This window comes from Ruminiclostridium hungatei, assembly GCF_002051585.1.
GTDB lineage: Bacteria > Bacillota > Clostridia > Acetivibrionales > DSM-1351 > Ruminiclostridium > Ruminiclostridium hungatei.
On sequence record NZ_MZGX01000003.1, the window covers coordinates 1 to 57,671 of the forward strand.

Consider the following 57,671-nt stretch of genomic DNA (forward strand, 5'->3'; position numbering starts at 1 on the left):
TTGCAGAGAAGACGGTGCTTGAAACCTACATACGGGAAACAACAGAGCTTGTGCATTTGACAATCAACGGCGGGTTAATCAAAACAACCTTTGAACATCCGTTTTATGTTAAAGATGCCGGGTTCGTCAAAGCAGGAGAATTGGAAGCTGGCAATGAGGTGCTTGCTTCAAGCGGCAACGTCTTAGTAGTGGAAAACAGAAAAATTGAAATTACTGATGAACCAACCAAGGTATATAACTTCCAAGTGGATGATTTCCATACTTATCATGTTGGCGATAATGGTGTATTGGTTCATAATGCGAACTATAGTGAGGGAACGGGTAGTACTTTAAAAAATCTTAAAGGATTAGATGATTTCTTAAATAATCCGAGTAAACTTAAAAATGTAACTCCAAATGAGCTATATAATCATTTAAAAAACAATGGATATAATCCTCAACCACTAAGTGGTGGTTCTTATAAAGGTGTAACCTTTGAAAATGGTGGGGGGTTCAAAGTTAACTGGGGTGGAGATAGGATTTTACAGTATCATCCAGCAGGCAAGGGCCATCATGGAGGATTTGAATATTGGAAAATATCTTCAGGTCCAACAGGTACAATACGTTATGATATGAACGGTAACACCATTAAGTAAAGAAGGTGAATATATGAATAAAATCAGCATTAAAATTGATAATGCTTTAAAAGAATTAGGGTTTGAAATTGTAGAAATAGATGGAAAAGAACTATATCATCATAAAGGTAGTTATTACAAATTTACTTATATTAATGATTTTAAAGCTTATGTCATTGAGTATGCTAATAGCTATGAAGAAGCTAAGAATAATGTTTTTGAAGATGGAGACACATATTCAATAGATTTAGGCGAAAATGAGCTTATTGAAAAACTCAAAGCAGATTTGATTAAGTATTATTGCTAAAAGGCAGTATTAAAAAGCTATACGCTCTAAGGTCACACAGTTTAGTGATATGCTCCTCCTTAGGATAAACAGTTTTATTATTTTAACTGTCTACCATAAAGGAAGCATATCATCGACTGATGTGGCTTTTCTTCTTAATCAAGTGATTAGGCGTAAAATTAATAAATTGAAATCATTGTGGCGTATGTTTTTAAAAACACTTTATATCATATTTTAATTTGTATTTATACTATGCAACATATAAAAACAGATATCAAAAGCTGTGCGGTTTGCAAATAATGAGCATGCAAAAAAGAGCGAATTATTGCAAAAAGCAATAATTCGCTGCCAGCATCTTTAAGAGGTTTTGACAGCCACCTTAAAGACCACCTTTGAAATGCCAGCAAATGGGCACATGCAACCTATCTCGACCACCTATACGACACACTATCGCACATTCCGACCACCTATGCCAAATGCCGCAGCCCGCATTGCGGGCTGATGTAATCCGATAGGGGGCGCACCGCGACCAATGTCAATTAGTTAAGCTAATCAATTGGTTTTGCGACACTCCCTTTGACATGTTTTGAAAAATATTTATCTTTAGTAAAAATCTATAACATTTATATTTGGAGCTGTTAATATTCAATCAGGGTTCTCTCTCCCGCCAGCCTGAAGCATGTCCTGGCGGCAGTATTTCCTGAAAGGCTCAGACTCCTCACGTCAGGTTGATTTCCTGATATATATACATTAAACAGTCCCGGCTCAAGGACACATCTGCCTTCGTTATCAATGAGAGCCATTTGTCGGGGTACCACAGTGAACATTACCTCCGCTGCTTCCCCAGGCCTGAGATGGACTCTCTTCATTCCCGCCAACTGCCATTTGGGAATCTCAACACAGGCTTCCACGTCTTCCAGGTAAAGCTGGACTATTTCATCCGCCTCATATTCACCAACATTTTTAACCGTGACCATACAGCTAATCTCATCACCTGCATTGATTTCCTTCTGTGAAATCTTGACTTCCCCATATTGGAATTTTGAAAAACTCAGCCCATAACCAAAGGGATATAGCGCTTCATTTTTCATATATCTGTAAGTGCGGTTTCGCATGGAATAATCGCAGAAATCCGGCAATTCTTCGGTGCTTCTATAAAAAGTGACCGGAAGTTTCCCGCTGGGACTGAATTCTCCAAACAGCAGTTCCGCCACCGCTTTTCCGCCTTCGGCTCCCGGATACCAGGCCTGGACTATGGCGAGTATATGTTCATCGGCCCAGTTTACCGCAAGAGCACTGCCTGACATTAAAACCAGAACTACAGGCTTGCCGGCCTTGTATACCGCTTCCAGCAATTCCTGTTGATGTCCCGGCAGATCCAGGTTGGGCTTGTCCCCGCCGGCGTATTCATTTGATACGTCTCCCTGCTCTCCCTCCAGTGTCGCATCAAGTCCCAGACATAGCACCACCACATCCGACCTTTCGGCCATGGCCACAGCTTCTCCGAAAAAGTTTCCGGGAGCCGCCAATCCGGGCTTTTCCTTAAAAAGATGACAGCCTGCGGAATAATATACTCTTGTACCGGGCTCTACAGCATTATGGATACCTTCAAGTACTGTGGTGTACCTTGAAGCCGTTCCGAAATAATTTCCTATCAAGGCACTGCGGCTGTCCGCATTTGGACCTATTACAGCAATGGATCCGATCTTTTTTCTATCCAGCGGCAGCAGCTTGTTCTCATTCTTTAAAAGCACAAGTGATTTTTTTGCCAGCTCCAGGGAAAATTGCCTGTGTTCCTCACAATCATTAGCCTCATAGGGTATAGAACTGTAAGGTACCGCCTCAGCCTCATCAAACATGCCCAGCTTCATCCTTGTTATCATAAGTCTCGTTACAGACAGGTCTATTTGCTCCTCTGAAACCAGACCTTCCCTGTGGGCAATCAATAGATTGATGTACATATTTCCGCAATTCAGGTCACAACCGCTATTTACAGCCAGCGCTACAGATTCGGGAGCAGTCTTCGTAACCATGTGCTCCTCGTGAAAATCCTTGATAGCCCAGCAATCCGAGGTTACATGCCCCGCAAAGCCCCATTCCCCCCTGAGAATATCCTGCAGCAAGGTTTTACTCCCGCAGCAGGGCTCTCCGTTGGTTCTGTTATATGCGCCCATGACTGCTTCAACCTGCCCGGTTTTAACACATTCCTTAAAAGCCGGGAGATAAGTTTCTCTCATATCCTTTTCGGAGGCAACGGCATTAAAACTGTGCCTGTCTTTCTCAGGTCCGCTGTGCACTGCATAGTGCTTTGCACAGGCTGCGGTCTTAAGATATTTTTCATCATTTCCCTGAAGACCCCTTATGAAGGCAACTCCCAGCCTGGTGGTCAGATGCGGGTCTTCTCCATAGGTCTCATGTCCTCTTCCCCACCTGGGGTCTCTGAATATGTTTACGTTCGGTGCCCAAAAGGTTAGTCCCTTGTATATGTCACAATCACCGTACCTTTGAGCTTCATGGTATTTTGCCCTGCCTTCGGTGGCTATGATATCAGCAGTCCTGTGCACCAGCTCTTCATCAAAGGTTGCAGCCATAGCGATGGCCTGCGGAAACACAGTTGCGGTTCCTGCTCTTGCAACTCCGTGAAGCGCTTCATTCCACCAATTGTAGGCCTTAATTCCCAGCCTTGGTATGGCTGGTGCACTGTGCAGCATCTGCATTACCTTCTCTTCCAGGGTCATCCTGGCTACCAGGTCCTCAGCCCTGACCTCAAAGCTCAATTCTTTATTTTTATAGTCCGGGATACTGCCCATACATCCTCCCTTGCCCAAAAATCCGGTTTTATTATTTAGTCATTCCTTAGTATATTTTTCTTCCAAGCTCATCAGGTATTCCGGTTTTCCTTAAGAAATACGTATTTATGATATCTCTCCATTCTTTGGAATGGGACAATTGACCTTCAAGTCTCTCCAATACGTGCAGGAAAACATCCTCCTCAACTTTTCCCTTGAGGCCCAGCCAGTTCTGCTTCAGCTCCTCAACCTGTTCCACGCCTCTGAAGTGCGTATTATAGATGTACTGAAGCAGGGTTTCTCCTGATTTAAGCCGGTAAGCATATGGCACATAGTGGAAAAACAGCAGCAGCTCCTCAGGGCATTTTTCCAAGCTTTCATACACTTCTGCCACTTCTTTATGATATTGTCCGGCATAGCCTGTACCGCTTTTTACTGTTCTGTCCACACCAATACCCTTGTGGTCGGCTCTGTGGTAAGTTCCCCACTTGTCATACTCATAGCCGTCCACATTGGGCCCGTAATGATGGTTTGGATTAACCATCCAGCCGATACCCAGCGGTGAGGTATAGTTTTCATAAGCTTTCCAGGAGCCGAGCAGCATCCCCTTAATTATATCAACCACTTTGCTGTCATTTGTGTAGGTGCGCCTGATCCATTCCTCAGCAATCTCCTCGGATGACAGGTCTGGATTCCAGGCAAGTCTTGCGTATCCGTAAGTATTTGCCTGTGCCATCTGATGTCCGGTCCAGTTTGCATCATCACCGATATTGGTAACAGCCGCAAATCCTCCATAATTGTTTTTGAAGGTGTCTCTGCTGATTATTTTCTTTACGGTTGTGCCTTTCCCATTGCCATAGGTATCAAAATCCAGTATCTCCTTCCACATGGGAACCAGATAGCATAGATGTCTTTGCTGGCCTGTGTACTCCTGGGTTATCTGCAGTTCAAGCAATTGGTTTGTTTTTTTGAGGCTGCCGATAAGCGGAGAAACCGGTTCTCTCACCTGGAAATCCATGGGTCCGTTCTTAATCTGCAAAAGTACGTTATCCTGGAACTTTCCATCAAGAGGCATAAAATGGTCATATGCAGCTCTGGCCCTGTCAATGGTGCGATCTCTCCAATCCTGCTGGCAATTGTACACAAAGCATCTCCATATAACAAGCCCTCCATGTGGCTTTAAAGCTTCCGCCAGCATATTCGCCCCATCCGCGTGGGTACGTCCATAGGTGAAGGGGCCGGGCCTGCCTTCGGAATCCGCCTTTACAAGAAAACCTCCAAAATCAGGAATATGCGAATAAATATAGTCGGCTTTGTCTTTCCACCACTGGCGTACATTTCCGTCCAGAGGATCAGCGGTCTCCAGATTTCCTATTTCTAAAGTACTTGCAAAGTTTATGCTGAGAAACAGCTTGATTCCATAGCCCCGGAATATTTCATTGAGCTTGGCTACATCTTTTATATACTTGTCGGTTATAAGCAAGGTTTCGAACTCATGAACATTAACATTGTTTATGGCTATGGTATTAATTCCCGCTGCGGCCAGCATCCTTGCATAATCGTTTATTCTGGACAGGTTGCCGGTTATTTTGTTGTTCTTAAAGAATATTGACCGTCCGGCATAGCCTCTTTCAACACTTCCGTCAATATTATCCCAATGGTTTATTGTCCTTAGCTGGTTAACAGGATTCTCGATTCTGGACAACGCCTGGGGTGCGGTTTCCGTCTGTATGAGCCTGAGCAGGTTAAATACTCCGTACATGAGGCCCTTATTGGTTTTCCCGGCCACCAGCAGTCTTCCTGCATTATTTTCAGTTTTAAACCTTATTATGAAGCCTTCTTCTCCAAGGCTGTCTTTTTCATCAGCAGACAGCAGCCCGGAAATTTCTTTGCTGCCCTCAATGGTACCTATCACCAATCCCGCTTCTCCGGTAAGTTCAGATGAAAAAACAGGCTTGATTCCCAGCAGCCCGTATAAGCCGGTTTTCAGCTCATTTACTGCATTTGCCGTGATAACTGAATCTTCTGCTACAGCAACCTCTCTGAGAAGCTGTTTATATAAAGTCAATAATTCCTTGTTCTCAAGTCTGTAATATTTTAACCATGCCTTATACATAGAAGTGCCCGTTTTATGGTTTGCAACCTTTACATTACTCATTTTTTCCTCCATATCCTGTATAAAATAGTGGTAAAGTTTTATACCAAATATAATTCTGTGATTTTTATGAATATTCTATTTACACTGTAATTTTTTCATTTTGCCGATTGCTTCCCAAAGTCCATTGAGATATGTTATTCCCAAAGCCCGGTCATATAATCCATAGCCGGGTCTTGCCTTTTCTCCCCATATCATTCTTCCGTGATCGGGCCTTATATACCCCTTGAAATCTATATCATGATAGGCTTTCATTATCTCAAAAAGGTCAAGTGAGCCGTCCGCGGACAGGTGCGAAGCTTCGTGGAATACTCTTTCTCCTATGAATTTTACATTCCTGACATGTCCGAAATGTATCCTTCCCATTGCGCCGAAGTGCCTCACCAGGTCAGGAATGTTGTTTTCCGGATTGGCTCCCAGAGAACCGCTGCACAGGGTCAGGCCATTGTATGGACTGTCAACCAGCTTGACAAGCCTGTCTATGTTTCCCTTGCAGGTTACGATTCTGGGAAGTCCAAAGAGTGACCATGGGGGATCATCCGGGTGTATTGCCATTTTTACATCCGCTTCCTCACACACAGGTATTATCTGTTCCAGGAAGTACTTAAGATTGTCAAAAAGCTTTTCTTCATCCACGCTTTTATATCTTTCCAGAGTATCCTTCAATATGGCAAGTCTGTCCGGTTCCCAGCCGGGCAGTATAAAGCCGTTGGAGTTCGTCGCCATATCTTCCACCAGCTTCACGGGGTCTATGTCCTTGACCGCATTATGGTCATAGAAAAGAGCATTTGAGCCGTCAGGCAGGTTGTAGGCAAGCTCTGACCGGAGCCAGTCAAATACCGGCATAAAATTATAGCAAATGACCTTTACACCGGCTTTCCCCAAATTTCTTATACACTGCTTGTAATTTTCTATATATTTGTCCCTTGTTGGCAGACCCAGCTTTATATCCTCATGGATATTGACGCTTTCTATTACTTCCAGCTCCAGTCCTGCTTTCTCCACCGTATCCTTCAGAGCGAGTATCTTGTCCATAGGCCATACTTCTCCTACGGGCACATCATACAAAGCGCCTACAACTCCTGTAACAGCGGGTATTTGTTTTATCTGCCCAAGCTTAATGCTGTCATCCTTTTCTCCGAACCATCTGAATGTAATCTTCACTATACCATCCCCTTTGTTCAATATTTAAAAGCTTTGTTCCGCTACAGCCGTCTTACTTCACATACTTCTCCAGCACCTTCCTCACAGCACCCGGGCCGGCCAGCATTTCTACAAAGAAACCTTCGATTTTATCCCCCAGGCCCGCCTGATACAAATCCATGCCGAAAATCCGGCTGTTAGAAAGCAGGGGCTTGAGGCAATCTCCCGTTGCTTCCGGGTCACACAGCCGTACGTTTCCAACATAGGCCCTGAGTTCCTTCAGCATTGGATCAGGGCTTAATTCCATGTCATTTCCCATATCATCAATTCCCATAAGATATCTGCACCAGCCCGCTATTGCCAGCGGTATAAAGGTCAGGCCCGACGCCTCCAGCGTGGGATGGCCATGGTAGGTCTTTATGGTTTCACCAAAACGTACCGGAATCTTTTGGGAAGTATCACAGGCGATTCTCTGGGGAGAATCCGGTATAAACGGATTTGGCAGCCTCTGAGTAAGAACCTCGTCAATAAACTCCTGGGGCGATATGATACCGGGATTTACAACCACCGGCATTCCCTCGTCATAGCCGATTTTCTCCACCAGTTTTCTTAAATGCTCATCCTTCATCTCGTCGGCTATCAGCGTATACCCCAGCAGGCATCCGAAAATTGCAAGGGCGGTATGCAATGGATTCAGACAGGTTGTAACCTTCATCTTTTCAACCTTGTCAACGGTGGCCTTGTCGGTAAAATACACTCCGGCCTCCTCAAGAGGTGGACGCCCATTTGGGAAACTGTCCTCAACAACCAGATACTGAGGCCTTTCAGCATTAACAAACTGTGACATGTATGAATTTTTGGAAGTACAGATTATTTTCATCTCTTCAATGCCCAGGTCTTGAAGGTTCTTAGCAACTGCCTCCGAGGGTCTGGGAGTTATTTTATCTATCATGGTGCAGGGGAAAGCCACCTTTTCGCTATCATCAATGTACTCAAGATACTCTTTCTCCACAAATCCATTTTCTATCCAGCTTCCTGCCAGGGTTTTTATTGATTTCCTGAGCATATCTCCGTTATGTGAACAGTTGTCCATACTTACCAATGCTATGGGCAGCTTGCCGGACATATATCTTGAATACAACAGGGCAGCAAGCTTTGCCATCAGGCTTTCAGGTTTTTCCGGACCGCGTTTCATATCTTCAATGACCACCGGCAGTAGCTCTCCGGCCATATCGGTCAGGGCATAGCCCTTCTCTGTAACAGTAAGACTTACCATCTGCAAGGAGGGCGCGCTAAAAATCTGCAACAGACGGTTCCAATCCTCACTTGCTCCGGCATTGCCCGAAAGACTCTCCGCTACACTGGCTATGACTTTTCTCTCCAGACTTCCGTCAGCCAGCAGGTGAACCAGAATTGTAAGGTTATCCGAGGGTCTGTATACCTGGTCAATTATAGTGCTGTCATTTGGTGAAACAGCAATTATCCCCTTATCTGTTCTGCCGCCTTCCAGCAGCTTCTGCTGCAAAGCCGTAACAAAGCCTCTGAAAATATTTCCTGCTCCGAAATGTACCCATACCGGTGCTTCATATGTTGCCGAAAGCATTTTTTCCATGTCAAATCCCGGTATTTCAAATCCTGCCTGTTCCCAAAATTCCCTGTGCCTTAATCCGTCTCTGTTCAGCTTCATATCTTTCCCCACATTTTATATTGATTGTTTATTATTTATATTAACTGCATGTCAAGTTATTATTTGTCCGGTCTGTCAGTCCTGAACGGCGCAGCCGGCAATCCTTCCATATTTACAAGATTTGCGGCCTCCGGGTTGTCAGCCCATGCATACCTGACTGCAACAGGCTCTGTTATTCCCTCATTCCATACGATGACTCTGTGGCCTTCTATTTTTGCATTTGCCCACACAAATCCGCCGGCCTTCCCCTCGATGGCAAAATGCCGTAATACAGCACCATCTCTGGACTTTAGCCCACTTCCGGTATTTGAAAAACTTATGGCTATTTTATTGCCTATGACTTCCATATCCCTGTAAACAGGGCCTGAAGCCACAAGTTCCTCGCCATATGCGGTTTTTCTGGCCGCAAGTGCAATCCGTTCTCCAACATCTTTTTTCCTGAGAGGATGCAAATCATTCCATTCACCCAGATCAATATTCACTGTCACAGCAGTGTCCGGCATGCAGAGCGAATCCATCTGTGCTTCCCGCAGCTCTGCCCATTGGCTTTCTGAAGGGCATTTATCCCTGACCCCATAGTTGGGAAGCTGTACTATTATGAACGGGAAACTGTCCTGGTTCCACTTCTTCCTCCAGTCTTCCACCAGAGTACGCATCAGACCATAATACTCCTGCGGTCTTGGGGTATTTGCCTCCCCCTGGTACCAGATTGCACCCTTAACAGTGTATTTTGTAAGCGGCGCCAGCATTCCGTTATGCAAACCGGTGGGCTGCCAGTGAACAAAAGTGGTTTCAGGCTGAGGTCCGCAAATGGCTCCGACCTTGTATTTCCATTGTCCTGTTAAATCCACCGAACAGTCGGGAGCTATTAATTTGTACGTTTTATCTGAAATGAACTCACCACTGCCATTATTGCACATGACTCTTACAGTAATGAGATTTTTTCCCTTGCGAAGCAGCCCCTGCGGAATGTCATATTTCCTGGGAGGATACTGGTAAGTTATCTCCCCCACAAATTGACCGTTTACATACGTCTTGTCACCGTCAACAATTCTTCCAAGCCAAAGTCTGACAGGCTTATCCAGCATCTCTTCGGGAACTTCAATCTCTTTTCTGAACCAGATTACACCACTGAAGTTTTTCAGACCCTCATTTTCAAAATTTGCAGGCAGTTCCATAACCGGCCAATCAGATGTGTCAATGTTCTCGGCATACCATGGTTCTCCGGCTGTCAGGCCCGCATCATTTTTATTCAAACTTCCCAACCATGAATCGGTAATCTTTTCATCAATAGTCAGTACCTTTTTGACATATTCATCATCTTTATACGGAAGAAGCGTGCGCACAGCTTCAGGATGTGAGGCCAACGCCTCTTCGCTGATCCAGGACTCAATGGGCGAGCCGCCGATTGCGGCTTTTATAAAACCTACGGGAACATTATACTTTTCATGAATTGTTTTTGCGAAGAAGTAACCTACAGCAGAAAACCTTCTGATGGTTTCCGGACAGGCAGCTTCCCAGCACCCGTCTGAAAGATCGGAATATGGCTTGTTGAAATCATATCTTTGGGATACACTGAAATGCCGTATTTTCGGATAGCTGCAATTAATAATGTCGTCCGGGTACTGGTCTTTGACTCTTTCCATCATCAGCTCTATATTGGACTGACCCGAGCCTACCCATACCTCGCCCACCAGAATGTCTTTGACTACAATTGTATCCGAGGCTTTGATTTCCATATCATATGGTCCGCCAGCCTCCAAATCCTTCAGAAAAACCTCCCAGCTCCCATCGTCCCCTGCCCGGGTCTTATACTGCTCACCAATAAAATTCACCGTCACAGGCTCCCCTGCGGCAGCCCAGCCCCAGATCCGTACGGTGGCAGCTCTTTGTAAAACCATTCCATTACTTACCAGACGGGGAAGCACAAGCTGACTTGCTGATTTCTCACTACCATGTGTTTTATCCATTTTAACATCTCCAAATGAGCACTTTTTGCCAATATATATTTAATTACAATTAATCACGTTTGCAGCAAGACAATCCCGAGACTACACAGGAACATAAGCCTGCACGCTCTATCATACATAAATTATACTAATCGCCGTTGGGTACTAATATGTTTATATTGCCGTTTGACTTGCAATAATTGCTATGATAAAATTACTATGTTCTTATATAATAATCCAACATTTCTATCCAAAAGTAAAGACCGAGGTGCATATGAAAAAACGGTATCATGCTTATCAAACCCGCCAGCAAATGCATGAAAGAGATTATGAGATATTTTACTATTCAGATTCAAAGCTTGAAAAGGTCTCACTTCACCATCATGATTTTTACGAGTGCTTCTTTTTTATTTCGGGGAATGTAAGCTACTACATTGAGGGCAAAACCTATGCATTGAAACCTGGTGATATAGTTCTTGTAGACACCACCGAGCTTCACCAGCTTATAGTAATGGATCACAGCATTCCATATGAACGGATAGTGCTCTGGATTGATAAAAGCTTTTTGAACAGCCTGTCCACTGACCAGACCGATCTGGCTTCATGCTTTTATGCGAAAAAGGATAACGTCATCCGGCTGTCCCTTGATCTCCAGCAGACCATACGGACAATTCTTCACAAATTGATTTCTATAGAGAATTATACCGGCATCGGCAGTGATATCCTTTACAAGTCGTATTTTATTGAATTATTTGTTCAAATCAATATGGCCCTGCTTCACAACAATATACGCCCTGATGCCGACGTTAAGAAGAGTATTATGATAACCGGCATCATTGAATACATTAATAATCATATAGAAGAAGAGCTGACTATCGACAGTCTCTCAGAACATGTATTCCTGAGCAAATATCATCTGCTCAGAGAGTTCAAGAAGCATTCCGGGACTACCATTCACAAGTATATTATTCAGAAGAAGCTGATACTGGCCAAAGAACTTATACTGAAGGGAATGCCCATAACCGAGGTTTTCAAGCAGTGCGGTTTCGGAGATTATTCAAATTTCTTCAGGGCCTTTAAAAAGGAATATGGCGTTACGCCAAAATTCTTTTACTCCACCTATAATCAGGACTCTTAGCAGCCGATTGTTATTTTATGTAAATTAATTATTTTAAAGAACTCGATAATCCCCATACGGAAATGGGCAGTCCGGTCAGAAGTCAAGTAAACAATGCATATTAAAAAGCTGCTCCTTACAGGAATTACTTCCCGAAAGGAGCAGCTTTTCTTATGAATTAATCAATGATTATTTGTGGTATTTGTCATATGCTGCCGCACGTTCATCAATAATAGCCTTACCGCCTGAAGCAAGATAATCCTTCATTCCACTGTCAAATATAGAATCAAACTTCTCAGGTTTTGCAGTTACAGACTGAACCAGCATGTTGTCTCTCTTTTCCTTAAGAGCAGGACCCATTCCTTCTTCCGACTTAATCGGTCCGACATTGATGTGCTTTTCAATAAACGCATCCTTGCTTGTAAGCTCATATGCCTTTTGGACATACTTTGGTTCAACACCTGCATAGCCCAGAGCTACCGACTTTGTAGTCAAGTCCTTGTCGCCAAGGTCCAAACCGTTAATTGTCATAGTATAGTCGATATTGTATGGGGAATTCATGAACTTTTCTCCAGTTGTAGCAATGCTCTTTATAATTCCGTCTGGAAGCACTTCATGGGTAACGCCTTCTTCTCCGATCTGGAGGAACTTGCGGTTGTCAAGCTTGCTGATCCAGTTAAGATACAGTAATGAAGCTTCCGTCTCTTTGTTTGTTGACGGGAAGAATATCTTACGGTCAATCGGAGCACTGAGGAACTTCTTGTAAACTCCTGCGTCGTTCTTGAAGGTTTCTATTGCAACGTAAGCTGCATCAGCACCAGCAAGCTTCTTGATGTTTGCTGCTATACTGTCATCTCCGTTACGGTACGGGTAATCCCAGTTGTGTATGAAAGCACCTACGTATCCGGCTTTCATCTGGTTATCTATGTTTTTGTCTCCTGCAGGATACAACGGGAAGTCCTTCCAAACCAATCCGGCATTGTACCATTCGTTGAGCTTCTTAACACCGTTCTTATAACCGGTAGCCAATAAGTGTCTGTCGTCAAAGTTGTTTGCAAAATATTCCTTTTCCGAATCTGTAAAGCTATTTGGAATAAAGGATGTCAATAAGTGGTCCGCAGTCCAGCCGATATCTACGCTGAGCAGGAAAGGAATCATCTTATTTGCATTTGCTCCCAGCAAAGTAGAAGCGTTATCTTTGAATGCCTTCAACATTGTTTCAAATTCTTCAAGTGTTGTAGGTTCTGCCATATTAAGCTTCTTTAACCAGTCTTCACGTACAAAGGTATTTATACGCTTGTTCTGGAAAAGCATGGACTCGATAGCCCAGATAGTTCCCTTGTCAGGGTCCTTGTTCCAGTTTATATTCTCTTCTCCCAGCAAGGAGTAGAGGTCTGTCAGCTTATCCTTGTTGCTTTCAAGCAGTGGAGCCAGGTCAACTATACCACCCATGTTTGCATAGGTCTGAACAGTTGGATAGCTGTAGGTAAGGCACACGTCAGGTGCAGTTCCGGCAGCAAGCAGGTTGTTCATCTGCTCAGTCTCAGTCCAGCGTGGTACTGGAACAAAGGTAACCTCTACATTGTAATCACGAAGCATGCCTTCTTTGATAAAGTTGGTGTAGAAGTTGTCTTCTGCTTTTGTACCGCCGTCAACAGCACGGTCAAATACTTCAACAGTGATTTTCTTTGTTTCAGCAAATCTTCCGGGCAAACCTTGTGCATTGCTTGCATCAGCAGTGCCTGAAGATACCGCGGAACCCTGTGAGGTTGAAGGCGCAGCCGAATCACCAGAACCGCAGGCTGCCAGGCTCATAGCCACAACCAGACAAGCCAGTAGAACTAAAAGTACTCTTTTCATAATAAAATCCTCCTTTAATGTATTATTAGACATAAATTATGCCTAAGAACCAAATTAACCTTTTACTGCACCTATGGTTACCCCGGCAATAAAGTATCTTTGGAGCCAGGGGTATACCAACAGGATCGGTACGGTGGCAAACATAACGGTTGCCGCCTTAAGACCGTCTGACAGTCCCGGCTTGTTGAAACCATCCTGCGCCGAAACCTCAATGCTTGAGACATTGTTTATTATGTTGTACAACAAAAGCTGAATGGGGTAGTATTTTCTATTCCCCATGTACATCAACGCATCTGAAAAACCGTTCCACCTTCCCACCGCATAGAACAAGGAGAGCGTGGCTATAACGGATGTGGACAAAGGCAGGTATATGCTGAAAAGTGTGCGCACAGGCCCGGCACCATCTATTTCCGCCGACTCACGCAAGCTTTCAGGTATACCGTACAGGAAGCTGCGCATGATAATCATGTTAAATACGCTGAGGCAGCTAGGAATTATAAGCACCAAAGGGTTATTTATAAGGTCCAGATCCTTCAACAGCAGATAATTCGGTATTGTACCCGCGTTAAAATACATGGTGAATATAATTAATGTATTTATAACTTTCCTTCCCTTGAGATTATCATACGTCAAAGGGTAGGCACATATGGTAGTCATTACCATGGATACAAGCGTACAGATAAATGTTAATATTGCAGTCCAGCCAAGTGACCAGATATATTTACTGTCATTAAAAACCAGCTTATAGGATTCATAGTTCAAACCCTTTGGCCAGAGTGTAACCTCACCCCGGATCAGAGCTTCGGAAGAGCTGAGCGAGCGCGCCAGAACATTGACCAGCGGCAAAAGGCAGACTAAAATTACAAGGAAGCAAAAAGCTGCAATCACCCAATCTCCCAACCTGGTACTTTTTGATTTAATCATTTTTGTTTATCCCCCTTCATATAATATGCCCCATCTTACCAAATACCGCGTTCGCCAAACTTCTTGGCAAGTGAATTTGCTCCAATCAGGAAAACAACACAGACTACAGACTGAAACAAGCCCACTGCGGTCGTCAGCGAAAATTGAAGCCCACGGATACCATTGGTATACACGAAAGTGGATATAACATTTGATACATTGTCAACCAGGGGATTCCTCAAAGCATACGGTCTGTCGAACTCACTTCCCAATATACGTCCGAGATTCATAATAAGCAGAACTATAATGGTAGAGCGGAGGCCCGGCAGAGTTACATGCCACATTTTTTTGAAACGGCCGGCTCCGTCAATTGATGCGGCCTCATACAGTTCCGGATTGATGCCGGTAAGTGCAGCCAGGTATATTATGGAATTCCAGCCCACACTCTGCCACACTCCCAGCAAAATATATGTGGCTATCCAATGCTTCGGGTCGTTAAGAAACGGGATAGTCTCAAAACCCAGGCTGTTGAGCATTATATTTGCAAGTCCCGTACTGGGTGCAAAAAGCTGCAGCGCGATTCCCGAAATGATTATCCATGAAAGGAAGTGAGGCATATAAGCTACTGTCTGGGTAAGGCGCTTAAATTTTACAAACGCCAGTTCATTAAGCAGCAATGCCAGTATAATCGGAGCCGGGAACCCAATCACCAAATCCAGCAGGTTAAGTGAAATCGTATTTCTCAAGGCATAAAGAAAATCAGCATTTGAGAAGGCCTTAATAAAGTATTCGAAACCGTTACTGTCCGCCCAAGGCATCTCCCAAACACTTTTTACGATACTGTACTTCTTGAAGGCTATTTGGATATATGTCATGGGAATATACCGAAATATAAAGAAGTAGGCTATTGGCAGAACCAACAGGAGATAGAGCGTCCAGTAGCGTTTTAGATAGTTAATCAATTTCTGAGTATTTTCAGACAAGGTCGCACCCCTTTTCTTAAATTATATTAATATCAATAAAAGTGAAACTTATACCGCGAAGGTCAATATATGCTGTGATATTAAAGACCATTGATTGAATCTTTTATTACAAATGCTTCATTGAAAGATTTTCATGAAATTATTTACAAATAAATATATATTTCTCTTATATGAAATTTGGTAAAATTAACTATAACAGGAGCATCTTTTGCAAATCTATGGAATTATCGCTGCATAGACATTTACATAAGCACAAAACCCCCACCAAGTAACTTAACACCCCCAAACGCAGCTCATCATCAGTTGACTATATTGAGATAATATCAATTCTGTATAACAAATACTATGTTTATATTGTCATTTGAGTTGTAAAAATTGCTGTGATATTTTTTTAAAATAAATAAGAGAGTTTTATTATCCCGTCATAAACTGCTCATGCTTCTGCCTGTTGTCCCCGCATTAATCTGCTGGAAACATGCTGTTGCCTGTATTTTTCTTAATACAAATCTATGCGGCTACCTATAAATAATATAACGATTTTTTTAAACTTGTCAATACAACTTTTTGTCAAATCCTTTTACATCCATTAATTATAAAACTGCGTACCCGCGTAATTTCCCTCGTATACAGAGTATATTCCTACCCTTCCGCCATATTTTTAACACCAAAACTTGTATTTACAATAAGAATCTACTTGTATTTATCTTGTATGGTGAATATAATATAAACTATTAGTTGACAATTACACGAAAGGGGAATACTTATGATCAACGCCCCGAAGTATACAGATATTGTTGAGTGGACTATTGCCCAAATAGAAAGCAAAACCTTTAACCCTAATGACAGGTTTCTTTCCGAAACTGAACTTGGAGAGAAGTTCGGCTTTTCCCGGCAAACCGTACGGCGGGCGCTGGAGGTATTGGAGCAGCGGGGCCACATTACCAGGATACAGGGCCGGGGAACTTACATAGCAGATGTGCGTCCTCAAAAATCCTCCGTGTTTAAGCACCCTTCCAGGACAGTGGGCATAATCTCCACCTATCTGGATAATTACATTTTTCCCAGTATTGTACGCGGTATTGAAGGTGTTTTGTCGGAAGCGGGCTTTGCGGTTCAACTGGCCTCCACCAACAACTCTGTTGAAATTGAAGCCAGATCGCTCCAGCTCATGCTGGACAGACAGGTGGACGGCCTGATTATAGTACCCACCAGAAGTGCCCTGCCCTGCTTGAACCTGGATTTGTACAAGGAGCTTATCCGGCATGGCATCCCAGTGGTTTTTATTGACTCTTTTTATCCCGAGCTTTCAATTCCACATGTCGCCCTGGATGATGTTATGTCAGGGTATATGGCTACACAGCATTTGCTGGAAATGGGGCACAGAGACATACTGGGGATATTTTCACACATTAACAGGCAGGGGCACTTGCGCTATCAGGGGTACGCCAGAGCACTATCCGAGAATGGCATCCCCCTGCGGGATGAACTGGTTTTCTGGTACTCAAAGGAGAGTTTGCTGCAGCAGCTACAGGGAGGGCAACTTTTGGAGTGTTTATCAAAAAGCACTTCGGCTCTTTGTTTTAATGACCATATGGCATTACTGCTAATGGATTACCTGCGTCAAAACGGAAAAAGCGTACCGGGGGATTTTTCAGTGGTGGGCATAGATAACTCAGAACTTGCCAATATCAGTTCACTCACCAGTATTGTTCATCCTTCGGAAGAGCTGGGAGAAACCGCCGCCCGGCAATTGCTGTCCATGATTGGCGGGGCTGCAGTTGAGAATATCCTTTTTCCGCCTCAGCTCAAAAAACGCGGCTCCGTACTGCAGCATGCAGCTTCTGCTCTGAAGCAACTGTAATTGGTTTACGTTTTACAAAACATTAACATTGCGGAGAGCTGCCATTCTCTGCAGCATTTCAGGTCTGTCAGGACCTTGCCTATATGGAGGTAGAGAGGTTATGTTGAAATTATTTAATGACGGCTGGCAGTTTGCCAAGGGAGAACCCTGCAACTTCACGCAGGTGAAGCTGCCTCATGACTGGTTAATCTCAGATGTGAACAAGCTTTATGAAAGCGGTACGGGCTGGTATAAAAATGAGTTGGACTCCGGTTTTCTTACGGAAGGACAGCGTTTGTTCCTCCGTTTCGACGGAGTGTATATGGACAGCACGCTTTATGTAAATGACAGGGTAGCGGGTGAGTGGAAGTATGGCTACACTGCCTTTGAATATGATATTACGGATTTTCTTAATAAAGAAGGCGGCAATACAATACTGCTCAAGGTTAATTATATGTCCCCCAGCTCCCGTTGGTACACAGGTGCCGGCATATACAGGGATGTGTTCCTGAAGGTAAAAAATGCCTGCCATTTTGTATCCGACGGCATTTACATTTCTACCGGCAAACAAGATGGCCAATGGGTTTTTGAAGTTGATGCGGAGGTTGAAGGAGCGGGATATGCCTATGAGGTGAAGCATACCTTGCTGGATGTAGGAGACAGCATAGTTCCCTGGGATATTGACAATCCCCGTCTCTATACACTACGCTCAGAGCTGTTGGTGGATGGAAAAGTTACGGATACCGAATTAACACGTTTCGGCTTTAGAACAATAGACTTTTCCAGTGATAAAGGATTTTTTCTCAATGAAAGACATGTAAAGCTCAAGGGGGTTTGTCTTCATCACGATTTGGGCGCTCTGGGGGCCGCAGTACACTCCGATGCCATACGCCGGCAGTTGACCCTGTTTAAAGATATGGGGGTCAACGCTCTTCGCACCGCTCACAATCCGCCCGCCAAGGTATTCATGGAGTTGGCCGATGAAATGGGTTTTCTTGTTATGTCTGAAATTCTGGATATGTGGACACAGCCCAAAAACACCCATGATTATGCCCGCTTTTTCGATGATTGGATAGAAAAGGATGTTGCTTCCTGGATTCGCCGGGATCGCAATCATCCATCCATAATAATGTGGAGTATCGGAAATGAAATTCACGACACCCATCTGGATGCACAAGCCGGAGCCCAGACAATGGAGCGTCTCATGGCTCTTGTAAGAAGGCATGATTCCAGACAGCATGCCCCAATAACACTATGCTCAAATTACATGCCCTGGGAGAACACACAGAAATGTGCAGACATAATAAAGCTCATAGGATATAACTATGGGGAGTCTCTGTACAACAACCATCACTCCGAACATCCTGATTGGATCATATTCGGAAGTGAAACCTGCTCCACTGTCCAAAGCCGCGGAGTGTACCATTTCCCTCTGAACAAGTCCATCCTTTCCGACGATGACCTGCAATGCTCCGCACTGGGCAACAGTTCCACCAGTTGGGGTGCAAAGAGCGTGGAAGCTTGTATCCGAGCCGATTTTGACACTCCGTATTCCCTGGGTCAGTTTATATGGGTAGGTCAGGACCATCTGGGAGAGCCTACCCCATACCATACAAAGAATTCCTACCTTGGGCACATCGACACAGCCGGATTCCCCAAGGACTCATATTATCTGTTCCAGGCAGCCTGGACAGACTACAAAAAAGCCCCGATGGTACATCTTTTCCCACACTGGGATTTTTCTCCCGGTCAGCTTATTGATATCCGTGTGTGTTCCAACGCTCCCCGGATCGAACTGTTCCTTGATAACGAAAGTCTGGGTTCTGTGCTGCTGGAGGGCAAATATGTTGCCGACTGGCAGATGCCTTACCGTCCAGGGCTATTGCACGCTGTGGCTTATGACGAATCCGGGACGGTAATTGCCCAGGACCGCAAGGGTTCCTTCGGGGATGTGGACAGACTTCATTTACACGAGGATACCTACGGGGAATTGGTATTTGTTACAATCACCGCCCTGGACAAAAACGGAGCAGCGGTTGAAAATGCCAACTGCCGTGTTCGGGTGGAGGCAGAGAACGGAATCCTGTTAGGCCTTGATAACGGAGACTCAACCGACTTTGAACAGTATCAGACTAACAGCAGAAGGCTCTTCAGCGGAAAACTCCTGGCAATAGTAAAATCCCGGAATGGGAAAGCTCCCCGTATTTCGGTAGTTTTGGACAAGGATGACGTTCCCATAAGAAAAATAGAATTATCCGTCAGTGCCCATACCGTCACGGCTCAGATATTTCCACCGGACGCAACCTATGACGACCTGTATTGGAGGCTGACTGATGCAGGCGGTAATGACAGTCCTCTGGGAACCCTTGCTATTTCAGAAGATGGGAAAAGCGCCACAGTAGTTCCCAAGGGTGACGGACAGCTTTATGTACGCTGTGCCGTTAAGAATGGCAGCTCTCATGTAACCATTATTTCACAGCAGGTAATCAATGTAAGCGGTATGGGGAAAGCTTTCCTGAACCCTTACTCCTTTATCTCTGCGGGTCTGTACAACTACAGCAATGTGGAGCTTACCAACGGCAATGAACGCGGAATTGCCACGCTTCGCAGCGGGAAAAGCCATGTTGGTTTTAAAGACATAGACTTTGGCGACTACGGCTCGGACCAGATTACCCTGCCGCTGTTTCCGCTGGGAAAAGAGCCCTTTACCTTTGAAATATGGGAAGGCATGCCGTTGGAGAATGGTACCAGGCTTTGTACCGCTGCTTATGACAAAGGTTCCATATGGAATACCTACCAGGAGGTAACCTGCACCCTTCCGCGCAGGCTGCGCGGAGTTACCGGCATATGCCTGGTTTTCGATCAGAAGGTCCATATAAAGGGCTTTCACTTCAAAAAGTATCACAAGGCCTTTCAAAGGCTGTGCGCTGCCGAATATGATGCAATATACGGTGATACCTTCAGCGTTAAGGAAACGGCCATTGAAAATATAGGAAACAATGTTTCCATACTCTTTGAGAATATGGATTTTGGAAGTTCAGGCGCTTCTAGTATTGCCCTGAGCTGGAGGTCAAAAATCCCCGGCAACTCCATACAGCTTTTATTTACCGACCCTCAGAATAAAACCCAGAAAATGATATTTGTTGACGGTTCGGCAGATTACACCAGTGCAGTATTCCCGCTGGGAGAAAAAATCATGGGGAATAAGACAGTCACTCTGGTGTTCCTGCCGGGCAGCAGCCTGGATCTGTCCTGGTTTCAATTTATGGAATAGAGACCGTCGCCGGGCCATTACAAATCAGTACGGACCCATAATTTTTATTACATTTTCATATGCTAAAAGGACTGCCGGAGAAAATATCCGTCAGTCCTTTTAATATGTTTAATCAAAATAAATATGAATAGTTATATTACCTTGAGTCACTGCTTTGAATTTTTCGCCAGACAGCTTACTTTCTTGCAACTCCGGTTTTTCTGGCAGCTTCTGCAACTGCATCAGCAACTTCTTTTGCCACTCTTGGATCAAATGGAGCCGGTATTACATATTCTGCATTTCTTTCTGCATCGGTAACAAGACCAGCTATTGCATAAGCAGCAGCTATCTTCATTGCATCATTTATTTCACGGGCTCCTACATCAAAAGTACCTCTGAAAATACCTGGGAATGCAAGAACATTATTAACCTGGTTCGGGTAGTCTGAACGGCCTGTCCCAACTACTGCCGCGCCTGCCTCAAGAGCTTCTTCAGGCATGATTTCAGGAGTTGGATTTGCCTGGGCAAATATTATAGGATCTTTTGCCATTGACTTAACCATTTCCTTTGTAACCTGGTTAGCTGCTGAAACTCCGATGAATACATCTGCTCCAACCATAACGTCCTTCAAACTTCCTCTCTTGCCTTCCAGATTTGTAATCTTAGCCATTTCAGCCTTGATTGGATTCAGGTTGTCTCTGCCTTCATAGATAACGCCCTTTGTATCACAAAGTACAACCTTTCTGAGACCCATTGAGAAAAGCAGCTTTGTTATGGCTATAGCTGCAGCACCTGCTCCGTTGACTACTATGGATATATCTTCCATTTTCTTGTTTACAACTTTTAAAGCATTGATAAGACCTGCAGCAGTTACTATTGCAGTACCATGCTGGTCATCGTGGAATATGGGGATATCTGTTTCCTTCTTCAGTCTTTCTTCTATTTCAAAGCATCTTGGAGCAGCGATATCTTCGAGGTTTACACCACCAAAGCTGCCTGAGAGCAATTTAACAGTTTCAACTATTGTATCAACATCCTTTGACTTGATACAAAGCGGGAATGCATCAACATCTCCGAAAGTCTTGAAGAGGCAGCATTTTCCTTCCATAACAGGCATACCTGCTTCAGGTCCGATGTCTCCAAGACCCAATACTGCAGTACCGTCAGTGATAACAGCAACAAGATTGTGTCTTCTTGTGTATTTGTAGGAGTTTTCTATGTCTTTCTGTATTTCCAGACATGGTTGAGCAACTCCAGGTGAGTAAGCCAATGAAAGATCTCTCTTATCTTTTAATGGTGCTTTACATACCACTTCTATTTTTCCCGCCCACTCTTCGTGCGCCTTAAGCGAATCCTCATAAATAGTTCCCATTTCCTAATCCTCCAGACGTTAATTAATTAATAAATCAAACTTTTTAAACTTACGACAAGAAACAAATAAACAATACTTGCCGTATCATTTATCTGTTCCTTATCTATTCTACACTATTGTGAAATCTTTCACAACCACTTTTCAATTTTTTATCCAAATTTTTTATATTTCCAAAATTTACTTAAAAAGTCTTTTAAGGCTTATATGTCTTTAACTTCGTTTATTACTGCTCTGACCTGTTCAGCGGAATGCTTCAGGAGCTCCAATTCCTTGTCGGTAATCTTTAACTCGAGAACCTTTTCTGCTCCGTTGCCGCCAACCACAGTCGGAACATTTACCAATACGTCCTTAATACCATACTGACCGTCAAGTACAGTACCTACCGGCATAATCGTATTAAAGTCTTTGAGTATTGATTCAACAATTCTGTTGATTGAAAGAGCTATACCGTAGTAAGTTGCTCCCTTGTTCTTGATGATAGTTGCACCTGCTGCTTTAACCTCTGTAAACAATGTTTCCTTGTCAATGTTTAAGCCGTTAGCCTGTACATATTCATCAAATTGAGTTCCGGCAATATGAGTAGCACTCCACAATGGAAGCTGTGAATCACCGTGCTCACCAATGATATAGCCGTGTACATTAGCAATGTCTACATTCAATGCCTGGCTGATATGAGTTCTGAATCTGGCACTGTCAAGAACGGTACCCGAACCAATAACCTTGTGTGCAGGTAAACCTGACCATTTTTGAGTCATGTAAGCCAAAACATCAACCGGATTTGATACACTTACGATTGTGCCACGGTTATAGTGCTTCATCATTTCAGTAACAATGCTCTTCATTATTGATGCATTTTTCTTGGCAAGATCCAGTCTTGTTTCTCCAGGTTTTCTTGCAGCGCCTGCTGTTACTACTATAACATCACAGTCCTTTACGTCTGAATATTCTCCTGAATAAACCTTCATGTGACCGGCAAATGATAAGCCATGGCTTATATCAAGTGCTTCACCGTATGCCTTTTCCTTGTTTACATCGATCAGAACCAACTCGGATACCAAATTGTTTATAGACATCGCATATGCTGCGGATGCTCCAACAAATCCCGCTCCAATAATAGCTACCTTATATCCCATACAAATTCCCTCCATTTTTTTTCGCAATGCTATTAGCGTAACACAACTTAAATTAACTTACAAACATAAATAACAGGATTTTCATATACTTTATTAGCAAAAACCGCTAATTTTTTAGATTATATTTACTTTTGTGGCTTAATCTTTAATTTTTATACATTTACGTTTGACTTGTATACAATGTTTCGGGGTAAGCGCTAACACATATGCCCCCCGCGGGTTTCAAGGCTGATTGATTAAAAATTAACAAGATGTATTTTTATAACTTTGTTAAAAAAATAGCTATATAATAATCTGTAAAACCTGATAGTGCATGCCCCGGCAATTTGAAAAGTCAATTTGTTGGCTTTTGGAAGGCGGGCTTTGAACCGTAATTGACTTTGGTAAAGTAAAAAAGACGATTTCTCGTCTTTCCTTCACTGCTTTATTATAGCTGTTTTCTTACTTTATATTCATTAAAAAATCAGTTTTTATTTCTTTCATATACAATCCGAAGCCCCTCCAACGTCAAAGTGGAGTTTATATGGTCGATTGTCCGGGATTCCTCCGAAATAAATCTGGCCAATCCTCCGGTGGCTATTACCTTTATGTTGTCCTCCTGCATTTCCTGTTTCATACGTTTTACAATATAATCCACCTGCCCGATATATCCGTAAAATATTCCGGACTGCATACTTGACACGGTATTTTTGCCTATAACCCCTTCAGGCTTTATCAGGTCTATCCTGGGAAGCTTGGCTGCTTTTTGAAACAATGCCTCAAGGCTGATCTTGACTCCCGGACATATGACCCCTCCCAAATACTCACCCTTTTCAGACACAGCGCAAAAGGTCGTGGCAGTTCCCATGTCAACTATTATCAGAGGCCCTCCATAAAGCTCGAATCCGGCTACGGCATTTACTATCCTGTCGGTTCCAACCTCTTTTGGATTCTGGTATCTGATATTTATTCCTGTCCTGGTGCCGGGACCGATTATCATTGGTTCCAGTTTTAAATACTTTTTGATGGAGTGCTCCAGGGTATACATTATAGGCGGTACTACAGATGCAATAATAACGGCTTCCACCTTGTCAGCCTTCAGCGCTGCATGGTCAAACAGGTTAAGCATAAACATACCCAGCTCATCAGCCGTTCTTTCCTTGTCGGTGTTCAGCCTCCAACTGGCCAGGAGTTCGGTTTTTTCATAAACACCAAGTACAATATGCGTATTCCCCACATCAACTACTAAAATCATACTCTCCCACCATTCTCCACCAGAGGATTGTTGTCTGTCAGACTCCCAACCTCATGCTGCGTATTTCCTTAAGTTCCAGTTCGATTTCCTTCTCGATTCTGACAATATCGACAGCAATGTCAGCCACGGTCTCTTCGGCTCGCGGTTTAATGGCAGGCCTCTGGAAATGTTGTCTTGTATTTTCTCTGGGCTCCCTGGGCTCTCTGTTTTGATTTTGATTTTCTCTGGTTTGATTATCTCTATTTTGATTTTCTCTATGGTAATTTCTCTGATAATTTTCCTTATGCTGGTTCTGGCTGTTTTCCCTGGGTGAGTTTTCTCTGGCCTGATTATCCCGGTTATCCCTTCTCTGGGAATCTCTTTGCTGTCCGGGCTCCCTCTGGTTGCCGCCTTCCCTCTGCTGATTATCCCTCGGAGGTCTTGTTCGTGTATGGTTTTCTTTGTGAGGTGCCTCTCCGTCTTTCTGAGCGGACTTCTGCTGAAAATTTTGTCCGGCAGGCTCACCAGTTTGAGCTCCATCCTTTGAATAATTTTTTCTTGGGTAATCATTCCTTTTAACCACTTATCAAATCCTCCTAAACTTTCTTTACAACTAAAAAATAATACGACCCTTGTTATCATAGCACATGTTTCAATATTTTAAAACCCATTTGCAGGGTCAGTCCCTTGCATATCCCATCAATCCTCTGACCTGTACTTCTCCGGAAGAAACTTCTCTTAGAGTTCCATCCTTACATTTTACAACAAGTTTACCATCCAATGCAACGGATTGTGCTGTTCCAATATATTCAACCTCTCTGCTTATTATCCTCACTTCTTTTCCCACAGTAACCGAGTATTTATTCCATTTGTCTATAATCTGTCTGGTTTCTCCAGCAAGCAGCATTGTATATATTTTTTCAAAGCTTTTTAAAATGCCTGAAAGGATTTTCGCCCTGGAATGCGTCTTTCCGGTAAAAAGTTTAAGTGAAGCAGCCTTGTCCTGAAGCTCCTGGTCAAAATCGCCGGAATCCTGATTAATATTCAAGCCTATGCCCACCACCACATAATTCACATGCCCCGGCTCTGCACTAAGTTCTGTGAGTATCCCTCCCAGCTTGCAGCTACCCAATATTATATCATTAGGCCACTTGATCCCGCAATTTATATCCAAAACTTCAATTATGCCTTCAACAACAGCAACGGAAGCTGCAAGGGTAATTATCTGTACTTTTTCCGGCTCCAGGTCAGGCCTCAGTACTATTGAAAACCACAAACCCCTGCTGTTATCAGACTGCCAAAGCCTGCCCACCCTGCCCCTGCCGAGAGTTTGCCTCTCGGCTGTGACTACTGTTCCGTGCGGACAGCCGTCGTTGCCTATCTTTTTTGCATAATTGTTAGTGGAATCTATGTCAGCAAAATGTACCAGCTCTCTGCCAATCTGCTGCCCATCCGGAACACTGACCTCCCGGCCGTCAAGTATATCCGGCAGTCCGGTCAGCCTGTAACCTTTTTTGGAGGAGGATTCAATTATATAGCCCTCTTTCCTCAGTTCATTTATATGCTTCCACACTGCCGTACGTGAAACCCCGAGGCTGTTGCTGAGTTCCTCTCCCGAAACATAGCCCTGTTTTTCCTTAAGTGTATGTAAAATAAGCTTTTTCAAATTCCTGTCACCATCCTGATTATGTACCTGTAAATTTATACCGATTTGTCCTGCCTGTAGGTTTGCAGGCGGAATTTTTCGTTTATTCTCTCAATTTGCGGCTTCTTTATGCAGTATGTACTCCCTGTACCTGTTTTGAATACTGCCGTGCCTTTGTGTTCGTTTTCAAGCTTCTCCACCTGCTTTTCCTCTGCCAGCCTGTCAAAGAAATAATAAAGGAGAAAATCGTCAGATTCTGCAAGCTGTTCTCTCAAATCCTGCAAAACATTGTTTATATAAAGCTCCTCAGAATTTGTATATATCACCGGAGAATCCATTCTTTTGTCAAGAACGGCAGCCTCTCCCGGAAGAATAGTGGTAGTAATCAGACATTCCGGAAGCCTGTACGCTCCAAATATGTATTTTTCTATTGGTATAACTGATTTATAATATAATTCCAGCTCGGAGTCCTTCAGCCCATTTGCATTTTCATATAAAAATCTGTCTGCAATAAAGCATTTTTCGTTTTTAACCTGTATTTTCAGACAGGTATACCCGGGAGATTTGTACAATTCCGGATCATCCTTTGGATTTAAAAGTCCTGAAAAGCACATAACCCTGTCCCCATCCATAATTATTTCTCTGTTGTAATAGGCAGATAATTTCAATCCGCAGTCCAGGATATTGGATAAATTTTCTGTTCTAACGTAATAATATACCTCTACCATTGGCACACCCCACAAATTTGCAGCACCCGACTCCCTATTGCTGGCAATTAATATAGTATAATTGTTGTGATCATAATTTTTACCGGTATTGATGATAAAGTCAGTTACCATCGGCTGAAAGCATACCTGGAAGGCGAAGCGACCGTAATTGACCTTATGAGTTAATGGGAAATGTCATACCCAATGCAAACTTTCATGCCGGACAGAAGGTTAAAGCCGGTGCAAGCCGGAATGCCTTTTCGGCGGTCCGCCCTCTGGCACCCCTTACACCGGCTTGTCCATAGCTAATAATAAAAGTTACATATTGTAAAATCTATATTTCAACTGCTTTTCTTTCATTATATTATAATTCTCTGAATTCTACCATATCGGGTTTCCCTATTATGTCGTTAAAAAGTACCGAGCCGCTTCGGGTCTTAATGCTGTCAATATCTTTAAGGCTGCTTTCCAGCACATGATTTACCTCATCCAGCTCCTTCTTGAATTTTCCGATCATTTGCACTGCCGGATCAAGCTCTTCATAAAACAAGGCAATCAAGTCTCCTGGCTGGGCATCCAGCATGGCTTTTTCCAGAGCTTCTGTCTCGCTTAATATTTTTTCTATATTTTCTTTTTTATAGCCCGCACCTAAAATGCCCGACTCGAATAATGCCGCAACTTCTCCTCTTTTTCTTCCTCTGAGATCCTTGTCCTCCTTAATATATATTTTCTCAAAGGATCTCCCGCAAAGCTCCCCTACCTCCTTAATGTTGGCGTCCATCCTGTCTCCCGGCATTCCCACAATTGCTACAAGTCTTTTGGCTTTCATTTTCTGCATGAATTTTATTACCGCAGAATAACCTGCTATATTGTGGCTATAGTCTATCATTACCTTGAAAGCGCCCATATCAAAAAGGTTAAACCTGCCGGGATTCAGTTCTATGTCAGGTCTGAAGGTATTCATTCCCTTTTTGATGTCCTCTGCAGGTATATTAAGTCCAATCAGTGCTGAGACTGCAGCCAGTGAATTTTCTATATTGCAGTCCACCAGCCCTCCGTAGGTGATAGGTATGTCGTCCAGACTAACTATTGGCTCCTTTTTCCCGCTCTTGATCACCCATATATAGTTTTCCTTCACGTATATGCCTATATTCTCAGTATTCTTCAGATGCTTCTTCAGCAGAGGGTTTGACAGGGATTTCCCGAACATTATCACTCTGCTCCTGACCCTTCCCATTATAAAAGGTGTCATAGCATCGTCAGCATTAAGAACGGCATAACCCTCCGGCTTAATTGCTTCTACCACCAGGGCCTTGGTCATTGCCAGATCCTCCAGGCTATTTATGCCATCTATCCCCAGATGATCATCGCTTATGTTCACCAAAACAGCAACATCTGCCATATCATATCCAAGGCCCTTTCTTATTATGCCGCCCCTTGCAGTTTCAAGCACAGCCGCCTCAACCTTTTTATTGGCCAGCACCATACCGGCACTCACCGGTCCTGTAGTATCGCCTCTTTGTATACATTCACTGCCAATGTATATTCCGCTTGTGCTGGTCATACCGACGGTGAGGCCTGTTAATGCAAGAGTGTGTCTTATAAGTCTGGTAGTAGTTGTCTTACCGTTTGTTCCTGTAACCGCCACAACAGGAATACTCCAATTGCTGTCGGGATAGAGCATATCCAGAATGTCACCGGCAACATTCACGGACTGCCCCTCCGAGGGGTAAAGATGCATCCTTAAGCCAGGTGCCGCATTGACTTCAATGATTGCTCCAGAATTCATATCTATTGGTATTGAAATATCTTCGGACGAAAAATCTATGCCTGCCACATCAAGCCCCAAAGCCCTTGCGGCGGCAATTGCATACTTTGCATTTTTGGGATGGATATTTTCCGTACAGTTTTTAGCGGTTCCTCCAGTACTTATATTGCCGTTTTGTCTCAGTTTCACCACCTGCCCGGCGGCCGGCACGCTTTTTAACAGCAGCCCCTGTCCTTGCAGGCATTTTTGGGCAATATCGTCCAGCTTGATATAAGTCAGAGGCTTTTCATGGTCTTCACCCCTCAGCGGATTTTGGTTTTCTCTTTCAACAAGCTCTTCAACCGTTCTTGTACCTTCTCCCACAACCTGGGGAGGCCTTCTTTCCGAAACGGCGCTGACACGCCCTCCCACCACAAGTACCCGGTAGTCTTTACCGGAAATATACCTTTCAACCATGACTTTTTTTGAGTATTTCCTCGCTTCTTGAAAAGCCTCCTCTATCATTTCCTCTGATCTTATATCAACAGTTACACCTTTTCCCTGGTTTGAGTCCAACGGCTTTATTACCAGAGGAAATCCCACCTTTTTTGAGGATTCTACGGCTTCCTCCAAAGTCTGTGCAACCACCCCATAGGGTACTGGAATGTTATTATCGGTTAATATTTTCTTGGTAAGCTGTTTGTCGGAAACCATATCTACCGCTATGCAGCTTGAGCTGTCAGTCAACGAGGCTTGTAAGGTTCTCACGCCCTTGCCGTAACCAAGTCTTAAAAGGCTGCTGCCTATCCTCGTAACAGGTATGCCGCGCTTTACAGCTTCCTTGTAAATGGCTTTGGTACTGGGTCCCATGTCTGTTTCCAGTGCCAACTTCTTCAAATAGCTTATTATATTTTTTACATTGATTTCTGTTCCTCCGGCAAATGCCTTCAGTATCTCTACGGCTTTTTTCCCGCACTCTACAGCAAAAGCTTCATTAATATATTCGTATATCACATAGTACTTGGATGTATTTCCAATTTGTCTGGTTTTGCCGTGGTTCACATGGTATCCCAGCCTGTTCTGCAGCTCCAGAATCAGATGCTCCGCCACATGCCCCATGTATGTGCCCTCCAGCAGGCGTTCTCCGAAGCCCCCTGCATAGCCGACTCCGCACGTATGTTCAGCTATTTCAGGAAAATTTTCCAATAATCTTTTATTAAAGCCGGGGATATCCTTTGTGGGCCCCGACTCATAAATCCCAATATCGACGATCATCCTTACAACCGGTTTATGACTGTATATATTTCTTCCTTGAAAGCAATAAATGCTTTGAATTTGCACCGTAAAAACCTCCTAGTATGATTCCTGTGAAAAATAATGCCAATTGATTTTTATGCTCAGAATTATATTTTTTTCTCCCGTACGCACCTCTGTCCAAGATCAAAGCCATAGCCCGCCGGCAGCACATGAATGGTTACATTAGACAAGGCTATTATCTCCTCGGGATTCAGTTCCGATACATTGGAGTTCTGAATGGTTCTGCCGTCAATAACCGTAACACAGTTTGTTCCCACAACCTCGAAGGATGCGTTGGAATGTACCTTTATTGCCGTATCCTCATCTATGCCAATGCCCAGTACAGACGGATTCTGCGCAACTCCAACCAGAAGTCTGCCCAGCCGCCCTCTTTGCTCGAAGTGCTGATCAATTATTACCTGCTCCAACAGGCCAAGCCCGGGAGACATGCCAAGCGTACATTTTTTTGCGGCAGAATTGCTGGTTCCGTCAACAATCATTACACTGCTCATGGCCGAGGCTCCTGCGCTGGTTCCTATAATCGGCACACCTTTTTTATAAAGCTCCAAAAGTGTACCGAAGGTTTTTGTTCCGCCTAAAATGCTTGTTATTCTTAGCTGATCCCCTCCTGTAAAAAAAACTCCTGCGGCACTTGAAATCCTATGTGCCACAGAGTTATCATTCGCATCACTTCTATTATCAATATTCAATACATCAATATCCTGTACTCCCAGCCTTGAAAAAACAGCTCTGTATTCATCCCCAACCTCCTTGGGCTTTTGGGTTGCAGTTGTCAGCACACTTATTTTTGACTCCGGTCCACCGCACATATCAATGGCATGCTTAAGAACGCTGCTCTGCCCCCACTTATCTTCCGCGCCCCCGATAATCAACAAATTGCCGCTTACCAGCTCACTCATTATTTTCCTCCGATGGTAGAATTAAAAAGAAACAATTAATCCTTCTATATTTACATATCTTCATGCCTATATATTAAACACTTCTTTTGCCAGCCCTAAAAATTTATTGCTGAAGGCCAACCCCAGTCCCATAAGGGCTATGGAGGAAACTACAAGAAGGACTCCTATCCTGCTTTTATTGTTTTTTGCAGCCATGATTCCAGAAATAACTCCGATCATCCCGAAAACAAAAGGATAGAAGAATAGTGACAATACCGCCGACAGCCATCCCATGAAAAGAAATAAAGCTCTTTTTACACTCTCAAAATGGCCTGAAATTCCTTGAACATTATCCATATAACACTCCTCATTAACTTTTGAATTGCTGTTGCTTTTCTGTTTTCATAGCGTATTATTTACAGTTTATACAGTTAATATTCACTCTGGAAAACTATGAAATCCGGGGTTTTTGCAAGTCAAAACTCCTTAGCCTTCAATAAATATACAAAATAAACTTGCTATCAATTATCGAATGTGGCAAAATTATACCTTAGAACATAAAAGTGGGGATTTATCAATGAATATAGAGAAAAAAAAGAAGTTATTCGCCTTAATGGCCATGATACTGACTGTTATCTTTTGGGGCTATTCCTTTGTCAGTACCAAGATCCTATTAGATGAGCTTCCTCCTGTTACAATTGCATTCTTTCGGCAGGTCATTGCAGCCGTTTCACTTTTTGCAATATTGTATATAAAAAAATTGTTTATAAAAATGCCTTTAAAAGATGTAATGCTCTTATTTGCTTCAGCTTTTTTTGGCATTGTCTTATATTTTCTGTTTGAAAATACCGGCCTGAAGTACACTACCGCCTCCAACGGCTCCATAATTGTGGCAGCAGTACCGGTTTTTACACTGATTACCGAATCTATTTTCTACAAGTTTAAAATAACTTCAAGAGTCATAACCTGCGTAATTATTTCTGTGGTTGGTGTATTCCTGGTTATTTTTGAGAAGGGGATAGATTTCTCGGCAGGGTATACAAAAGGAAACCTTTTAATGATTGGAGCCATGGTGGTATGGGTAATTTACACCATAATATGCAAAAGTCTTTCCGGCAAATACTACGGCATAGTAATAACCGCCTATCAGATGGGTGCGGCTTCGCTGCTGTTTCTTCCGTTTGTTATTCCCGAGACAAGCAGTTGGCAGGGTATTTCCACCTATTCTCTGGCAAATTTGCTGTATCTTGCCCTGTTCTGTTCGGCACTGGCATATTATTTATTCAATGTTGCCGTGAATGGCCTTGGCGCCACTGTATCCTCAATGTTTCTGAACCTCATACCTGTTGTTTCCATTCTAGGCGGTATACTGGTCCTTGACGAGACAGTCTCCTTCCTGCAAATAGGGGGCATGCTGCTTATAATGTCAAGCCTTGTGTTTGTAAGAAAACGCAGTTAAGTCCGGAGACCGTATCAACTTTATTTCCTGTCCCTGAATTTTTTTGGATATATTCCCATATTCTACATATATTAAGCAGTGTCCTGTATAAGTGGTACTAACTTATAGCGGCATAGTGGTGGTAATAACCGCTGACTGAATTACTGTTTTATATGTAGTGTATGGAGGTATGGACCGTGAGAAGATTCATTTACATATTTTCTCTAAGTGCATTTTTAGTTGTTCTGTGGGTTTTTATCCTGCCCCTGGTTGCAATTGCTCCCGCCGGACAGGACTCTTACGGTCAGTATGCCGGGAAGCAGGCTTTTCATACGCTTTACGAAGCGTATGGCAAAGACCAATGCTGCATTAAGGTTTTGCTCAAGAACAATAATATCTACCTGATGTCTTCTGCCACAGGCAGCCCTGACTCTGAAACCATGCTGCCTGTCAGTGTAATCTCAGCCGGCAGTACCAAGCTTTTAGTCAACAAAGACAACTCCCTCCCGGGAGAATATGTTCCTCCCGGCCTGACAAGCATAAGTTCCAAAGTGGTGAAACTTGAGTATGCCGGACTAAAATTATGTCCCGGCACCTTAAATGCACTGTATACCATGATAGACGCTGCAAAAAAGGACGGCATCCATGGATTTATTATAAACAGCGCCTACAGGAGCATTACAGCCCAACAGCAGATATTCGACTCAAACCTTAGCAGCTTCACAAAGACCTCCGGGACTTATGAGGAGGCATATGCCAGTACAAGGCAGTTGGTTGCACTTCCGGGAAACTCAGAACATCATACGGGCCTGGCTTTGGATATTTTCAGCATAAACGGCCGCCACAGAAACGATTTTGAAGATTCCAGGGAGCAGCTCTGGCTAAAGGAAAACCTTCAAAATTACGGCTTTATAATCAGGTATCCAAAGGACAAAACGGAACAGACCAATACGGTTTATGAACCCTGGCACATAAGGAATGTGGGAATACCCCTGAGCAGGTATCTGCATGAACAGGGGCTGTGCCTGGAAGAATTTTATGACAGAATATTTGCCGGACATGTTATAGAAGACAGTGAAAGCATATTCCTGGGGATAAAAGACAAGCAGAAGGTTTTCGCAAGTGCCGATATAATGCAGGAAGTTCGGCTGGAGACTGTAAACACCGGTAATTGCCTGCTTACTATTAATAACTGCAAAAAAAGCCAATAAGGGCGGCATCCTTTAACCAGACCCCTATTGGCTTTAAATATTTATTAAATCAACCCGGACTTCTTAAGAAGGTTTTGAATTATGACTGCAATTTCTGCTCTGGTAATATACTGCTTAGGTGCAATCAAGCTGTTTTCCTTACCGGTCACCAGGCCTGCCTTGACACATGCTGCAACACTGTATCTCGCCCCTTGTGTAATACTTGCAGCATCCTTGTATCCTGAGAGAATAACACCGGTTTGCTCATCAGTGATTCCAGCGTCCAATCCCACTACGACCATGGCCTTTGCTATGATTATCATGGCATGTTCCCGTGTAATTTTATCCTCTGGTGCAAATGTATTGCTTCCCTTTCCCGAAATCAGCCCGTATTTATATGCTGTATTGATGTGACCGGAATACCATTGCTTCTCATTCACATCCTTAAATAAGTTTTTCCCTGTTTCAGGTTTAAGGCCCAGGGCATTGATAATGATGGCTGCAAATTCAGCCCGGGTTATCTGATTTTTGGGATAGAACATATTATTTTCAATTCCGTTGGTTATGACAAGCCGTGATCCAATATCATTTATGGCAGCCTTTGCCCATGGTGTCTTACTTGCATCTGCATATTCAACAGGATGGTAAATGACTGCATAGGGGCTGTTTGTCAGGCTGTTTATTTTTGCGTAGTATTTTCCTTCAATATTGATTACAGCAGTAGGAACATGCCTTACCGTCCCATCAGGATCAACCACCACTCCGGTTGTTATTTTGTCTGGGTCGGCATTCTCGGGAATTTTCAAAGTTCTTTCAACATATCCGGAAAAATTATTAACAGCAATGGTTTTATTATTCACTGAGCATTCAATGCTAAAATCAACCGGAGCAACCTCAATGCTGAACTTCCCTATTTCAGCAGAGCGTTTCAGCCTTTCTTCACTTTCGGCTGAAGCTTTTGACACCTTGATTTTTACTTTTATATCACTGAGGGCAGCCTCAGAATCCAACTGCTCTGCTATAGTATCAATGTCAATTACCTTTGCCGGCAGTATATAGGTTGCATTGCCGTTGCTTATCTCAAAAATTGCCTGGTTATTTTCAAGCTCCTTTACTATGTCACCGGTAAGGATGCCTGCATCCGCTTTTATTTCTCCTAAAGGAATAGTTATTACAGATTTTTCCTGCTCACTGTCAAGCTTTTTCTCCAGCTTCTGAGAGTCGATTGATATTGCTATGATCGTTTCGCCTCCATGTTCAGAGGTTGTAATCGTCTCAAGATTTAGTTCCTTCCCGTTAATCAGAATCCTGGGAGTTTTTTCTTTTTGCGGAGTTGTATCCGGAGTTGGCGTATAAGGTGTCGCAGGTGCATTATTTACAGTTACCTGAGCTATGGCACTGGTGGTGGATGCCGTTGTAACCCCTGTCATTGAGTTATCGGTATTTGTCAATACACAGTAATAGTATCTCGTTCCGGCTGTATTTGTCTGCAGTTGTATTGCAGCTCCTGTTGCATTTGGTAGCTCTGCTCCTGTGGCAATTGCCGCTTGAGTACTGCTATACCACTGGTAGCTAAGGATTCCACTGGCTGTGGCTGTTATTGACAGCCCGGCAGTATCCCCTACATTTACTGTCCTGTTTTGAGGCTGTACGGTTATCCCGGGAGGTGCGGCATTTGTTATTATTATTGCCACACTTGCACTCTCCACGGCCACTCCCTGCAAAATGCCTGATGTTGCCACAGGGGTCACCTCAAAGCTTATGTATTTATCCTGGTCCTCCGTCTTCAATATATACGTTATTGCTGTGGCTCCCGATATGGCTGTTTTGCCGCTGCCGGCGGAATCGTCTGCCCTGTACCACTTGAAGGTGGTTACTCCTTCAGAATCTCCGTTTATATCGCTGTAGGTATAATGCCCGGTCAGGGTTTCTCCCACTTTCAATATTCCTGTTATTGGCGATACTGTCGCTGTCGGAGCCGCCTCAGCAGGTGCCACGGCTCCCGTCCTGGCACTTTCCACTGCCGTGCCCTGTGTTATGCCTGTTACCGCAACAGGGGTCACCTCAAAGCTTATGTATTTTCCCAGGTCGTCTTCCTGTAATATATACGTTATTGCTGTGGCTCCTGATATGGCTGTTTTGCCGCTGCCGGCGGAATTGTCCGCTCTGTACCACTTGAAGGTGGTTACTCCTTCAGAATCTCCGTTTATATCGCTGTAGATATAATGCCCGGTCAGGGTTTCTCCCACTTTCAAGGTTCCTGTTATTGGCTGTACTGTGGCCACAGGAGCCGCCTCGGCAGGTGCCACAGCTCCCGTCCTGGCACTTTCCACTGCCGTACCCTGTGTTATTCCTGTTGCCGCAACAGGGGTCACCTCAAAGCTTATGTATTTCCCCAGGTCTTCCGGCTGTAATATATAAGTTATTGCTGTGGCTCCTGATATGGCTGTTTTGCCGCTGCCGGCAGAATCGTCTGCTCTGTACCACTTGAAGATAGTGGCTCCTTGCGAATCTCCGTTTATATCGCTGTAGGTATAATGCCCGGTCAGGGTTTCTCCCACTTTCAAGGTTCCTGTTATTGGCTGTACTGTGGCTACAGGAGCCGCTTCGGCAGGTGCCACAGCTCCTGTCCTGGCACTCTCCACAGCCGTACCCTGGGTAAAAATGCCTGTTGCAGCAACCGGGGTCACTTCAAAGCTTATGTATTTTCCCAGGTCTTCCGGCTGCAATATATACGTTATTGCTGCGGCTCCTGATATGGCTGTTTTGCCGCTGCCGGCGGAATCGTCTGCTCTGTACCATTTAAAGGTGGTGGCTCCCTGTAAATCTCCGTTTATATCGCTGTAGGTATAATGCCCGGTCAGGGTTTCCCATACTTTCAAGTTTCCTGTTATGGGTTGTACCGTCGCTGTTGGAGCTTCTGGCGGCGGCGCTACATAATCCACAAGCAGCGTCGGGTTACTTGTGGAACTGGAGCTGTTGCCCGCCTCATCATAGAGCTTTACGCTTATTATCCCTCCCGTGGGAATTGCTGACTGCAGATTCTCCGTTGAGGTTATGCTCAGGTCAAAAGTCACCTGCGTATCGGTATCTGTTATTGTGTTGTCAGTGGCAAGCAATGTGCTTCCAAGATATAACTCTGCCTTGCCGCCTGTGGCATCAGCCGCAATTATTGACGCACCGGCAATCAGATTCGTGTTGGATTTATTCAGAGTGTTTGCTACAACCGTTCCGCCTATTGGAGTCACGCTTACAGACGTTGGTGCAGTTGGTGCAGTCCTGTCAACAACAATATCTCCCGTATGTATGGCGGTTGCCGGTCCAGCCGGAGAACCGTCATCGGCTGTAACCGTTACATCTTTATAGATGTTTTCTGCTATATTCAACCCGTCAATATCCCATTCCAGCGCCCATGGTCCATTCCCTCCGGTTACGGTAACCGTGGCCGGCTTTGACCCTATGCTGGCATATATGGCTACGTTATCTCCATTGCCATCCGCAACCGTTCCGGATATCCTTATTGTATCTCCGCCCTTATATATCAGTTTTTTCCCCGGATCAGTCATTGTTATGACGGCAGGTGCAACTAATCCTCCGCCGCTGTCTCCGGTTATCTGGAGTATTGTTTTATCTCCTGGAACATATGAATAATTGACAATACCCAGGTAATATAGCTTGCCGGCCTCCAGTAGTTTATTCATCCTAAAGTTATAATCGGTTTCCCCCAAATCATCCTCCGGGTCCCCGTATTCAGTACCGTCACCATTATATAATTGTCCCGCTGTATCCACCGTACCAACTGTCTCAATGGTATAATTTTCAGTACTTGTAGGTATTAACCTGAAGTATATGGGCTCACCCACCGCTCCCCCATAAGTTTTTATATAACTGAGTGTATTGGCGAGCAGAGGAGCAGTCGCATCCATATTCACCCCTCCGTCAATATAATCTTCTGCAAAGATACAGGACATCCCTGAAAAAATTATCAGACAAGAAAGTAAAACTGCGAAACAAAGCTTTTTCATTCAAACACCTTCTTAATTTAACCTTTCTTTTCAAATACGTAATTTTGTATAATATTTTTGAGATTGAAAAATCAAAGACTGAAATTCAGATTTTCAAATCCCAGCCTTTGATTTTAAGTTAATGCCTTATATTCTATTTATCTGATATGTATACGTCCTGCTGTCGCCACCTGATGCAGATGCAACTGCAATTATGAAAACATTTGCACCCATATTGAGTGAAATTGAAAGGGGCGGAGTAAACGGTACTGCTGCGCCATTCATACTCAGGGTTATGGTGGAATTTGCATCCTCCGGAACTATTGTAGGCTTTATTTTCGATACGGCAGCAGCAACACTGGTAGTATATGTATATGTGGTTTTTGCAAAAGTAGTACCCGGAATTCCGGTAACACTCTGCAGGTAAGGACTGCTTGCCCTTATGACAGTAATTGTATAAGTTTGGGATGCAGTGCCGTTTGTAACCACTATATTAATAGTATTGCTGCCCTCATTCAGATCCACACTGGTTGGCTGCCCGCTTGTTGCCGCTTTACCTGCCACCGTTATAGTCGTTCCGGCTATGTTGGTGGTTGGAGTTACAGTAACACTGGCAGTGTCATTCCCCACATTCGATGTCGTATAGTTCAAAATGCTGCTTGAGAAGTCCGGGCTAAGAACACCGCTGCTTATGGCTAGACCGCTCAGAACAGCTCCCTGCTCTCTTATAACAGTGATTGTATAGGTCTTTGTTATTATACCGTCTAAAGCTGTCACCAATACAGGTATAGTGTTGCTGCCAACACTCAGATTGACTGTGCTGCCCTGTCCGCTTGGTACGACTGTGCCATTAATCTTTATAGTGGAAGTGGGGTCCTGTGCTATAGCGGTAACAGTTACACTGGATATGCCGTAAGGAACATTTTGAGAGGTATAGGCCAACGTAGCAGGGTTAAACGCAGGGGTAAGTGTCCCACTGCTGATACCCAGTGCCGACAGGTCTGCCGTAGGCTGATGGCCATAGACCTCAAACTCCATAAGAGAAGCATATTGTGCATTAGTCCTCAACCCTTTTGTTACATTTAATCTTACAAACCTGTAAGCAACCTGTACATTCCTTGTAGTGGTACTTAAGGTATTATCGGTAACAGAGTCCAGAGTTACCCAATGAGTATTGTCATTTGACCCCTGAAACGAAAAATCGCTCATATTATAGTCGGGTGATTTCCACCCTGCAAGGCTCATATGTTTAACCGCCCATGAAGTAATAATATTTGTGCTGCCCAAATCAACAGTCAAACTTGCAGGTACAGTATTGCAAAGCCATCTGCTGAACGGTGTTAATGTACCATTTACTGCCTGAGCCGGTGAATACGGCATAACAAAGCTGCTTGCCGTAGCCGTTTTATTTAAAGCTATATTTGAATCTGCCATATGTATTTCCATCCTTTCTATATCAAAAAAAGCTTATGTGTCCCGACAACATTTACCGGATGTTAATTTTAAAGTCAATTCATCAGTAATCAGCTTCTTGTTGGATAAATGCCCGTAACTGCAATGTAGTACTTCATAGTAGGCAATGGTTCGGCACCCTTTAAATTCGGTAAGGCAAAGGTGGTTCTTCCATCCCCTCCATATGTTGATCCGAGCAATGAATACAAAGCCTGGTTCTGCATAATTTGAAGCATTTGGCCCTCACAGGGCATCCAGCCTATGGGTGCAAAATTATATGGGAAAAGCGCAATGCCTCCTAATAAATAGTCCATATAAAATACCTCCGTCATCTTTATTATTTTTCGTTACACAACTGTATGCTTTCAAGCAAATTTCATACTACGGTCTGGTTGGGAATATACCTATAGTTGCTATATAATAACCCATATCAGGAAGCGGTGACGCACCCTTGAGATTTGGTAACGCGAAGGTAGTTCTTCCATCCCCTCCGTAAGTTGCCCCTATCAATGCAAATAAAGCCTGGTATTGAGAAATCTGAAGTATTTGGCCCTGACATGGAGCCCAGCCGGCTGGTGCAAAATTATAAGGGAATAGTACAATTCCACCAATGTAATATTCAATATCCATAGTTCATACCTCCTAATATTTTTTGTTTATGTATACCATTGCATTAAATTTTATACTTATAAGTTATTTATTTCCATTTTATTGTATTATAAAAGCACACTCATAGCAAGAATATTTATGGTTTCAAAATGTAAAAGCGAAAATAAAGTCTTAATTTGACAGTATATGGTTCCTGCCAAGGAATCATCCCCTTCCCGCCTGTTTGTTTATTTTGAAGTTATACCGAGTTTGTAGCCTAATCCACGAATAGTACTTATTACAACTTTTGAATTTAAAGAACTAATCTTTTTTCTCAAAAAAGATATGTATACTTCCACATGATTTGCCTGTGCCTCAGAGTCGAACCCCCAGATTTTTTCTATTATTATATCTTTTGAAGTAATCATACATTTTCTGATAATTAAAAACTCTAAAAGTTTGCACTCCCGACAGGTCAGATTGGTCTCTGCTTTTTCTGTCGATAGTTTCAAACTGTTGGTATCGAGAGTGATATCACCATAGCATAAGGTGCTGTTTAAAAGTATCGTGTCTTTTCGCCTGCCTAAAGCCCTGATTCGCGCTAATAGTTCCTCTGTAGAAAATGGCTTTACAAGGTAGTCATCAGCACCGCTATCAAGTCCGATTACTTTGAAGGATACATCACTTTGAGCAGAAAGCAGAAATATGGGTAATGTCAGGCCATTTTTCCTTATGCCCTTAAGCAGGCTGATTCCATCTTCTGTATAAGTCAAAGTATCTAATACGATAATGTCATATTTACTCGACAGAGCAAGATACAAACCTTCCTCGATGCTATCGGTGTGGTCAACCATGTGATTATTTTTCTTAAATATGTGTACCAGTGAATCATCTGAAGGAATTCTGTCTTCCACAACCAGAATATTCATAACAAAGCCCTCACTTCCAGCAACTTATATATATAATGGTATGTATAGAAAAAAATGTCAATATTTATTCATGAATACTTCTATTTTTAAGGTTGGTTTAAGTTCTAAATTGTAAAATAATACCACAAATAGTAAGCCCTAATAACACAAAAGGAGGATTCTATGAAGAATAAGATATTTTTGGTATTAACACTGGCAGCTACTCTTGCTTTTAGCAGTATGCCGGCAAATGCAGCGGTTATGTACGGAGATTTAAATTCTGACGGTGGGATAGATGCACTGGATATTGCTGCAATGAAGAGTAGTCTTTTAGGTATATTTACAATCAGCGACACCAAAGTTGCCGACCTGAATGGTGATGGTTCAGTGGATGCGATTGATTTTGCATTACTAAAAAGTTACCTGCTGGGATACATATCTACGTTCCCTGTTGATACCGGTACTCCGGTTGATCCGGAAGATGCATGGAAAGAGAATATTGGGAAAATCAGCCTGGATAGTACGATAACCTGTACGGGAAAAGGTGCGGCAGTGAGTGGCACAACTGTTAATATCACATCTGGAGGTGACTTTGAGGTAGTCGGTACTTTAACAAATGGTATGATTTATGTTAATACTGCTGAAAAGGTTAAGTTGCGCCTGAATGGCTGCAGTATAACCAATTCAAATGGTCCCGCCATCTATTTCCAAAATGCTGACAAGGCATTTATTACTATTGAGAAGGGCACAACTAACAACTTAGCTGATGCAAAAACGTACTCTACAGTTAATTCTGAAGCTGATGCAGTCCTATTCAGCAATGATGATCTGGAAATAAAGGGTGCTGGAACTTTAAATATTACAGGTAATTTCAAGCACGGTATTTCAGGTGATGACGATATCAAAATTGAAAATGGAAATATTATAATTAAATCTGCTCCTTCTGACGGAATACATTGCAATAACACTATAAAGATTACCGGAGGAACACTTAATATCACTGCTGCTTCAGATTGTATCGACACTGATGGTGATATAATAATTGAGAATGGTACTCTCACGCTAAGTGCAGGTGATGACGGAATGCATTCCGAAGCAGCCATGACATTCAATGGTGGTACAACTACAGTTTTAAAATCATATGAGGGTATTGAAGGTAAAACTGTAACAACTGTTAATAATGGTACTATTAATATTACAGCAACCGAAGATGGTCTGTGTGCCGGTAAACAATTGGTAATCAACGGCGGAAATATTGAAATAATGTGTGGAAAAGACCCCTATGATTCAAACGGAACCATAACTATGGCTGGTGGAAATGCCGTTATTTATGGCGGCGGCCAGCCAGATGGTTGTGCCGATTGTGACACTAACAATTTCACTATCACCGGAGGAACTCTTGCAGCGGTTGGAGGATGTACATCTTCTCCTACAGCAAGTACCTCTAAACAATGTTCAGCTATCTTAGCCGGCCCGGCATTAAATGCTGTTGTAAGCATAAAGAATTCTTCTGGAACTGAAATCTATGGCTTTACAGCTAAAAAGGCTGGTGCGACATTGCTATTTACCTCTCCAGCTCTGGTATCAGGTCAAACCTATAACATGTATAATAACGGGAAACTAACGAAGACCTTTACAACCAGTACCATGGTAACCAGTGCCGGCGGCTATATCTTTGGTGGCGGTGGTGGTGGCGGTTGGTAACTGCAAATACCAAATGATATTTGCAGTGCTATACTGTATGTACTAAATTATTCTTGCCATGTGAAGCCTCCTTTGTTTTTATATTGTGGTTGGCAAACCCACATTATTTCGACATTGGAGGCTTCATTTTTTTTGCGACTCTTCAATGGCGCTGTCCGGCTTTGCCGGACGCACGACGCACCATAACTAAAAAGAAACCGGGTAATCAAACCCGATTCCTTTTTGCTTTATACTTAAATAATCAGCTTTAAATTCATTTTCAGTTTTTATAGCTCTGCCCTGATAATTCTTCCCATTTCCTTTGTACCAACCAGGGTAGTCCCTGCAGAAGCTATGTCACCTGTCCTATAGCCCTTGTCCAGCACCCTCACAATAGCGCTCTCAATTGCGTCGGCTTCGGCAGGCAAGTCAAGAGAGTACCTGCACATCATAGCCAGAGAAAGTATAGTCGCAATGGGGTTGGCCTTATCCTGTCCTGCGATGTCGGGAGCAGAACCATGAATCGGTTCGTATAATCCCAGCTTGCCGGCACCCAGGCTTGCAGACGGCAACATTCCTATTGAACCTGTTATCATGGATGCCTCATCCGACAATATGTCACCAAAAATATTGCTGGTAAGTATGACATCAAACTGGGCAGGATTCCTGACAAGCTGCATAGCAGCATTGTCAACATACATATGGCTTAAGGCAACCTCCGGATAGTCCTTTGCAACCTCTTCAACCACCTGTCTCCATAGTCTTGAGCTTTCCAGAACATTTGCCTTGTCTACAGACATGAGCCTTTTACCGCGCTTCAAAGCTGTTTCAAAGCCAACCTTCGCTATTCTGGTTATCTCCGCTCTGCTGTACATTTCGGTATCATAAGCTGCCTCTCCGCCTTCTGTCTCCAGGCGGCCTCTCTTGCCAAAGTATATTCCTCCCGTAAGCTCACGGATAACCATTATGTCAATACCGTTGCTTATAATTTCGGACTTTAGAGGTGATGCCTCCTTTAGTGCACCATATATGACTGCAGGCCTGAGATTTGCATAGAGTCCAAGTGCCGCCCTTATTCCCAGAAGCCCTGCTTCAGGCCTCAAATGTCCGGGCAGGGTGTCCCATTTGGGGCCGCCCACAGCGCCAAGCAATACTGCATCTCCGCTTTTGCAGGTATCTATGGTAGCCTGTGGCAGAGGTATTCCATGCTTATCAATTGCAACTCCGCCCATATCGGCCTCAGTCAGTTGAAAGCTATGACCATACCTTTCACCGATTAGTTCCAAAACCTGCAAAGCTTCTCCAACTATGTCAGGACCAATGCCATCACCAGGGAGAACTGTAATTTTATAATTCATATTGACCACATCTCCATTTCAACGCTTAATTTCACCACTATTTTGACAGGGATTTCTTTATATATTCAACCAGACCGTTGGCAGCAATCAGCTCCTGCATAAATTCAGGGAATGGCTGTCCCTGATAAGCCTTGCCAGTGGTCAGATTTTTAATAAGTCCCTTATCAAAATCTATCTCCACTTCATCACTGTCTTTTATATCCTGCGCAGCTTCAGGGCACTCAATAATCGGAAGGCCGATATTAATAGCATTCCTGTAGAATATCCTTGCAAAGGTTTCAGCAATTACGCAGGATATTCCTGATGCCTTTATTGCTATGGGTGCATGCTCGCGTGAGGAACCGCAGCCAAAGTTTTTGCCGGCAACCATCACGTCACCCTTTTGAACCCTGGAAGTAAACTTTTCGTCAAGATCCTCCATGCAATGGCTTGCAAGTTCGGCAGGATCTGTTGTATTCAAATACCTGGCAGGTATGATTACATCTGTATCAACATTGTTTCCATATTTAATAACCTCGCCCTTAGCGTTCATATCCATCTCCATTTCCGGCCCTGTGATAAACTTATTTCTCACCGGCGCCATAATAATTTTACCTATGTCCAGACCGTATCATTTAAAAGACCAACTGCGCTTTAATTTGCATTTTTATACAGTTGTTATATCTGGTGTGGTCCTGCAATTTTTCCGGCTATTGCCGATGCTGCTGCTATAGCAGGCCCTGCAAGGTATACTTCACTTTCAGGATGTCCCATACGGCCAACAAAATTTCTGTTTGTTGTGGCAACCGCTCTTTCTCCCTTGGCCAGTATTCCCATATGCCCTCCAAGACATGGGCCGCAGGTAGGCGTACTCACTGCTGCACCTGCCTCAATGAATATATCAAACAATCCTTCATTCATGGCCTGCTTCCAGATTTTCTGAGTTGCAGGTATGATTATGCAGCGTACATCTGCATGTACCTTTTTCCCCTTTAAAACCTCGGCCGCTACTCTCATATCTTCAATACGTCCATTTGTACATGAGCCGATCACAACCTGATCAATTTTAACATCTCCCACATTGTCAATTGTGCGCGCATTCTCAGGCAAATGAGGGAACGCAACTGTTGGCCTGATTGAAGCCAGGTCTATTTCAAATACCTGGCAATAAACTGCATCTTCATCCGCTTTGAATACTTCAAATGCTCTTTCTGAGTGTTCCTTTACATATTCAAGCGTCTTTTCATCCACCTGAAATATTCCGTTTTTTCCACCGGCTTCAATAGCCATATTTGCCATGGCAAATCTATCGTCCATTGAAAGGGCGCTTACTCCGTCACCTGTGAATTCCATTGATTTATATAAGGCTCCGTCAACACCAATCATTCCAATTATGTGAAGAATTACGTCCTTTCCGCCAACCCATTTCTGCGGTTTTCCCGTCAAAACGAATTTTATGGCCTCCGGAACCTTGAACCAGGCTTCCCCCGTAGCCATTCCTGCCGCCATATCGGTGCTTCCGATACCGGTGGAGAATGCTCCCAATGCCCCATAGGTGCAGGTATGAGAGTCTGCTCCTATAACTACGTCACCGGGAACAACCAAACCTTTTTCCGGCAACAGGGCATGTTCCACACCCATCTGTCCAACCTCGAAGAAATTCACTATACCCATTTTTTTTGAAAATTCTCTGCAGACCTTAACCTGTTCTGCTGATTTAATATCCTTGTTGGGAGTAAAATGGTCAGGAACGATTGCTATTTTATTCCCGTCGAAGACCTTATCCAGTCCGACCTTTTCAAATTCCTTTATTGCAACCGGGGACGTGATATCATTTCCTAAAACCATATCCAGCTTTGCCTTGATCAGTTGTCCTGCAACTACTGAATCCAATCCTGCATGCGCTGCCAGGATTTTTTGTGTCATTGTCATACCCATATGTTATACCTCCTCATATTCATAAATACCTAAACCCAAACTGCTTCAAAGCCAGCTTAAAAGCATAATTTGCCAACTTGTTGGCTTTTGGAAGGCGAAGGCTTTGAACCGTAATTGACTTTGGTAAAATACAAATTAACCAATAAATATTCTTCTATTTTTATCTGCTTTAAGGCTAGTGCTTTTCAAGCATAATAAAATAAAACACTTTCCAGTCTTAGCTTGAATCAATTATACAATAAGCCCGGAAAGTGTTCTTCATGTTATTTACCGTTATTTTTTCTAATTATGAATGTTTTTTGACGAATTACGATACTGCATGGGAGTCATATTCACCTGTTTCTTAAACATGTCGTTGAAGCGCTGCTGGTTGGAAAAACCCACACTATGTGCAATCTCACCAACCTTCATATCAGTCTCGTCCAAAAGTTCACAGGCCCGTTTAATTCTGATATTCAAAAGATACTGCATGGGGCTCAGGCCGGTATCCTCTTTGAATGCCCTGGTAAAGTAGCTGGGACTTAGAAAAACATATTTTGCGATATCAGTTATTGATATTTCTCTTTCATAATTGTTGTGGACAAATTGTATAGCCGACTGCATAAGCTCCTTTATTTTGGGACTTTTGTTTTTTATGCTGTTTTCCCATTCGGCCTTAAGTGCTCTGGATATAAGCACAAACAGTTCCATCAGCATGAGATAGTCCAGCAGTTCACTGCCTAGCTGGTCACTGGCCTTTTCCTTAAGGATTCTGTTCAGCAGAATAATGATATCATTTTTCTGGCTCACCTTAAGTTTTATAAAGGCCCCTGAGTCCCTGCCGCTGACAAAGTTTATGAAGTCCTCGATAGAAGTCTCCGACATGGCCAGGTTTGACTGGTTCATAAATTTAAAATACAGAACTATAAAGTCACAACCGCCATCGGAGGTCACCTCAAGCTTGTGATGCTGATGGGGCTTTATAATGACTATATCATTAGACCCCACAGTCACAGACTGGCTGCCTATTTCGAACTGCCCTTCACCGGATTTGATGTATACCATTTCAAAGGCTTCGTGTATGCTCAGGCCCTTTGACCATTCAGCATTACGATATCTCTCTATGGCCTTTATGCTCGTTACAGGTATAAAACTTGCCGCGCCCAGAACACCTTCCCAGGCCTTAGGAATCGACGTCGACTGCATAATGCCCTGCCCCCTTTAACATAATACAATATATCAATCCTATTTCTTGCTTTTCCTTTGGCCGGACTGTGGCTTACGATCCCAGGGTTTGAGATTCTTTGGGGGTTTATCTGCAAATTTAATTTTTATTTGTTTCCCGCCGTTGCCCTGAAAAGTTTCCTTGTTTCCCTCCTGCTCTGATTTTTTACCGGAGGTTTCCGTCCTTCCGAACTTCTTATCTCCAAACTTCTTGTCTCCAAACTTCTTGTCTCCGAACTTCTTGTCTCCGAACTTCTTGTCTCCGAACTTCTTATCGCCGAACTTCTTATCTCCGGGTTTCTCGTCGCCGAATTTCTTATCGCCGAATTTCTTGTCGCCGAATTTCTTATCGCCGAATTTCTTGTCACCGAATTTCTTATCGCCGAATTTCTTGTCCCCGAATTTCTTGTCGCCGAATTTCTTGTCGCCGAATTTCTTATCGCCGAATTTCTTATCGCCGAATTTCTTATCGCCAAATTTCTTATCGCCAAATTTCTTATCGCCAAATTTCTTATCGCCAAATTTCTTATCGCCGGGTTGCTTATCACTGAACTTCTTGTCAGATGGACGGCCGTCTCTTTCATACTGCTTACCGTCAGCAGTAGACTTATTCCCCCTATATTGGGGTTTATCCCCATTACCGGCAAACCGTTTTTCTCTTTTTCCGTTCCCTTCTCTTATTCCTTCCTTATCAGTCCTGAATTCAGATTTATCCTTATCATATGGACGATTGCCCTGAGCCTTATACTTCCTGTCAGGTCTGCCCTCTCTGCTATTCCTCTTTAAGCTTCTTTCACCAGGTCCATCCTTGAGGGCCTTGTCCATTTCATTCCTGTCCTCAGTATTTTCAGTTTTACCGTTTTTTCTATATTTAGGCGGAGTATATTCACTGGTTGTATCAAACTTTTTATTTTCTTTTCTGTATTCTACAATTACTCCATTGTACATTGACTTTGGAATAATTGAAATCCGGAGTTCTTTTTCAAATTGTTTCACGAGAGGCAGCTCTTTTTCCGAGACAATTGAAATGGTAGTGCCCGCACTGCCGTTTCTCCCTGTCCTTCCTGCCCGGTGAAGGTATTCCATTGATCTCTCGGGTATGTTAATATTAAAAATATGAGTCACACCTTCAATATCAAGCCCGCGTGCAGCTACATCCGAAGCTATAAGCAGTTGAAGCCTTCCGGATTTGAAATCATCCATTGTCTTTTTTCTGTCACTTTTTATATTGGAACCATGAAGTCCGTCTGCTCTTAATTTATGGTATTTAAGCTTTTCAGTTGCTTCCAGTATATCTCCGGCATTGCCGAAAAAGGCTATGGCCTTCGGGGGATTAATGATCCTTACCAATTTTCGGAGTACTTCTATTTTTTCCCGTTCTTCAGCCACAAAATACAAATGGTCAATTGTATCGGGCACCTCTACGGCAGTTTTACTCTTTATAATATGAGGTTCTTTCATGAGAGGCTTAGCCCTTTCGATGGTACGGGCAGGTATGGAAGCCGAACACATTATTATTTGCCTCTCCTTAAGTGTGGTTTTAATTACAGCTTTTATGGCTTCCTGATTGCTGTCGTCCAGAAGTCTGTCGGCTTCATCTATGATTATTGTTTTAATTGTATGAGCTGAAATTTTCTTTTTTTGTATAAGCTCCAGTATTCTTCCGGCTGTACCTACAATGATATGGGGCTTTGTTCTGAGCTTATCAACCTGTCTGGTTATATTCACGTCTCCTATTACAGGCGTTGAAGTAGCCTTCAAATCGGAGTTCAGCGACAGCATTTCTATAACCCTGATAACCTGTATTGCAAGCTCATGAGTCGGTACAAGGACAAGGGCCTGCATTTCCTTTTTACCGGTATCCAGCTTTTCAAAAAGCGGCAGCAGATAGGCAAGTGTTTTACCGGTTCCGGTCTCCGATTGAAAGATTATATCCAAATTTTTTTGTGCCGCCGGTATTGCCATTTGCTGTATTTCTGTAGGTTTTGTGATATCTGCCAGCTTCATGGCCTCTATGAGCGACTTGTTTATCTGCAAATTTTCAAATGTTTGTTCCATTTGTTCTCCTTTATGTGCTTATTATTTATTAAAAGGCAAATTATATCTTGCCGCTTTTCCTGTTAGCTTTTACTTTTTTCGATTCTTTCAGCCAGTTCGTATAAATAGGTCCAGCGCTCCATCAGATAATCCAGTTCCTCTTCCAGCTTCTGCTGTTTGACAACAAGTTCCTGGAGCAATGCAAAATCACTGACTGCAATATCCATATCAGCTTTGATTTTTTCAAGCTCTCCTTCTTTGTCTGCTATCTTTTCATCTATTTCCTCATACTCTTTTTGCTCCTTGAAAGTAAATTTCAGAGGCCGTTCCTTTTGAGCAGCTCTATTATCCTTCTGAGGCTGACCGTCCTGCCGGTCTTCCACCTCCGGGATTTTTTTCCCGTCGCCCCTTGCAGCCTTTGGATGCTGTAACTGCTCTCCCTGTATACCTTCCCACAGGCAGGCTTCCTTATAGTCAGAGTAGTTGCCTGCATATTTATTTATATACCCATTTCCTTCAAAGGCAAAAATGCGCTCCGCCATCCTATCAAGGAAAAACCGGTCATGTGATACTGTGATTACTGCTCCGGGGAACTCCTCCAAATAACTCTCCAATATTGTCAGGGTCTGAATATCCAAATCATTTGTGGGCTCGTCCAGCAGGAGTACATTTGGAGCTGCCATCAGGACACTTAGGAGATACAGCCTTCTCCTTTCCCCTCCGGACAATCTTGCTATTGGTGTCCACTGTACGCTTTGGGGAAACAGGAAGCGTTCCAGCATCTGAGAGGCGCTAAGGCTGCCTTTTTTTGTCTCTATGTGTTCGGCAACCTGACGGATGTACTCTATAACCCTTAGTTCCGGATTCATTTCCTGGCTTTCCTGTGTAAAGAATCCTGTTTTTACTGTTTCACCTATTTCCACATTTCCAAGGTCAGGCTTGATTCTGCCGGAGATAATCCCCAGAAGCGTGGATTTCCCCATACCATTGGGCCCTATTATTCCAATCCTGTCATCACGAAGGAGAATATAGCTGAAATCTTTTATAAGAACCTTTTGGTCATAGGACTTTCCTATGTTTGAAAGCTCAATTACCTTTCTACCCAACCGGGCCGAGCCAATCTGGATTTCTATGCTGTTCTCCTGTCTTACGTCCTCAGCTTCCTGAAGTTTCTCAAATCTCTCAATTCTTGCCTTCTGCTTCGTAGATCTGGCCTGTGCTCCTCTTCTGATCCACTCAAGTTCTGTCCTTAACAGATTTTGGCGCTTTCTTTCCGAGGCAAGTTCCTGTTCCTCGCGTTCTGCCTTCATCTCAAGAAATTTGCTGTAATTTGCCTGATAGCTGTAAAGCTTTCCGTTATCCAGTTCAATAATTCTATTGGCTACTCTCTCAAGAAAATACCTGTCGTGAGTCACCATAAGGAGCGCACCTCTTCTGGCATTCAGGTATTTTTCCAGCCAGTCCACCGAGTCGTTGTCTATGTGGTTTGTAGGCTCGTCCAATACAAGCAGTTCTGTGGGATTAATCAATGCACCTGCCATGGCAACGCGCTTTCTTTGGCCTCCCGAAAGCTGGGTCACAACCGCATTAAAGTCACTTATCCCAAGCTTTGTCAAAACAGTTTTTGCTTCACTTTCTATAGCCCAGGCATTTCCGGCATCCATTTTCTGCATTATTTCCAGAAGCTTTTTCTCAGCCTGCTTATCATCGGGACTGTCCTGGCACTTTTTTAAAATAATCTCATATTCCTTAAGCAGTGACATTACTGGCGAATGTCCTATAAACACCTGCTGCAGAACAGTTGTTCCTTCCTCAAAGCTTGGATTTTGTTCCAGATAGCCTATATTTAAATTATTTGTCTTTATTATTCTCCCCGAATCAGGCTCCTCAAAACCGGCTATCACCTTTAGCAACGTGCTTTTACCCGTCCCGTTTATGCCTATGAGGCCTATTTTATCTCCTGCTTCAATTCCCAGCCAGCTATCATTAAAGAGGACTTTCTCACTGTAGCTCTTTGAAATACCCTCTGCAGATAAAATGTTCAATTACGATTCTCCTTCACACGCATATAATAACAGATTTTATTTTTGCTTTTAATAATTTTTAAAAGCTCTCAAGCAATGAATTTCATAACTATAATAGTTAATGAACATTTTAAATATTATTATAACATTTATAACCCCATTACATAACAATATCCCACATTTTTTAACATTTGTGTTATCTTTTATGTCTTCCTGCATACCCACACCTTCTACACAGTTCTTCAACCCCGATGCGGGCTGTAAATCCCTCGTATATGCGGCGCGCTCTGTCAGAGCAGAGTATCTCCCCCAATGGTTGCTCAAATATATTCCCCAGAGATATGTTTCCATCACTGTCCAGGCAGCATGGTACCACCGTGCCGTCAACAAGTATGCCGAACTGATCCCTCAGTCCATAACAAAATATCCCTTCCGTTCGATCTTTGCTGTCTATATCAGGCCATTCAAACCTCTGCGCCAAATGTAGAAAGACCTTATCAGCAAGTTTTATATTTTGGCGCAGCACAGTTTCTGTCAGGCAGGTCGGCGTTTCTTGCGGTACCGCTTGTTTAAAAGCATTTTGTAAATAATTTATTATTGTATCATTTAAGCCGCTTCCGGACCTTATAGCTTCTCTTTCCCTGCGAATACCGGCATTCCAGAGTCTGAATTCGCAAATTATTCCTTTTGCGCTGGCTTCCCTGGCAAAGGTCACAGTTTCACTCAAGTATTCTTCCAGGCTTATTCTTTCGCGGTTTGCCTCATAGCTGTGCAGAGAAATGCTGACTTTTCTAAGACCGGGTGAGTTCAGCAATATTGACTTATGTTTCCCCATCAGAGTACCATTAGTAGTTATGTTTACCTTTAGCTTATTTTCGTCACAAATAGAGATAAAACTCCCTATTTGAGGATTAAGTAACGGTTCACCCATAATATGAAAATAAATGTAATCCGTAAATGGCTTTAATTCTCTGGCAATATGTGAAAACTCGTCTATTGTCATATACTTCAAATGCCTTTTTGTCTCAGGGCAGAAATCACACTTCAGATTGCATATATTAGTGATTTCAACATAAGCCTTTTTATATCTTTTCATTTAATGCTCCAGGAAATATTATATTTGGTTGTTGTTTGCGTTTCTTACGATAAAGCAAACTGTGTTTCCATAAGTTTATTATAGTCATTATAAATCCCGATAAGACGGCTACTTATCGGGATTTATTAATTTATGAAATAGAATGTAAATCAGATATTTATTGAATTATCGTGTCAAATGGCAGGTCACCCTGTCCCACAATTATTTTGCTGCTTTAATCACCTTTATTTCTATATCATGCCTGTCTACCTTCGTTGTAAGCATATCTATCTTATTTTCTATTGAATCAAGACGATAATTTACTTCGCTTCGCGTCTCAAAAAGCAGGTCAATTTTCCTGCATACATCATTTTCCACCTTCAAAGCCAACTTCCCTACCTCATTTCTTAAAGAAGCCACATCACCTTCAATATTTGTTATTTTGCTTTCCACCGAAGTCATTCTGCCTTCCATAGAAGTCATTTTACCCTCCAACGAAGTCATTCTGCCTTCCATAGAAGTCATTTTACCCTCCAACGAAGTCATTCTGCCATCCAACGAAGCCACACTGCCGTGGAGTTCCCTGAATTGTGATGTAAAATCAGCATACATTCTGGTCAATAATTCAAATGTATCGTCTGCCATTTAAAATTCACTCCTTTCACTTATTATATCATAATAAAATTTATATGGTAAATAGCCCGAAATCTTATTAATTTTCAAAACATTTGCCTAGCATCGTATGAGTAATCCTTGCTGAGAAGCAATCCGCTAATTATTTATATTGGACTTGACTGTCGGTTCCCCATCAAATTTTGAGCCATTGTATACTTGCTCAAAGTCTGCTAAACTTAAAGAATAACATCGGGCAGGAGTACACTAAGGTTAAGATGCATTCGCTTTACTATGTAGTATCTTTGTGGAATCAAGAAACATAGAACCTCAAGAGACACCTTGCTAAATATCCGGTTGGTGTGTGATAAGTCAAACACCGGCTACATACCTGCACGAAAATATATATTTTTATTTAAAATCAGCAGCTTCAGGAGGACTTTAAAATGTCATATAAATATTATCCTGACGGAATATGCCCTATCCAGATAACCTTTGATCTCGATGGAGACCTTGTAAAAAATGTAGCCTTTTCCGGGGGATGTGATGGTAATCTTAAAGCTATAAGCAGGGTAGTTGAAGGAATGTCTGTTGAAAAAATTGAAGAATATTTCAAAGGTATCCAATGCGGTTATAAATCCAGTTCCTGTACAGATCAACTTGCAATGGCTGTACGGAAGGCGTATGAGCAGGCAGTATAAGTATTTGTGTCAGTATATAGGTTGGAGATTGTGGCAATATAAATGTTGCATCCCTTCCCGCTTTGTTACAATTGGTGTATTGGAGGTTATATGAATTACAACTTGTTAAAATTGGAAAACCAGTTATGTTTTCCGTTGTATGCCTGTTCAAAGGAAATCATAAGAAAATACAAGCCTTTTCTGGATCCTTTGGGATTGACTTATACTCAGTATATAACACTATTGGCCTTATGGGAGGAGGATAACCTGACTGTAAAAGCATTAGGAGAAAAACTCTATTTGGATTCAGGGACTTTGACCCCACTTTTAAAAAAAATGGAAACTCAAAAGTTGATTAAACGTGTAAGAAGTGCTGATGATGAAAGGAACGTATATATAAAACTAACGGAAGAAGGCCGGGTTTTAAAAGATAAAGCGGCTGCAGTGCCTGAGCAGATAGGAAAATGTATTTCCTTATCTCAGGAGGAGGTAATCTTCCTGCATCAGACATTATATAAAATACTTAACCAGTTCTGACAAGCTGTTATCCAGTAGAAGAGGCCCTTTTTACGTATAAACTGGAATTGAACATTGATTACTTGCAATCCTATCCACTTTTGCTCCTGCAAAGCCGGATAGACTTATAGCTCTACTAGCGAAAATTCCCGATATTTCAATATTCTTTAATATGGCGAAAAGATATGTGCCCTTTTCTATCATATTGGTTTTTGAATTTCCATTAATATAAACCTCATCCTTATTCTCTTCAGTCCAATAATTTAACAAAGCGGCATTTATGGCATATTGTATATCTGCCGGGGTTTCCACCTGCCCGTAGACGTATTGCCCGCCCTTTACCTTCATGGTATATCTTATTTTGTCACCTGCCGCTACAGTTGTACACAGTAACAGTTTACCTTGTATATCCTCGCCGGGAACACTGACATTTTCAAGAAATATCTCCACGAATACACGATTTGCCATATCCATATCTATCTCAAGCTGTTCAGTTGTTATATGCCCCGAATCTTCTGAAAACCCATTTGAAATGCCAATATTTTCGTTTGCCGGTTGAATTTGCTGTGAAGCAGCAGTTACAGCATAGTCCATGGCTTTAGATATTTGATTGCGCTTATTTGTATATACTGAGTAATCAACTACATTCAGCATACTAAAAATAATAATAATCAAAAATGAAAGCCCGATAAATATAGTGCCAAGACCTCCTCCTTTCTCATCGGTGAAAAAACATTCATATAGCATGCTTATACGTTTATTGCACACTCTGTTTCTTCTCGATTCTGCAGACAGCTTTTGCCTTGTAAAAAAGTTTATGGCTTCCATCAGCATTCTTGTCCTCCATTTCAGATAGCAAACTTTCTTCGTCTGATTTAACAATTATACTGAAAACCTCTCCTCTGTCAAGTAAGTCACCCGGAATGTACGGATATAGCTCAGATATTGCTCCATAACTATCCACTGGACCAGTTTCAAGAATCACGTGATTTTCATTGAATGTCCCCAACCTATTTAACTTTTCCAGCAAATCTCCCTTATCTTTTTCTGTCATGACACCTGTTATCATCACCTTATGTGTATAAGTATCAACAGTATTTTTTATATACCTTTGCTTGGTATCAAATTCATAAAACGCTGCTGTTTTAAAAAACAGGGCTGCCATCATAGGCAAAATAATCAGAAAGGTATATATTTTGCTCATATTTTTACTCCATTTCACTATTTGATATTGTCATTTAACTCTTTTACCGTTTTGTAAACCTTTTCGCCGGCATCTGCTATCAAATCAGATACCGGAAGAACTGTTCCCATTACCAGTGAGACGCATATGGCAAACATAATAATTGATATGATTATATTTTTCATTTCTACCCCTCTATCTAGCTATGGCAGTGCTTAGTGAATTAATTTTGGTATCAATTGTATCCATCTGGGTTTCCACCTTTTGCCCATTTTCCTTTCCATGCTCTGCCAAAGGAATAATAACTGTAATCAGCAAAGCCATTGATATGGCAAACATAGCCAATGATAAAATGATTTTCTTCATAATCCTAATCTCCTGTTATAAATATTTGGTTACCCGGTAAGTCAATAGCAGGTATTTATGCCTGTCAAAAAAAATGCATCGCAGCCCCATGCCTGACTAAAGGTGGTTCTCACACTACCTCGAAAGCCCTGTACACCATATCCAGCATAGGATTTAGCATTAATCTTGCCAATTCATACACTATAGGTACTATACTTAAAAAGGCAATAATATCAATTAGGTCTACAGTTTCGTCTGCGGTCAGCAATACAGCTTCATCCCTCTCTATAATTTCCCTTTCCAGTATCTGCACGGCAATTTCCTTATCAGTCATACTGTAGATTTCCAATATGCCGGATAGATTAGCAAGGCTTTTAATATTTTTATCCTTTAAAAGCGCGAAAGCTTTTCTTTTGTCAAAACTAAATATCTGAAGGAACTCCTGAAAATATTTGGAATATATTTTTGAAGATTTCTCAAGTTGTCTTACAATATCTATGGTCTTCATTCCATCCACTTTTGACAACAACTCAAATACATATTCCAATTTGATTACTTCTCTTTTACAAATTGACCCTATAATAAGCCACTTTACCAATAAAAACAAGTCAGGGAGGCAAAAAGAGATAAGCATTCCCAAGGCATAATCCATATGTTTGTTGTCAATAGATTGAGTCTTTGTAAATATGTCCAGAAACCACTTTGTTTTTTCATCAATATCCCTGCTGTCTGAAGTATTGAAAATTTTTGCAACCACCTCCTCAACTATATAATGCTGTTCCTGATAACTCTTTCTCCATAGGCTTTTTGAATCCAGCTTATCGTATATATGCTTATACAATTTATAATCCGGCTTGTTTAATGAACTTGTACCAATCGCTGCCGACACAGTTTCAATTTCCGAGGTTTCAATTATCCTTCTGGTATGATAATTTATATTGCTGGACATTACTGCAGCAAACAAAGCAGCAGAGACTATAAAAACTGATAATTTGATAAAATAGAACTGCTTTATGTTTATACCGGCTTCACTAAGTTCAAGAATCTTACTCAAATACCTGTTTATAAAAAATCTTTTATCTTTAACAATATGATTCATGACAATTGAAATAAACTTACGACTCAAAATCCGGTCAATGTAAAATAAAATACCTCTGCTGCCCTCACTTGCAACATTCTTAACATCTATGGATGTCTTTACAGACTTATAAAGTAAGCCCGATACGGCCAGTATGCATCCAGTAAGGCAGGTTATTGCTTGAATCCTGAACATTTGCTCTTCCTTCCCCTTATATTCGTCTTAATATTCTGACCACTGCCAAGGCACATATGGAAAATATGGTTATTCTCGCAAAGGATTCTGTTGCATCATAATATATTCCTGTATTTATGCCAAGAATCATTCTATTGAGTAATAAAATGGCCGGAATACTCAGAATACTCACTGCTACAGTAAAAATCTCATACCATATGAGCCTTTTGTTTTTCTTTTTTTCAATATTGTTATATCTCGTAATTGTACGATTCAACTTGTATAACTGTGCAATAAGTTCACCCCCATTTTCACGGTAATTAACCAGCATCAATACAAAAATATTAAACCATATATCATTTATGCTCTCCTTCGATCTCAACAGGCTATCATTTAAATCCCCGCAATCTGATGCCCTGGAAATAATTCTTCCCAGGGTCCTGTCAATGCTCCTGCTGCATTCCATTAACGCTGGCTTTATTCTATTACAGGTTATAAATGAACTGCGGAAGCGGTCAATAAGTACTGGTATTTTCATCCTGAGATAGTATTTCATATAATCTACAACCAGGGTAAAAACATAATAGGGCACCATAAGGCATAGCAGCAATGCAGTCAGCTTTGTATACCAGAGATTTAAGACCTGATTTAAAGAAATAAATATAAATGTACCTGCTGCAGGCAAAGCAAATGTAAATATCACAACAATTCTTCGCTGTAATAAGTCCTGCAGCATAAAATATTCTATGGAGCATTCAAGTTTCTTAGACAGTATGGACAAGGGTGTTCTGGTTATAAAAGCTTCAACAAAGCCTATAAGCTTATCTATCGTTTTTAGAACAAACTTATGCTCTGTTTTCGGCTTCAGCTTGTAACCGGAAATATATATTCCTGTCAAAATGAAAATTGTCCCCAGCATTATCAAAATGATAACCCCCCTGTTTCCATCAGGAAATTCCAGCTTATTCAATATATCTGCAACGGGATTCTTCATTGTTCCTCCTGAACATTCGGCAGGAGGAACAATTCCTCTAATTTCTTCAAATCTGAATTTGAAAATTCATACTCCATGCATGACATTATCTGTTCCCTGGACAATCCGTTCTTATTTGCAAGATAAATTCCCTTTTCTTTATCAAATATAAAAAGATCGTTTATTTGAAAGGACATTCCTTCCTCATTGGCTATAACCTCAGCAACTTTATACACATACCTTTGTCCGGTCTCTCTGTCAAGTTTTATATGTACTACGATATCAACAGCATCTGCAACATCAAATTGAGCTTCCCTATAATCAGTATAAAAACCGGTCTGCATCAATAGCTGTCTCAAATCATGAATCATTCGTCTTGTACTTGAGGAATGGAATGTAAACAGACTCCCTCTGGCTTGTCTCAACATAGCCTTTATCATCTCAAAGGCCTCATAGGAGTTTCTTACCTCTCCGTATATAACTATATCTCTGTTGAGTCTGAAAAAAATTTCAGTGATATCGGAAGGCTCAAAATCCCTTGTATACTGCAGCTCAACAATATTCTTTTCAGGATAGTTTGTTGAAATATTAAGTTCATGTATATTTTCCGCAAGGCCTATACTTATATCAGAATCCAGTTGT

Annotated in this window: 47 protein-coding genes (1 of these 47 running past the window's edge); 10 read left to right on the forward strand and 37 right to left on the reverse strand. The window is 42.5% G+C overall.

Annotated features, from left to right (window positions below; translation table 11 throughout):
• A partial coding sequence (locus CLHUN_RS02585) for a polymorphic toxin-type HINT domain-containing protein (protein WP_242656421.1) occupies positions 1-635 on the forward strand: 635 nt, incomplete at its 5' end.
• 13 nt (positions 636-648) lie between these two features.
• Entirely contained in the window at positions 649-921 is a 273-nt protein-coding gene (locus tag CLHUN_RS02590; protein ID WP_080063011.1) for a hypothetical protein, read from the forward strand.
• Between the two features lie 617 nt (positions 922-1,538).
• On the opposite strand, the gene CLHUN_RS02595 is transcribed toward CLHUN_RS02590, so the two are convergent.
• The 5 genes from CLHUN_RS02595 to CLHUN_RS02615 form a co-directional block, all read right to left on the reverse strand.
• Positions 1,539-3,710 carry a glycoside hydrolase family 3 C-terminal domain-containing protein gene (locus CLHUN_RS02595; protein ID WP_080063012.1) on the reverse strand — a complete coding sequence of 724 codons (2,172 nt, stop codon included), beginning with the start codon at positions 3,708-3,710 and terminating at the stop codon, positions 1,539-1,541.
• Between the two features lie 46 nt (positions 3,711-3,756).
• Positions 3,757-5,847 carry an alpha-glucuronidase family glycosyl hydrolase gene (locus CLHUN_RS02600; RefSeq protein ID WP_080063013.1) on the reverse strand — a complete coding sequence of 697 codons (2,091 nt, stop codon included), beginning with the start codon at positions 5,845-5,847 and terminating at the stop codon, positions 3,757-3,759.
• A 75-nt stretch (positions 5,848-5,922) separates the two neighbouring features.
• Entirely contained in the window at positions 5,923-7,008 is a 1,086-nt protein-coding gene (uxuA, locus tag CLHUN_RS02605) for a mannonate dehydratase (RefSeq protein ID WP_080063014.1), read from the reverse strand.
• Between the two features lie 52 nt (positions 7,009-7,060).
• Positions 7,061-8,674 carry a mannitol dehydrogenase family protein gene (locus CLHUN_RS02610; protein ID WP_080063015.1) on the reverse strand — a complete coding sequence of 538 codons (1,614 nt, stop codon included), beginning with the start codon at positions 8,672-8,674 and terminating at the stop codon, positions 7,061-7,063.
• Between the two features lie 59 nt (positions 8,675-8,733).
• The gene (locus CLHUN_RS02615; protein ID WP_080063016.1) at positions 8,734-10,644 is read right to left on the reverse strand and encodes a sialate O-acetylesterase; all 1,911 of its coding nucleotides are present in this window, start codon (positions 10,642-10,644) and stop codon (positions 8,734-8,736) included.
• Positions 10,645-10,897: 253 nt separating this feature from the next.
• Here CLHUN_RS02615 and CLHUN_RS02620 point away from each other — a divergent pair, with 253 nt between their 5' ends.
• On the forward strand, positions 10,898-11,761 hold the full coding sequence (locus tag CLHUN_RS02620) for an AraC family transcriptional regulator (RefSeq protein WP_080063017.1): 864 nt from the start codon (positions 10,898-10,900) through the stop codon (positions 11,759-11,761).
• 168 nt (positions 11,762-11,929) lie between these two features.
• Here the strand turns inward: CLHUN_RS02620 and CLHUN_RS02625 are convergent, their stop codons facing one another.
• Genes CLHUN_RS02625 through CLHUN_RS02635 form a run of 3 tightly spaced genes read right to left on the reverse strand, consistent with a single transcriptional unit; the run spans position 11,930 to position 15,486 of the window.
• Positions 11,930-13,600 carry a type 2 periplasmic-binding domain-containing protein gene (locus CLHUN_RS02625; RefSeq protein WP_080063018.1) on the reverse strand — a complete coding sequence of 557 codons (1,671 nt, stop codon included), beginning with the start codon at positions 13,598-13,600 and terminating at the stop codon, positions 11,930-11,932.
• Between the two features lie 54 nt (positions 13,601-13,654).
• Complete coding sequence (locus CLHUN_RS02630; RefSeq protein ID WP_080063019.1) at positions 13,655-14,524, reverse strand: carbohydrate ABC transporter permease; 870 nt, start codon at positions 14,522-14,524, stop codon at positions 13,655-13,657.
• Positions 14,525-14,559: 35 nt separating this feature from the next.
• Entirely contained in the window at positions 14,560-15,486 is a 927-nt protein-coding gene (locus CLHUN_RS02635) for an ABC transporter permease (RefSeq protein ID WP_080063020.1), read from the reverse strand.
• A gap of 763 nt (positions 15,487-16,249) precedes the next feature.
• Here CLHUN_RS02635 and CLHUN_RS02640 point away from each other — a divergent pair.
• Both CLHUN_RS02640 and CLHUN_RS02645 read left to right on the forward strand, forming a co-directional pair.
• Positions 16,250-17,347, forward strand: coding sequence for a GntR family transcriptional regulator (locus CLHUN_RS02640; protein ID WP_080063021.1), 1,098 nt, complete (start codon positions 16,250-16,252; stop codon positions 17,345-17,347).
• 100 nt (positions 17,348-17,447) lie between these two features.
• Positions 17,448-20,600, forward strand: coding sequence for a glycoside hydrolase family 2 TIM barrel-domain containing protein (locus tag CLHUN_RS02645; RefSeq protein WP_080063022.1), 3,153 nt, complete (start codon positions 17,448-17,450; stop codon positions 20,598-20,600).
• Between the two features lie 175 nt (positions 20,601-20,775).
• Here the strand turns inward: CLHUN_RS02645 and CLHUN_RS02650 are convergent, their stop codons facing one another.
• The 9 genes from CLHUN_RS02650 to CLHUN_RS02690 form a co-directional block, all read right to left on the reverse strand.
• Positions 20,776-21,951 carry an NAD(P)-dependent malic enzyme gene (locus tag CLHUN_RS02650; protein ID WP_080063023.1) on the reverse strand — a complete coding sequence of 392 codons (1,176 nt, stop codon included), beginning with the start codon at positions 21,949-21,951 and terminating at the stop codon, positions 20,776-20,778.
• Between the two features lie 200 nt (positions 21,952-22,151).
• On the reverse strand, positions 22,152-23,084 hold the full coding sequence (locus CLHUN_RS02655; protein ID WP_080063024.1) for an L-lactate dehydrogenase: 933 nt from the start codon (positions 23,082-23,084) through the stop codon (positions 22,152-22,154).
• A gap of 463 nt (positions 23,085-23,547) precedes the next feature.
• The gene (locus CLHUN_RS02660) at positions 23,548-24,318 is read right to left on the reverse strand and encodes a type III pantothenate kinase (protein WP_080063025.1); all 771 of its coding nucleotides are present in this window, start codon (positions 24,316-24,318) and stop codon (positions 23,548-23,550) included.
• A gap of 37 nt (positions 24,319-24,355) precedes the next feature.
• Complete coding sequence (locus CLHUN_RS02665; protein WP_080063026.1) at positions 24,356-24,880, reverse strand: hypothetical protein; 525 nt, start codon at positions 24,878-24,880, stop codon at positions 24,356-24,358.
• A gap of 96 nt (positions 24,881-24,976) precedes the next feature.
• The gene (locus CLHUN_RS02670) at positions 24,977-25,963 is read right to left on the reverse strand and encodes a biotin--[acetyl-CoA-carboxylase] ligase (RefSeq protein ID WP_080063027.1); all 987 of its coding nucleotides are present in this window, start codon (positions 25,961-25,963) and stop codon (positions 24,977-24,979) included.
• A 35-nt stretch (positions 25,964-25,998) separates the two neighbouring features.
• Positions 25,999-26,670: a hypothetical protein gene (locus CLHUN_RS02675; protein ID WP_080063201.1), complete on the reverse strand. Its 672-nt coding sequence runs from the start codon at positions 26,668-26,670 to the stop codon at positions 25,999-26,001.
• Positions 26,671-27,013: 343 nt separating this feature from the next.
• Positions 27,014-29,737: a cyanophycin synthetase gene (cphA, locus tag CLHUN_RS02680; RefSeq protein ID WP_080063028.1), complete on the reverse strand. Its 2,724-nt coding sequence runs from the start codon at positions 29,735-29,737 to the stop codon at positions 27,014-27,016.
• Between the two features lie 62 nt (positions 29,738-29,799).
• Complete coding sequence (locus CLHUN_RS02685) at positions 29,800-30,612, reverse strand: cyanophycinase (protein ID WP_080063029.1); 813 nt, start codon at positions 30,610-30,612, stop codon at positions 29,800-29,802.
• Between the two features lie 66 nt (positions 30,613-30,678).
• On the reverse strand, positions 30,679-30,948 hold the full coding sequence (locus tag CLHUN_RS02690) for a hypothetical protein (RefSeq protein ID WP_080063030.1): 270 nt from the start codon (positions 30,946-30,948) through the stop codon (positions 30,679-30,681).
• A gap of 220 nt (positions 30,949-31,168) precedes the next feature.
• On the opposite strand from CLHUN_RS02690, the gene CLHUN_RS02695 reads away from it, so the two are divergent.
• Both CLHUN_RS02695 and CLHUN_RS02700 read left to right on the forward strand, forming a co-directional pair.
• Positions 31,169-32,050: a DMT family transporter gene (locus CLHUN_RS02695; RefSeq protein ID WP_080063031.1), complete on the forward strand. Its 882-nt coding sequence runs from the start codon at positions 31,169-31,171 to the stop codon at positions 32,048-32,050.
• Positions 32,051-32,226: 176 nt separating this feature from the next.
• Entirely contained in the window at positions 32,227-33,240 is a 1,014-nt protein-coding gene (locus tag CLHUN_RS02700; RefSeq protein WP_165755638.1) for a M15 family metallopeptidase, read from the forward strand.
• A 44-nt stretch (positions 33,241-33,284) separates the two neighbouring features.
• Here CLHUN_RS02700 and CLHUN_RS02705 read toward each other — a convergent pair whose 3' ends face one another.
• The 5 genes from CLHUN_RS02705 to CLHUN_RS02725 form a co-directional block, all read right to left on the reverse strand.
• A complete protein-coding gene (locus CLHUN_RS02705; protein WP_080063033.1) occupies positions 33,285-37,244 on the reverse strand; it encodes an S-layer homology domain-containing protein in 3,960 nt (1,319 codons plus the stop codon).
• Between the two features lie 126 nt (positions 37,245-37,370).
• The gene (locus CLHUN_RS02710) at positions 37,371-38,657 is read right to left on the reverse strand and encodes a cadherin-like beta sandwich domain-containing protein (RefSeq protein WP_165755639.1); all 1,287 of its coding nucleotides are present in this window, start codon (positions 38,655-38,657) and stop codon (positions 37,371-37,373) included.
• 89 nt (positions 38,658-38,746) lie between these two features.
• Positions 38,747-38,989 (reverse strand): phage tail protein, encoded by a 243-nt coding sequence (locus CLHUN_RS02715; protein ID WP_080063035.1) that lies wholly within the window; start codon positions 38,987-38,989, stop codon positions 38,747-38,749.
• Between the two features lie 67 nt (positions 38,990-39,056).
• Positions 39,057-39,305 (reverse strand): phage tail protein, encoded by a 249-nt coding sequence (locus CLHUN_RS02720; protein WP_080063036.1) that lies wholly within the window; start codon positions 39,303-39,305, stop codon positions 39,057-39,059.
• 206 nt (positions 39,306-39,511) lie between these two features.
• Positions 39,512-40,192, reverse strand: coding sequence for a response regulator transcription factor (locus tag CLHUN_RS02725; protein ID WP_080063037.1), 681 nt, complete (start codon positions 40,190-40,192; stop codon positions 39,512-39,514).
• Positions 40,193-40,354: 162 nt separating this feature from the next.
• Here CLHUN_RS02725 and CLHUN_RS02730 point away from each other — a divergent pair, with 162 nt between their 5' ends.
• Positions 40,355-41,875, forward strand: a complete 1,521-nt coding sequence (locus CLHUN_RS02730; RefSeq protein ID WP_080063038.1) for a carbohydrate-binding domain-containing protein — start codon at positions 40,355-40,357, stop codon at positions 41,873-41,875.
• 266 nt (positions 41,876-42,141) lie between these two features.
• Here CLHUN_RS02730 and leuB read toward each other — a convergent pair whose 3' ends face one another.
• The 8 genes from leuB to CLHUN_RS02770 all read right to left on the reverse strand — a co-directional run bounded on the left by leuB (position 42,142) and on the right by CLHUN_RS02770 (position 52,113).
• On the reverse strand, positions 42,142-43,212 hold the full coding sequence (gene leuB, locus CLHUN_RS02735; RefSeq protein WP_080063039.1) for a 3-isopropylmalate dehydrogenase: 1,071 nt from the start codon (positions 43,210-43,212) through the stop codon (positions 42,142-42,144).
• Positions 43,213-43,249: 37 nt separating this feature from the next.
• Positions 43,250-43,744 (reverse strand): 3-isopropylmalate dehydratase small subunit, encoded by a 495-nt coding sequence (leuD, locus tag CLHUN_RS02740; RefSeq protein WP_080063202.1) that lies wholly within the window; start codon positions 43,742-43,744, stop codon positions 43,250-43,252.
• Between the two features lie 125 nt (positions 43,745-43,869).
• Entirely contained in the window at positions 43,870-45,129 is a 1,260-nt protein-coding gene (leuC, locus tag CLHUN_RS02745; RefSeq protein ID WP_080063040.1) for a 3-isopropylmalate dehydratase large subunit, read from the reverse strand.
• Positions 45,130-45,411: 282 nt separating this feature from the next.
• Complete coding sequence (locus CLHUN_RS02750; RefSeq protein ID WP_080063041.1) at positions 45,412-46,314, reverse strand: AraC family transcriptional regulator; 903 nt, start codon at positions 46,312-46,314, stop codon at positions 45,412-45,414.
• A gap of 39 nt (positions 46,315-46,353) precedes the next feature.
• Positions 46,354-48,390 (reverse strand): DEAD/DEAH box helicase, encoded by a 2,037-nt coding sequence (locus CLHUN_RS22770; protein WP_207559130.1) that lies wholly within the window; start codon positions 48,388-48,390, stop codon positions 46,354-46,356.
• Positions 48,391-48,452: 62 nt separating this feature from the next.
• Positions 48,453-50,414, reverse strand: a complete 1,962-nt coding sequence (locus CLHUN_RS02760; RefSeq protein WP_080063042.1) for an ABC-F family ATP-binding cassette domain-containing protein — start codon at positions 50,412-50,414, stop codon at positions 48,453-48,455.
• Between the two features lie 175 nt (positions 50,415-50,589).
• Positions 50,590-51,489 carry a radical SAM/SPASM domain-containing protein gene (locus CLHUN_RS02765; RefSeq protein WP_080063043.1) on the reverse strand — a complete coding sequence of 300 codons (900 nt, stop codon included), beginning with the start codon at positions 51,487-51,489 and terminating at the stop codon, positions 50,590-50,592.
• 201 nt (positions 51,490-51,690) lie between these two features.
• Positions 51,691-52,113, reverse strand: a complete 423-nt coding sequence (locus CLHUN_RS02770) for a hypothetical protein (RefSeq protein WP_080063044.1) — start codon at positions 52,111-52,113, stop codon at positions 51,691-51,693.
• A gap of 413 nt (positions 52,114-52,526) precedes the next feature.
• On the opposite strand from CLHUN_RS02770, the gene CLHUN_RS02775 reads away from it, so the two are divergent.
• Both CLHUN_RS02775 and CLHUN_RS02780 read left to right on the forward strand, forming a co-directional pair.
• Positions 52,527-52,781 carry a TIGR03905 family TSCPD domain-containing protein gene (locus tag CLHUN_RS02775; RefSeq protein ID WP_080063045.1) on the forward strand — a complete coding sequence of 85 codons (255 nt, stop codon included), beginning with the start codon at positions 52,527-52,529 and terminating at the stop codon, positions 52,779-52,781.
• A gap of 90 nt (positions 52,782-52,871) precedes the next feature.
• Positions 52,872-53,297 carry a MarR family winged helix-turn-helix transcriptional regulator gene (locus CLHUN_RS02780; RefSeq protein WP_080063046.1) on the forward strand — a complete coding sequence of 142 codons (426 nt, stop codon included), beginning with the start codon at positions 52,872-52,874 and terminating at the stop codon, positions 53,295-53,297.
• 30 nt (positions 53,298-53,327) lie between these two features.
• On the opposite strand, the gene CLHUN_RS02785 is transcribed toward CLHUN_RS02780, so the two are convergent.
• The 7 genes from CLHUN_RS02785 to CLHUN_RS02805 all read right to left on the reverse strand — a co-directional run.
• Positions 53,328-54,110 carry a hypothetical protein gene (locus CLHUN_RS02785; protein ID WP_080063047.1) on the reverse strand — a complete coding sequence of 261 codons (783 nt, stop codon included), beginning with the start codon at positions 54,108-54,110 and terminating at the stop codon, positions 53,328-53,330.
• Positions 54,034-54,480, reverse strand: a complete 447-nt coding sequence (locus tag CLHUN_RS02790; RefSeq protein ID WP_080063048.1) for a hypothetical protein — start codon at positions 54,478-54,480, stop codon at positions 54,034-54,036. Before CLHUN_RS02790 ends, CLHUN_RS02785 begins: the two co-directional genes overlap by 77 nt.
• Before the next feature lie 17 nt (positions 54,481-54,497).
• Positions 54,498-54,644, reverse strand: a complete 147-nt coding sequence (locus CLHUN_RS22010) for a hypothetical protein (RefSeq protein WP_165755640.1) — start codon at positions 54,642-54,644, stop codon at positions 54,498-54,500.
• A gap of 10 nt (positions 54,645-54,654) precedes the next feature.
• A complete protein-coding gene (locus CLHUN_RS22015) occupies positions 54,655-54,825 on the reverse strand; it encodes a hypothetical protein (protein ID WP_165755641.1) in 171 nt (56 codons plus the stop codon).
• Positions 54,826-54,934: 109 nt separating this feature from the next.
• The gene (locus CLHUN_RS02795; RefSeq protein WP_080063049.1) at positions 54,935-56,077 is read right to left on the reverse strand and encodes a hypothetical protein; all 1,143 of its coding nucleotides are present in this window, start codon (positions 56,075-56,077) and stop codon (positions 54,935-54,937) included.
• A gap of 16 nt (positions 56,078-56,093) precedes the next feature.
• A complete protein-coding gene (locus CLHUN_RS02800) occupies positions 56,094-57,050 on the reverse strand; it encodes a type II secretion system protein F (protein ID WP_242656422.1) in 957 nt (318 codons plus the stop codon).
• Positions 57,047-57,671, reverse strand: the end of a protein-coding gene (locus CLHUN_RS02805; RefSeq protein ID WP_080063204.1) for an ATPase, T2SS/T4P/T4SS family. The gene runs 890 nt beyond the window's last position; 625 of the gene's 1,515 nt are visible here — the last part of the coding sequence; its start codon lies beyond the right edge, outside the window; it ends in the stop codon at positions 57,047-57,049. The genes CLHUN_RS02800 and CLHUN_RS02805 overlap by 4 nt, the downstream gene beginning before the upstream one ends.

What these genes read in the sequence shown, in the direction of transcription:
- CLHUN_RS02590 (WP_080063011.1), top strand. Translation starts at nt 649, where the DNA reads ATGAATAAAATCAGCATTAAAATTGATAATGCTTTAAAAGAATTAGGG.
- CLHUN_RS02595 (WP_080063012.1), bottom strand. Translation starts at nt 3,710, where the DNA reads ATGGGCAGTATCCCGGACTATAAAAATAAAGAATTGAGCTTTGAGGTC.
- CLHUN_RS02600 (WP_080063013.1), bottom strand. Translation starts at nt 5,847, where the DNA reads ATGAGTAATGTAAAGGTTGCAAACCATAAAACGGGCACTTCTATGTAT.
- CLHUN_RS02610 (WP_080063015.1), bottom strand. Translation starts at nt 8,674, where the DNA reads ATGAAGCTGAACAGAGACGGATTAAGGCACAGGGAATTTTGGGAACAG.
- CLHUN_RS02615 (WP_080063016.1), bottom strand. Translation starts at nt 10,644, where the DNA reads ATGGATAAAACACATGGTAGTGAGAAATCAGCAAGTCAGCTTGTGCTT.
- CLHUN_RS02620 (WP_080063017.1), top strand. Translation starts at nt 10,898, where the DNA reads ATGAAAAAACGGTATCATGCTTATCAAACCCGCCAGCAAATGCATGAA.
- CLHUN_RS02625 (WP_080063018.1), bottom strand. Translation starts at nt 13,600, where the DNA reads ATGAAAAGAGTACTTTTAGTTCTACTGGCTTGTCTGGTTGTGGCTATG.
- CLHUN_RS02630 (WP_080063019.1), bottom strand. Translation starts at nt 14,524, where the DNA reads ATGATTAAATCAAAAAGTACCAGGTTGGGAGATTGGGTGATTGCAGCT.
- CLHUN_RS02640 (WP_080063021.1), top strand. Translation starts at nt 16,250, where the DNA reads ATGATCAACGCCCCGAAGTATACAGATATTGTTGAGTGGACTATTGCC.
- CLHUN_RS02645 (WP_080063022.1), top strand. Translation starts at nt 17,448, where the DNA reads ATGTTGAAATTATTTAATGACGGCTGGCAGTTTGCCAAGGGAGAACCC.
- CLHUN_RS02650 (WP_080063023.1), bottom strand. Translation starts at nt 21,951, where the DNA reads ATGGGAACTATTTATGAGGATTCGCTTAAGGCGCACGAAGAGTGGGCG.
- CLHUN_RS02655 (WP_080063024.1), bottom strand. Translation starts at nt 23,084, where the DNA reads ATGGGATATAAGGTAGCTATTATTGGAGCGGGATTTGTTGGAGCATCC.
- CLHUN_RS02660 (WP_080063025.1), bottom strand. Translation starts at nt 24,318, where the DNA reads ATGATTTTAGTAGTTGATGTGGGGAATACGCATATTGTACTTGGTGTT.
- CLHUN_RS02675 (WP_080063201.1), bottom strand. Translation starts at nt 26,670, where the DNA reads ATGGTAGAGGTATATTATTACGTTAGAACAGAAAATTTATCCAATATC.
- CLHUN_RS02685 (WP_080063029.1), bottom strand. Translation starts at nt 30,612, where the DNA reads ATGAGTGAGCTGGTAAGCGGCAATTTGTTGATTATCGGGGGCGCGGAA.
- CLHUN_RS02690 (WP_080063030.1), bottom strand. Translation starts at nt 30,948, where the DNA reads ATGGATAATGTTCAAGGAATTTCAGGCCATTTTGAGAGTGTAAAAAGA.
- CLHUN_RS02695 (WP_080063031.1), top strand. Translation starts at nt 31,169, where the DNA reads ATGAATATAGAGAAAAAAAAGAAGTTATTCGCCTTAATGGCCATGATA.
- CLHUN_RS02705 (WP_080063033.1), bottom strand. Translation starts at nt 37,244, where the DNA reads ATGAAAAAGCTTTGTTTCGCAGTTTTACTTTCTTGTCTGATAATTTTT.
- CLHUN_RS02710 (WP_165755639.1), bottom strand. Translation starts at nt 38,657, where the DNA reads ATGGCAGATTCAAATATAGCTTTAAATAAAACGGCTACGGCAAGCAGC.
- CLHUN_RS02715 (WP_080063035.1), bottom strand. Translation starts at nt 38,989, where the DNA reads ATGGACTATTTATTAGGAGGCATTGCGCTTTTCCCATATAATTTTGCA.
- CLHUN_RS02720 (WP_080063036.1), bottom strand. Translation starts at nt 39,305, where the DNA reads ATGGATATTGAATATTACATTGGTGGAATTGTACTATTCCCTTATAAT.
- CLHUN_RS02725 (WP_080063037.1), bottom strand. Translation starts at nt 40,192, where the DNA reads ATGAATATTCTGGTTGTGGAAGACAGAATTCCTTCAGATGATTCACTG.
- CLHUN_RS02730 (WP_080063038.1), top strand. Translation starts at nt 40,355, where the DNA reads ATGAAGAATAAGATATTTTTGGTATTAACACTGGCAGCTACTCTTGCT.
- leuB (WP_080063039.1), bottom strand. Translation starts at nt 43,212, where the DNA reads ATGAATTATAAAATTACAGTTCTCCCTGGTGATGGCATTGGTCCTGAC.
- leuD (WP_080063202.1), bottom strand. Translation starts at nt 43,744, where the DNA reads ATGAACGCTAAGGGCGAGGTTATTAAATATGGAAACAATGTTGATACA.
- leuC (WP_080063040.1), bottom strand. Translation starts at nt 45,129, where the DNA reads ATGGGTATGACAATGACACAAAAAATCCTGGCAGCGCATGCAGGATTG.
- CLHUN_RS02750 (WP_080063041.1), bottom strand. Translation starts at nt 46,314, where the DNA reads ATGCAGTCGACGTCGATTCCTAAGGCCTGGGAAGGTGTTCTGGGCGCG.
- CLHUN_RS22770 (WP_207559130.1), bottom strand. Translation starts at nt 48,390, where the DNA reads ATGGAACAAACATTTGAAAATTTGCAGATAAACAAGTCGCTCATAGAG.
- CLHUN_RS02765 (WP_080063043.1), bottom strand. Translation starts at nt 51,489, where the DNA reads ATGAAAAGATATAAAAAGGCTTATGTTGAAATCACTAATATATGCAAT.
- CLHUN_RS02770 (WP_080063044.1), bottom strand. Translation starts at nt 52,113, where the DNA reads ATGGCAGACGATACATTTGAATTATTGACCAGAATGTATGCTGATTTT.
- CLHUN_RS02775 (WP_080063045.1), top strand. Translation starts at nt 52,527, where the DNA reads ATGTCATATAAATATTATCCTGACGGAATATGCCCTATCCAGATAACC.
- CLHUN_RS02780 (WP_080063046.1), top strand. Translation starts at nt 52,872, where the DNA reads ATGAATTACAACTTGTTAAAATTGGAAAACCAGTTATGTTTTCCGTTG.
- CLHUN_RS02785 (WP_080063047.1), bottom strand. Translation starts at nt 54,110, where the DNA reads ATGCTGATGGAAGCCATAAACTTTTTTACAAGGCAAAAGCTGTCTGCA.
- CLHUN_RS02790 (WP_080063048.1), bottom strand. Translation starts at nt 54,480, where the DNA reads ATGAGCAAAATATATACCTTTCTGATTATTTTGCCTATGATGGCAGCC.
- CLHUN_RS22010 (WP_165755640.1), bottom strand. Translation starts at nt 54,644, where the DNA reads ATGAAAAATATAATCATATCAATTATTATGTTTGCCATATGCGTCTCA.
- CLHUN_RS22015 (WP_165755641.1), bottom strand. Translation starts at nt 54,825, where the DNA reads ATGAAGAAAATCATTTTATCATTGGCTATGTTTGCCATATCAATGGCT.
- CLHUN_RS02795 (WP_080063049.1), bottom strand. Translation starts at nt 56,077, where the DNA reads ATGTTCAGGATTCAAGCAATAACCTGCCTTACTGGATGCATACTGGCC.
- CLHUN_RS02800 (WP_242656422.1), bottom strand. Translation starts at nt 57,050, where the DNA reads ATGAAGAATCCCGTTGCAGATATATTGAATAAGCTGGAATTTCCTGAT.